Source organism: Prosthecobacter sp. (assembly GCF_049294395.1).
In the GTDB taxonomy this organism is placed as follows: Bacteria; Verrucomicrobiota; Verrucomicrobiia; order Verrucomicrobiales; family Verrucomicrobiaceae; genus Prosthecobacter.
On the sequence record NZ_JBAQCR010000360.1, the window covers coordinates 1 to 55,917 of the forward strand.

General features: G+C 56.5%; 56 protein-coding genes and 1 tRNA gene (1 of these 57 only partly in view). 34 read left to right on the plus strand and 23 right to left on the minus strand.

Annotated elements, in window-relative coordinates; translation table 11 throughout:
- From WAW39_RS23970 to WAW39_RS24015, 10 genes are all read left to right on the plus strand, one after another.
- Positions 1–438 (plus strand): hypothetical protein (locus WAW39_RS23970; RefSeq protein ID WP_422321687.1); only part of this gene is annotated, 438 nt, incomplete at its 5' end.
- Positions 435–1,247 (plus strand): RecB family exonuclease, encoded by an 813-nt coding sequence (locus WAW39_RS23975; RefSeq protein WP_422321688.1) that lies wholly within the window; start codon positions 435–437, stop codon positions 1,245–1,247. The genes WAW39_RS23970 and WAW39_RS23975, both read left to right, overlap by 4 nt.
- A gap of 62 nt (positions 1,248–1,309) precedes the next feature.
- Entirely contained in the window at positions 1,310–1,567 is a 258-nt protein-coding gene (locus tag WAW39_RS23980; protein ID WP_422321689.1) for a hypothetical protein, read from the plus strand.
- Positions 1,542–2,054 carry a hypothetical protein gene (locus tag WAW39_RS23985; RefSeq protein WP_422321690.1) on the plus strand — a complete coding sequence of 171 codons (513 nt, stop codon included), beginning with the start codon at positions 1,542–1,544 and terminating at the stop codon, positions 2,052–2,054. The genes WAW39_RS23980 and WAW39_RS23985 overlap by 26 nt, the downstream gene beginning before the upstream one ends.
- Before the next feature lie 85 nt (positions 2,055–2,139).
- On the plus strand, positions 2,140–3,579 hold the full coding sequence (locus WAW39_RS23990; protein WP_422321691.1) for a DNA polymerase III subunit beta: 1,440 nt from the start codon (positions 2,140–2,142) through the stop codon (positions 3,577–3,579).
- Between the two features lie 270 nt (positions 3,580–3,849).
- Positions 3,850–4,044, plus strand: coding sequence for a hypothetical protein (locus tag WAW39_RS23995; protein WP_422321692.1), 195 nt, complete (start codon positions 3,850–3,852; stop codon positions 4,042–4,044).
- A gap of 29 nt (positions 4,045–4,073) precedes the next feature.
- Positions 4,074–4,850 (plus strand): DUF932 domain-containing protein, encoded by a 777-nt coding sequence (locus WAW39_RS24000; RefSeq protein ID WP_422321693.1) that lies wholly within the window; start codon positions 4,074–4,076, stop codon positions 4,848–4,850.
- Positions 4,851–5,193: 343 nt separating this feature from the next.
- Entirely contained in the window at positions 5,194–6,627 is a 1,434-nt protein-coding gene (locus WAW39_RS24005) for an N-6 DNA methylase (protein WP_422321694.1), read from the plus strand.
- Between the two features lie 60 nt (positions 6,628–6,687).
- Positions 6,688–7,740: a hypothetical protein gene (locus WAW39_RS24010; RefSeq protein ID WP_422321695.1), complete on the plus strand. Its 1,053-nt coding sequence runs from the start codon at positions 6,688–6,690 to the stop codon at positions 7,738–7,740.
- 3 nt (positions 7,741–7,743) lie between these two features.
- A complete protein-coding gene (locus tag WAW39_RS24015) occupies positions 7,744–8,292 on the plus strand; it encodes a PIN domain-containing protein (protein WP_422321696.1) in 549 nt (182 codons plus the stop codon).
- A gap of 272 nt (positions 8,293–8,564) precedes the next feature.
- On the opposite strand, the gene WAW39_RS24020 is transcribed toward WAW39_RS24015, so the two are convergent.
- From WAW39_RS24020 to WAW39_RS24040, 5 genes are all read right to left on the minus strand, one after another.
- Complete coding sequence (locus WAW39_RS24020; protein ID WP_422321697.1) at positions 8,565–9,047, minus strand: hypothetical protein; 483 nt, start codon at positions 9,045–9,047, stop codon at positions 8,565–8,567.
- An 89-nt stretch (positions 9,048–9,136) separates the two neighbouring features.
- A complete protein-coding gene (locus WAW39_RS24025) occupies positions 9,137–9,949 on the minus strand; it encodes an IS5 family transposase (RefSeq protein ID WP_422321698.1) in 813 nt (270 codons plus the stop codon).
- A gap of 48 nt (positions 9,950–9,997) precedes the next feature.
- Positions 9,998–10,219, minus strand: coding sequence for a hypothetical protein (locus tag WAW39_RS24030; protein ID WP_422321699.1), 222 nt, complete (start codon positions 10,217–10,219; stop codon positions 9,998–10,000).
- Between the two features lie 444 nt (positions 10,220–10,663).
- Complete coding sequence (locus WAW39_RS24035) at positions 10,664–11,137, minus strand: hypothetical protein (RefSeq protein ID WP_422321700.1); 474 nt, start codon at positions 11,135–11,137, stop codon at positions 10,664–10,666.
- Positions 11,124–11,399, minus strand: a complete 276-nt coding sequence (locus WAW39_RS24040; protein WP_422321701.1) for a hypothetical protein — start codon at positions 11,397–11,399, stop codon at positions 11,124–11,126. The genes WAW39_RS24035 and WAW39_RS24040 overlap by 14 nt, the downstream gene beginning before the upstream one ends.
- 463 nt (positions 11,400–11,862) lie before the next feature.
- On the opposite strand from WAW39_RS24040, the gene WAW39_RS24045 reads away from it, so the two are divergent.
- Complete coding sequence (locus tag WAW39_RS24045) at positions 11,863–12,528, plus strand: hypothetical protein (RefSeq protein WP_422321702.1); 666 nt, start codon at positions 11,863–11,865, stop codon at positions 12,526–12,528.
- A 218-nt stretch (positions 12,529–12,746) separates the two neighbouring features.
- Here WAW39_RS24045 and WAW39_RS24050 read toward each other — a convergent pair whose 3' ends face one another.
- The 3 genes from WAW39_RS24050 to WAW39_RS24060 form a co-directional block, all read right to left on the minus strand.
- Positions 12,747–14,597 (minus strand): ATP-binding protein, encoded by a 1,851-nt coding sequence (locus WAW39_RS24050; RefSeq protein ID WP_422321703.1) that lies wholly within the window; start codon positions 14,595–14,597, stop codon positions 12,747–12,749.
- A 104-nt stretch (positions 14,598–14,701) separates the two neighbouring features.
- Complete coding sequence (locus WAW39_RS24055; protein WP_422321704.1) at positions 14,702–15,178, minus strand: toll/interleukin-1 receptor domain-containing protein; 477 nt, start codon at positions 15,176–15,178, stop codon at positions 14,702–14,704.
- 868 nt (positions 15,179–16,046) lie between these two features.
- Positions 16,047–17,120: a tyrosine-type recombinase/integrase gene (locus WAW39_RS24060; protein ID WP_422321705.1), complete on the minus strand. Its 1,074-nt coding sequence runs from the start codon at positions 17,118–17,120 to the stop codon at positions 16,047–16,049.
- Between the two features lie 90 nt (positions 17,121–17,210).
- Here WAW39_RS24060 and WAW39_RS24065 point away from each other — a divergent pair.
- A tRNA-Pro gene (locus WAW39_RS24065) sits at positions 17,211–17,287 on the plus strand.
- A 36-nt stretch (positions 17,288–17,323) separates the two neighbouring features.
- Complete coding sequence (locus WAW39_RS24070; RefSeq protein ID WP_422321706.1) at positions 17,324–18,658, plus strand: response regulator; 1,335 nt, start codon at positions 17,324–17,326, stop codon at positions 18,656–18,658.
- A 1-nt stretch (position 18,659) separates the two neighbouring features.
- On the opposite strand, the gene WAW39_RS24075 is transcribed toward WAW39_RS24070, so the two are convergent.
- Positions 18,660–20,738, minus strand: a complete 2,079-nt coding sequence (locus tag WAW39_RS24075; RefSeq protein ID WP_422321707.1) for an ATP-binding protein — start codon at positions 20,736–20,738, stop codon at positions 18,660–18,662.
- Positions 20,739–20,922: 184 nt separating this feature from the next.
- Between WAW39_RS24075 and WAW39_RS24080 the strand changes: the two genes are divergently transcribed.
- From WAW39_RS24080 to WAW39_RS24090, 3 genes are read left to right on the plus strand one after another with little or no spacing between them, the layout of a single operon-like run.
- Positions 20,923–22,104 (plus strand): Gfo/Idh/MocA family protein, encoded by a 1,182-nt coding sequence (locus tag WAW39_RS24080; RefSeq protein WP_422321708.1) that lies wholly within the window; start codon positions 20,923–20,925, stop codon positions 22,102–22,104.
- A complete protein-coding gene (locus WAW39_RS24085) occupies positions 22,101–23,309 on the plus strand; it encodes an amidohydrolase family protein (RefSeq protein WP_422321709.1) in 1,209 nt (402 codons plus the stop codon). The genes WAW39_RS24080 and WAW39_RS24085 overlap by 4 nt, the downstream gene beginning before the upstream one ends.
- Positions 23,302–23,895, plus strand: coding sequence for a DUF1287 domain-containing protein (locus WAW39_RS24090; RefSeq protein WP_422321710.1), 594 nt, complete (start codon positions 23,302–23,304; stop codon positions 23,893–23,895). Before WAW39_RS24085 ends, WAW39_RS24090 begins: the two co-directional genes overlap by 8 nt.
- Here WAW39_RS24090 and recJ read toward each other — a convergent pair.
- Entirely contained in the window at positions 23,883–25,613 is a 1,731-nt protein-coding gene (gene recJ / locus WAW39_RS24095) for a single-stranded-DNA-specific exonuclease RecJ (protein ID WP_422321711.1), read from the minus strand. The genes WAW39_RS24090 and recJ overlap by 13 nt on opposite strands.
- Positions 25,614–25,629: 16 nt before the next feature.
- Between recJ and WAW39_RS24100 the strand changes: the two genes are divergently transcribed.
- Positions 25,630–26,187, plus strand: a complete 558-nt coding sequence (locus tag WAW39_RS24100) for a DUF3592 domain-containing protein (RefSeq protein WP_422321712.1) — start codon at positions 25,630–25,632, stop codon at positions 26,185–26,187.
- Here WAW39_RS24100 and WAW39_RS24105 read toward each other — a convergent pair.
- A complete protein-coding gene (locus WAW39_RS24105; protein ID WP_422321713.1) occupies positions 26,170–27,642 on the minus strand; it encodes an arylsulfatase in 1,473 nt (490 codons plus the stop codon). The two genes, WAW39_RS24100 and WAW39_RS24105, sit on opposite strands and share 18 nt — an antisense overlap.
- Before the next feature lie 36 nt (positions 27,643–27,678).
- Between WAW39_RS24105 and WAW39_RS24110 the strand changes: the two genes are divergently transcribed.
- The 3 genes from WAW39_RS24110 to WAW39_RS24120 are packed head-to-tail and all read left to right on the plus strand — an operon-like array spanning position 27,679 to position 29,494.
- The gene (locus WAW39_RS24110) at positions 27,679–28,194 is read left to right on the plus strand and encodes a hypothetical protein (protein ID WP_422321714.1); all 516 of its coding nucleotides are present in this window, start codon (positions 27,679–27,681) and stop codon (positions 28,192–28,194) included.
- Positions 28,191–28,778 (plus strand): flavodoxin family protein, encoded by a 588-nt coding sequence (locus tag WAW39_RS24115; RefSeq protein ID WP_422321715.1) that lies wholly within the window; start codon positions 28,191–28,193, stop codon positions 28,776–28,778. The genes WAW39_RS24110 and WAW39_RS24115 overlap by 4 nt, the downstream gene beginning before the upstream one ends.
- On the plus strand, positions 28,775–29,494 hold the full coding sequence (locus tag WAW39_RS24120; RefSeq protein ID WP_422321716.1) for an AAA family ATPase: 720 nt from the start codon (positions 28,775–28,777) through the stop codon (positions 29,492–29,494). The genes WAW39_RS24115 and WAW39_RS24120 overlap by 4 nt, the downstream gene beginning before the upstream one ends.
- Positions 29,495–29,564: 70 nt before the next feature.
- Here the strand turns inward: WAW39_RS24120 and WAW39_RS24125 are convergent, their stop codons facing one another.
- The 3 genes from WAW39_RS24125 to WAW39_RS24135 form a co-directional block, all read right to left on the minus strand.
- The gene (locus WAW39_RS24125) at positions 29,565–30,683 is read right to left on the minus strand and encodes a TIR domain-containing protein (RefSeq protein WP_422321717.1); all 1,119 of its coding nucleotides are present in this window, start codon (positions 30,681–30,683) and stop codon (positions 29,565–29,567) included.
- Positions 30,684–30,800: 117 nt separating this feature from the next.
- A complete protein-coding gene (clpB, locus tag WAW39_RS24130; RefSeq protein WP_422321718.1) occupies positions 30,801–33,386 on the minus strand; it encodes an ATP-dependent chaperone ClpB in 2,586 nt (861 codons plus the stop codon).
- Between the two features lie 188 nt (positions 33,387–33,574).
- The gene (locus tag WAW39_RS24135; RefSeq protein ID WP_422321719.1) at positions 33,575–34,765 is read right to left on the minus strand and encodes an AI-2E family transporter; all 1,191 of its coding nucleotides are present in this window, start codon (positions 34,763–34,765) and stop codon (positions 33,575–33,577) included.
- A gap of 62 nt (positions 34,766–34,827) precedes the next feature.
- On the opposite strand from WAW39_RS24135, the gene WAW39_RS24140 reads away from it, so the two are divergent.
- Positions 34,828–35,694 carry a M48 family metalloprotease gene (locus tag WAW39_RS24140; RefSeq protein WP_422321720.1) on the plus strand — a complete coding sequence of 289 codons (867 nt, stop codon included), beginning with the start codon at positions 34,828–34,830 and terminating at the stop codon, positions 35,692–35,694.
- A gap of 83 nt (positions 35,695–35,777) precedes the next feature.
- Here the strand turns inward: WAW39_RS24140 and WAW39_RS24145 are convergent, their stop codons facing one another.
- Complete coding sequence (locus WAW39_RS24145) at positions 35,778–37,235, minus strand: sulfatase (RefSeq protein WP_422321721.1); 1,458 nt, start codon at positions 37,233–37,235, stop codon at positions 35,778–35,780.
- Positions 37,236–37,334: 99 nt separating this feature from the next.
- On the opposite strand from WAW39_RS24145, the gene WAW39_RS24150 reads away from it, so the two are divergent.
- From WAW39_RS24150 to WAW39_RS24160, 3 genes are read left to right on the plus strand one after another with little or no spacing between them, the layout of a single operon-like run.
- Positions 37,335–38,141 (plus strand): hypothetical protein, encoded by an 807-nt coding sequence (locus tag WAW39_RS24150; protein WP_422321722.1) that lies wholly within the window; start codon positions 37,335–37,337, stop codon positions 38,139–38,141.
- An 18-nt stretch (positions 38,142–38,159) separates the two neighbouring features.
- Complete coding sequence (locus WAW39_RS24155) at positions 38,160–38,879, plus strand: ABC transporter ATP-binding protein (protein WP_422321723.1); 720 nt, start codon at positions 38,160–38,162, stop codon at positions 38,877–38,879.
- A gap of 40 nt (positions 38,880–38,919) precedes the next feature.
- A complete protein-coding gene (locus WAW39_RS24160) occupies positions 38,920–39,444 on the plus strand; it encodes a glutathione peroxidase (RefSeq protein ID WP_422321724.1) in 525 nt (174 codons plus the stop codon).
- Positions 39,445–39,452: 8 nt separating this feature from the next.
- On the opposite strand, the gene WAW39_RS24165 is transcribed toward WAW39_RS24160, so the two are convergent.
- Positions 39,453–39,755: a hypothetical protein gene (locus WAW39_RS24165; protein ID WP_422321725.1), complete on the minus strand. Its 303-nt coding sequence runs from the start codon at positions 39,753–39,755 to the stop codon at positions 39,453–39,455.
- A gap of 15 nt (positions 39,756–39,770) precedes the next feature.
- Positions 39,771–40,316, minus strand: coding sequence for a DNA repair protein RecO (gene recO, locus WAW39_RS24170; protein ID WP_422321726.1), 546 nt, complete (start codon positions 40,314–40,316; stop codon positions 39,771–39,773).
- Between the two features lie 48 nt (positions 40,317–40,364).
- On the opposite strand from recO, the gene prfB reads away from it, so the two are divergent.
- The 6 genes from prfB to rnr all read left to right on the plus strand — a co-directional run bounded on the left by prfB (position 40,365) and on the right by rnr (position 47,310).
- A protein-coding gene (gene prfB / locus WAW39_RS24175; protein ID WP_422321727.1) for a peptide chain release factor 2 occupies positions 40,365–41,514 on the plus strand; the annotation gives its coding sequence in 2 pieces (ribosomal slippage) (positions 40,365–40,451 and positions 40,453–41,514; 1,149 coding nt in all).
- Positions 41,515–41,643: 129 nt separating this feature from the next.
- A complete protein-coding gene (locus tag WAW39_RS24180; protein ID WP_422321728.1) occupies positions 41,644–42,510 on the plus strand; it encodes a helix-turn-helix domain-containing protein in 867 nt (288 codons plus the stop codon).
- A 47-nt stretch (positions 42,511–42,557) separates the two neighbouring features.
- A complete protein-coding gene (locus WAW39_RS24185) occupies positions 42,558–43,355 on the plus strand; it encodes an Hsp33 family molecular chaperone HslO (RefSeq protein ID WP_422321729.1) in 798 nt (265 codons plus the stop codon).
- 42 nt (positions 43,356–43,397) lie between these two features.
- Positions 43,398–44,486, plus strand: coding sequence for a glycosyltransferase family 4 protein (locus WAW39_RS24190; protein ID WP_422321730.1), 1,089 nt, complete (start codon positions 43,398–43,400; stop codon positions 44,484–44,486).
- A gap of 2 nt (positions 44,487–44,488) precedes the next feature.
- Positions 44,489–45,025: a YkgJ family cysteine cluster protein gene (locus tag WAW39_RS24195; protein ID WP_422321731.1), complete on the plus strand. Its 537-nt coding sequence runs from the start codon at positions 44,489–44,491 to the stop codon at positions 45,023–45,025.
- A 50-nt stretch (positions 45,026–45,075) separates the two neighbouring features.
- Positions 45,076–47,310 (plus strand): ribonuclease R, encoded by a 2,235-nt coding sequence (gene rnr / locus WAW39_RS24200; RefSeq protein WP_422321732.1) that lies wholly within the window; start codon positions 45,076–45,078, stop codon positions 47,308–47,310.
- Positions 47,311–47,322: 12 nt separating this feature from the next.
- Here the strand turns inward: rnr and trpS are convergent, their stop codons facing one another.
- The 6 genes from trpS to WAW39_RS24230 form a co-directional block, all read right to left on the minus strand.
- Positions 47,323–48,288, minus strand: a complete 966-nt coding sequence (trpS, locus tag WAW39_RS24205) for a tryptophan--tRNA ligase (protein ID WP_422321733.1) — start codon at positions 48,286–48,288, stop codon at positions 47,323–47,325.
- A 34-nt stretch (positions 48,289–48,322) separates the two neighbouring features.
- The gene (locus WAW39_RS24210) at positions 48,323–49,156 is read right to left on the minus strand and encodes a metal ABC transporter permease (protein ID WP_422321734.1); all 834 of its coding nucleotides are present in this window, start codon (positions 49,154–49,156) and stop codon (positions 48,323–48,325) included.
- Positions 49,153–50,001 (minus strand): metal ABC transporter permease, encoded by an 849-nt coding sequence (locus WAW39_RS24215; RefSeq protein ID WP_422321735.1) that lies wholly within the window; start codon positions 49,999–50,001, stop codon positions 49,153–49,155. Before WAW39_RS24215 ends, WAW39_RS24210 begins: the two co-directional genes overlap by 4 nt.
- Entirely contained in the window at positions 49,998–50,906 is a 909-nt protein-coding gene (locus WAW39_RS24220; protein WP_422321736.1) for a metal ABC transporter ATP-binding protein, read from the minus strand. Before WAW39_RS24220 ends, WAW39_RS24215 begins: the two co-directional genes overlap by 4 nt.
- Before the next feature lies 1 nt (position 50,907).
- Positions 50,908–51,804 (minus strand): metal ABC transporter substrate-binding protein, encoded by an 897-nt coding sequence (locus WAW39_RS24225; RefSeq protein ID WP_422321743.1) that lies wholly within the window; start codon positions 51,802–51,804, stop codon positions 50,908–50,910.
- A gap of 94 nt (positions 51,805–51,898) precedes the next feature.
- Entirely contained in the window at positions 51,899–52,699 is an 801-nt protein-coding gene (locus WAW39_RS24230; protein ID WP_422321737.1) for a transporter, read from the minus strand.
- A 127-nt stretch (positions 52,700–52,826) separates the two neighbouring features.
- On the opposite strand from WAW39_RS24230, the gene mntR reads away from it, so the two are divergent.
- From mntR to WAW39_RS24250, 4 genes are all read left to right on the plus strand, one after another.
- Positions 52,827–53,276, plus strand: a complete 450-nt coding sequence (gene mntR, locus WAW39_RS24235; RefSeq protein WP_397380837.1) for a transcriptional regulator MntR — start codon at positions 52,827–52,829, stop codon at positions 53,274–53,276.
- Positions 53,277–53,308: 32 nt separating this feature from the next.
- Complete coding sequence (locus WAW39_RS24240; protein WP_422321738.1) at positions 53,309–53,698, plus strand: hypothetical protein; 390 nt, start codon at positions 53,309–53,311, stop codon at positions 53,696–53,698.
- A 215-nt stretch (positions 53,699–53,913) separates the two neighbouring features.
- Positions 53,914–54,402, plus strand: a complete 489-nt coding sequence (locus WAW39_RS24245; protein WP_422321739.1) for a hypothetical protein — start codon at positions 53,914–53,916, stop codon at positions 54,400–54,402.
- Between the two features lie 331 nt (positions 54,403–54,733).
- On the plus strand, positions 54,734–55,917 hold the 5' portion of the coding sequence (locus WAW39_RS24250; protein WP_422321740.1) for a TolC family protein. The gene runs 163 nt beyond the window's last position; the window shows 1,184 of its 1,347 coding nt (coding positions 1–1,184); the start codon lies at positions 54,734–54,736; its stop codon lies off the right edge, out of view.

Genomic DNA, 55,917 nt, shown 5'->3' on the forward strand with positions numbered 1-55,917 from the left:
GAAGTGCAGAAGCTTTACGCCCTTCTGCAGCAAAGCGTCGATCAGGAAATCCAACACCCCGGCTTTGTTCCTCAAGCCAATGACCGCCCCAACAACAACGGAAACGGTCATCAGCAAAATGGACGCACCTACCAGATCATTGGTAATGGTCGTCAGCACAGCAACGGTCAGAACCACCAGCCCAAAGCTGTCGGTGATGCCTGGAACTGCACAGACGGCCAGAAGGGTTTTATCCTTCGGATCGTCAACGAAAACCCCAGCATCACCAAACAGGTAGCGGAGGATATGTCCCAGATGCTGTTCGGTATCGGCGTCAAGCAGCTCAACAAGATGCAAGCCTCACAGCTCATCGAAGATCTGCTGGTGAAGGTCGGTAAACCCGCGCCTCGTCAAACACGCTGGCAGCAACATCAACCCACCAACCACCAAGCAGCATGAACACACTCGCTGAAGCTCCACCCAAAGAGCCCAGCGAGAAGGACATCATCACCGGTTTGCAGGAACAGGTATCAGCCTCACGGCTTTCACTGTTTCTGCAATGCCGGCTGAAGTTCTTCTTCCGCTACGTGCTCAGGCTCAAAAAGCCAAAAACACCAGCTCTCCATCTCGGAAATTCGGTTCACTCCGTCTTGAAGGAATGGAACAAAGCGAGGTGGCTGCTCAAACCGCTAACGCTCAAGGAGGCTTACGAGTCATACCAGAAAGCGTGGACGGATGAAAACGAAGGAAAGGTGGTGTGGGAACCCGGTGAGGAGAATGACGACAAAACCACAGGATGGCGGCTCGTGGATACCTACCTCCGCGAATCCCATGTCCCGGCAATGGTTAAACCTGAAGCCGTGGAAGTCCCTGTGGAAGTCGATCTGGTCAACCATGGTTTACCCCGGTTGATCGGTGTTCTCGATCTGGTGCAGCAACGCCAGGTCATTGATTACAAAACCTCCGCCACCACCCCCAACCCGGAAAAGGTCGCTCACTCTCACGAAATCCAGACCACCAGCTATGCAATCCTCTACCGGCACAACACTGGCAACAAAGAGGAAGGCATCCAGCTTCATCATCTGGTCAAACTCAAAAACCCCAAGGTCGTCATCACACGACTTCCTTCCATGAGCCAGCAGCAGGAAACCCGGCTGTATCGACAAATGGAGGCATACCTCACAGGACTCCAGCATGAGCAATTCGTTCCTTCACCTGGGATGCACTGCTCAAGCTGCGAGTTCTTCAATGAATGCCGAAAACATTAAACCCCAAAGGAAAGCCGGTTCTCATCATGGGCACCGGCTTTTCTTCACCACCACAACAACCCATGAAAAAACTCATTCAACTGCTTCTGCTCAGCATCATTCTTGTGAGCTGCACCCCTGCCCAGGCCTCTTGGTTTGGGGGTTCGGATCTCAATATCAAGCTGGGGAATCTCGAACATCAGCTCAAAATCCAACAGGGAAAGACCCATGAACTCAGCCAGATCGCATGCTTCCTCGGCATCGCGTGTGTGCTGTTCTTCATCGTCGGAACCGCCATAGGAGCCAAAACACGTCATGATGCCACACAACCCACCGCCTGACGAATGGGAGGAAGATTCTTCACTGGATCAGTCTCCTCAACGTCCCAAAAACTGGGTCTCCAACTGCCGTGTGTTCTTCGGAAAACACTGGCAGCCCAAGACACTGACACCTCCCAAGGTCGATCCCCAGCTGCAGGAGCTATCCTTTGCTGAACGTCCCGCCGAGGTGCTGCGCTACACCGTGCGCAAAGCTGAATTCTGGCTCTCACCCAAGGGTCATCTGCGCGAATGGCTGCGATTCAACATCAAAGCTGCCGTCCTGCTTGGTATTCCTGCATTGCTCGTGGTGCCTCTGGTGACATTTGCGCTTGGCCAGTTCAACACCTGGACAACCCTTCTCGCACAAACAACGTCCAACATGGTGCTTTTTCCAATGTCGGCTTTGCTTGTGGTGGGGCTGATCAGTGGACTGATCTACATCGTGAAGTCTGCCATGATCATGCGCCTGCGTTCCAGCCAACAAAGACGTGATCCCTACGGCTACTGACACTCCCCAACAACAAAACCCAAGGGCCGGATGATCTGTCACAGGATTGTCCGGCCCTTTTCATATCCAGAAAGGAACATCAAACATGCAACCCATCACACTGCCCATTGCGGAGCTTAAACCCGCGCTGGCAGGAATTGGTAAAGTGATCAACCCCAGAGCCACCTTGCCAGTTCTCCATCACATTAAAGTGGAGCGAACATCCGATGGTTGGATTGCCCTTACAGGCACCGACCTCGACCGCTTTATCACAGTTCGTTTTGAGCATCCAGCAGAAGGACCGCCGACTGCTGTGCTCATTCCGTATGACCAACTCACACAGATAACCAAAAACTGTGGTCGTGGCGAAAACCTCATCATCGACCAAACTCCCCACGGACCCGTTATCAAATTCACCCTGGCCGACAGTCTTGGTGAACAGAAGGTGCCGCCTGTTCCTGTGGGTGAGTTTCCGGTCACACCACGCATCAAAACAGACGCTATTCCACTACCTGCTGATCTGCGTCAATCCATCCACGAAGCGATGGACTGCACCAGCACCGACGAAACCCGCTACATCCTCAATGGCGCATACATCGATACCAGTAATCCCAAGGCCAACTACATTGTGGGCACTGACGGAAAGCACCTGTACAGCGCAAACTCGTTCACACTGCCGTTGAAGAATTCTGTCATCATCCCGAGTCACAAGTTCTTGGGCTGGAAGGAGTTCAATAACGACGGTGAATGGCAACTCCGGACAGACGACACAAACATCCAGATCAGCAGCCGTCGGTGGAGGTTCATCAGCAAACAGATCGAAGGCAATTATCCCAACTGGAGGCAAACCATCCCAAGTCCTGATACTGCCAAGACACACATCACCATCGACCCGGCAAAACTGGAATCGGTCATCAAGCTCATCCAGCGCATGCCTTGTCACGATACAGAACGCTACCACACCATCGGGCTTGATTGGAATAACGGTCAATTCCTGCTCCTGGGAAAAGACCAACCAAACGAACCATGGCTGCGCGTTCCTGTGCCAGACATCAAAGGCACTGGTCCTGAAATGACGATCTTCCTGAATCGTCGTTTCCTCATCAAAGCACTGCAATACGGGCTCAACACCATCAGCCTCATCTCATTTGTCTCGCCTCTTCGTTTTCACAACAAGGGCCGGCAAATGATCGTGATGCCTCTTCGCCCAGATGGAAGCAGCACCCAGCCACAAGCACACCAAAAACCCAATCCGGTGAATTTGCCACCAACACGGTCAATTCCACCACCAGCACCACCCACACCTAAGCCCATGATCACAAACCCTACATCAGAAGGACCAGCACCATCGAACGAACAGAAAAACGCAGTGGAAGAAGCCATCGACATGACCTTGCTCATTCGTGACAAGCTCAACGAAGGATTCAACCTGCTGCGCGATCTGTCTGTGAAACTGAAAACTATCAACCGTGACCAGAAGACCAGCGCACGTGAAATGCAGTCGGTCAGATCAACTCTCAGGTCCATCCAAGGGCTGAAGATCTAAACCATCCCCAACGACAAAACCCGGAGGAGAACCAGATGCGTTTCACACGTGCCTGGTTCTCCTTCTTCATTTTTATTAATCTCGGACTTCTCGGACGGGTATTTTGATATTCTGAATTCTAAAATATATCTCTTTTCTTATCTAAAGAGAGGATTCGTTCAGTCAGACAAATCCACAGCCGGCGAGCAGTGGTAAACACACGTCCGACAGGTCCGAACAACCCTACAGAGCCAGTCATGCCTACATCGGTGTGTCTGGCTCTCCTCGTTTATGAAGCGCATCTCATCCATCGTCTTCGACAAACATGAGCAGCTAAAGAGAGCCACGATCATCACTCCTCTCGGCACCATCAAAGTCGAATGGAGGAATGTGGCTGGTGATCGCTACTGGACATCCTCGGGTGATCTAGCAGCCAAACAACTCGCTGTTCCTGTCATCCAAAGAATCGAGCGTCTGTTTTTCTGACGCTTTCAACCCCAAACCCAAACACCACCATGATTGCAAACCTCGACCCTCACCCGGTCATCGCCACACGTAAAACACCCAACCTCATTCTCCACTGCGGCGCTCAAAACGTCGAAATGGATGAAGTGCGTAAAGTCAGGACGCCACGCTCCACAAATAGCTGGTGCCCCATCCCACATCACCAGCTCATCAGCCAGGTTCAAAACACCCTCAAGACCACCAACCTGCGTATCGGCACTCAAGCGCACTCTCTGTCGCATGAAGGTCAACGCTATTTTGGTCTGATGGAGATTCATGCTCAGAAATCCAGCGACGATTATTGCTGGGTTCTGGGTCTCCGTAACAGCCACGACAAGACCTTCCCTGCTGGAATTGTTGCTGGTGCCTCGGTCTTCGTTTGCGATAATCTCTCGTTTTCAGGCGAGATCAAATTCGCACGCAAACACACCCGTTTCATCGTTCGTGATCTGCCGCAACTGGTCAGTCGTTCCATCGGACTCCTGCTCACCAAATGGTATGATCAAGATAAACGCATCGCCGCCTACAAAGAAGCGGACATCAGTGACATTGAAGCGCATGACCTGATCATTCGCGCTACTGATGTCGGGGTGTGTTCCAACCGTCTGATTCCTCCGGTGCTCAGTGAATGGCGCGAACCCAGACACGATGCATTTGAAGGAAGAAATGTGTGGTCGCTGTTCAATGCGTTCACCGAGTCTCTGAAAGATGGAAATCTGTCAGAGCTGCCCAAACGCACAGAAGCCCTCCACGGACTGTTGGATACGCATGTGGGCCTGAGTGCGTGAGAAGGGAAGGGATTCGTTTTATTCGAGTCCCTTTTCTTTAGCTGTGGGGCCGGAATCGGCAGTCAGCTGTTGCAGCGTGATGATTCCAGCGTAGCTGCTTCCGCAGTCATATCCCCGACTTCCGACATCAATGCCACCCAAACCTCACGCGAATGGGCCATGATAACCTTGGGATGCTGTTGCCAAAATGTTTGACGCGTGCCGTGCCAGCAGCTCAGATTCATCTGGATCATGGGCCTTGCGAATCTCTTTACGAAGTGCATTTGAAGTGGGACAATAGATTTGAATCATCCCCCGCCCTACGCAGGTATTTTTAACCCCTTTTTGCACCACCTCAACAATCGTGTCAGAAACCTTTCGCAGTGATCGTCAAAAACGACTCTTTGACTCTGTGATCAGCAAAGTCGAAGCGATCGGCTATGGGGGCAAGCTTTGCCAAAAAGGCTATGAGATTTCCGATTGGTTTGGCGGTTCCTGCGAAAGAATCAAGGTCCCTGCCGCCACTTTCGCCAGGGAGCCAGCCGACTATGACTCGGCATGTTTAGCCGTCTTTCTTCAAAACGGAGGAGGCCCGCCACTGCGTTATCGTTCTCTGGGTGCTCCTTTTGGTATCGAAGTTCAAGAAGACGCCATCGTGCCATGGACGATTGGCCGAGATGCTTCGACGACACGCGCTCCTGTGGGCAGGATTCCTGCCGATGCCTTGGATCGTTTCTTCGCCACAATCAAGAGAAAATGGAGTCCCGCAGAGGTGCTCCGTTCCAAAAACATCGGTACCGGTGTATCCAGTGCAGAGATTGACTGGATAGACATGGGGCTTCTTTCCGCCTTGGAAAGCGAGATCAGTGACAAGTTGGATGGTATGCTTGCGAAGGCGCTTTTGGCTGGCCAGAAGGCCTATCAAAGCGCAACCGGGACCCCCCCTGACGTAGAGGAGCTTTACCGTTTGGTATTCCGGCTGCTAGCGGGAAAGGTTTTTCATGATCGCAAGGTGGGGGCATTCCGTCAACTTGATGCGAATCAGAATGCACGAGAAGTGTTACGTGCAGTCTGCGACTACTATCAGGAACCGAACAACTTTCTTGCCAATCGAGAGGCCCAGCAGGCGGCGGCATCGGCACTATGGACAGGATTGAGCTTTCAGAACCTCTCTGTCGATGCTCTGGCGTTCGTTTACGAAAACACGCTGGTGGATGACAAACTGCGAAGTGACAACGGAATCCACAGCACGCCTCATCGAATTGCCCGTTACATAGTGGAGAAACTTCCCTTCGAAAGCATTCCCGAAAATGATCGGGTTGTGGTCGAGCCGTGCTCAGGCCATGGAGTGTTTCTAGTTGCGGCCCTCAAACGAATGCGCGATCTACTTGATCCCGATTGGGATGCCAAAAAGCGGCATCGCTATTTTGCAGAGAGGCTTTTAGGCTTTGAGCTGGATCCTTTTGCCCGCGAAGTGAGCAAACTTTGCCTCACTTTGGCAGATTTTCCTAATCCGAACGGCTGGAATCTTGAAAAAGCAGACGTGTTCACCTCCCGTAAGCTCGGCGATGCATTGGCCAAAGCTCGGATAGTTCTGTGCAATCCTCCGTTCGAGGAGTTTAACAAAGCTGAGCGTGCTCAATACGGCGCGGAGGTTGGCTCATTCAAGCCTCTCGAAGTCTTGCGTCGCGTTTTGCGCGACACGCGGCAGACCGCCTGTCTCGGATTTGTCCTTCCTCGTTCGATGATTGATGGGCAAAGCTATCGTGATGTTCGAGGTGAGCTTGCGCGTCGATAGGGACGCCTTGATCTTGTCACACTACCAGATCGGGTCTTTCGTCATGCCGATGTCGAAACCGTGCTGCTGCTCGCTTCAGGAATCGCGAGCGAGAGGGTGACGGTTCATTTTGGTCAGGTGACCAAGACTACTCTCGCAGGCTTCTATGACCGTGGAGCATTCGCGCGCGAGGATACCGCTAAGGTTGCATTCGAAGATGCCGAGAGGAAGGGGTTTCATGTTCCTGAGCTTCAGTCGATCTGGGATCATTTGGCGCATTTTCCAAAGCTAGATTCAATAGCGACAGTTCACCGTGGGGTTCAATGGCAAGCCCCTTTTGATCCAGATAAATATATATCGTTAAAGCCTAAAGCGGGTTTCGTTCGAGGATTGCGTAATGTGGAACAAGGATTCGAATCCTTTTCTCCCCCACCTGCCTCTTGGTTAAATGCAAAGCCCGAATATAGACTCTTGAATGCATGGGATTATGACTGGTCAAAGCCCAAGGTAATTGCTAATGCTGTCAGGAAATCACGGGGGCCTTGGAGTCTTGCCGCTGCACCCGACGCGACTGGTTTGGTGTGCACTCAGTCCTATCATTGCCTTTGGCCATCGAGTGTCTGGAGCATCAAAGCTCTAGCAGCGCTGCTCAATTCCCCGGTGCCTTCGGCATTCGTATCCGTGCGAGAAGGGAAGAAGCATATTCGCAAGCAGACCCTTCTTTCTTGTCCAATCCCTCGACTATCACCTAGCGAAATGGTAGCTCTCAACGGGCTTGTTGACTCATACATGGACGTGATGAATGAAGGTTCAGCAAGCCGGTTAGAATTGTGGGGTGGTGGCAGCTGGGAGTCCCGCGCAAAACGTATCCTGCTCGAAATGGATGCACTTCTGTTGCGAGCTTACGGACTCCCCCCATGGCTGGAGCGTCGTCTTTTAGATTTCTTTAAAGGTGAGGCTCGTCCCGTTCCCTTTGCTTTTGGTGATTATTACCCGCCTGACTTTGCACCAAATATTCCCCTTCGGGTATTGATCTCTCAGTCTTTCCAGGCCAGCACATCTGCGAAAATTTTGCCGCGGGTGCCACATTTGAAGGATCAAACCCTTAGCGCAGCCTTGGAGGAGGTGGGATAAGCCATGACGGACGTCTATTTGCTCGATACCAACATCATTTGTGCGCTTGCAGATGCGACTCGAACGACTCACGACTCTGCTGTGCGCAGACTCGAAGGCGCTAGAGATTTTGTCCTTCTTCCCTCACCAGCTGTTGGAGAAATCGAATTCGGCATGGCAAAGGCTCTTAACTTGAAGCCAGACAAGCGGCAAATCCTTCGTGATTTCATTGCGGACTTCACTCAAATGCCATTCGACGAGCATTGCGTTGAGCCCTATGCATTTGTTCGTGCCGAGCTCTGGCTTGCTCATGGAACTCCAAAAGCTCGGCCCGGCAGCCATAAAGAACATCATCCCGAGGATCTGCTCGATAAAGTCACAGGAAGCATGTTGGGCATCGACGAGCCTGATTTGCTAATCGCCAGTATCGCGATGGCGCAAAATTTGGTGCTTGTCACCGATGATCGAAATGACGGTATGATGCGCGTGAAGCAAGCCGCCGATGCGGTTTTTCAGAAAGGCCATTTTCCCATTCAGCTGCGTGTTGAAAATTGGTTGGAAGCGAGCTTTTAAAGGCTGTTACGCGAGGTGATGCTTGTTAAAGTCCGCCCGGGGGGATCTCTCTTTCTCTGCCTTTCATCGCTAGCCCCGCCTCGTGCCCTCAGCTTTTCCGTCAGAGTTAAGTCTCAAATGCAGGGCACCGCACACGTGGCTGGCCTTGCCAGAGTCGACCTTAATTTGCTGAACGAGCGAGGCCTTGAGTTCTTCGACCCTCGCAAAGAGAGAACGATTTCTGCGACGCAATTCGCTGATTGCTCTAGATTCTTGGGTGCTCATGTGTGTTCTTAGTTAAATTGTTGACTGACCACACTGAAAAATCTTTTCTTGAGAAATTGGTACTCGATGAGATACTTAAAGGCAAGGATTTCCTTCTCAACAAAATCGAGCATTTGTGCTTCGTCTGAGAAGAATTGCTTGGAGTGGAATTCGATATTTAAGAATCCCAGCGTGGCTTCTTGATGTTGAAGTTGCATCCCCACGTAGTGCTTAATATCGCCACGGTTTCTGCTCTTTTTGTATTTCGTGCAATCCAAGAGGGACACAGTGCTTTGTTTTTGCGTTATCGCTTTAACACATTCATATCCTCGATATTTTGTTTGCCCCATGTCAATCGCCGTGCTGAAAACAGTGTCTCGTTGGGGATCCCAATGCGCTAAATAATGTAAAGTGCCCGATGCAGATGGATCGCTTTCGACGTTTTTCATTTCGTAGACGCTGATGAAGATATCCCGGTTCTTCGGTTTGATGTTTGCAAAAGCCTGCTTCATATGATTCGCAAGACTGTCGACAATATGAGCCACATTGACGTCAAAATTATGAGATTTAGTGAATGTGAGTATGGCTTTAGAGCCTGTTATTAACTTTTGCCGAATAGAGAAGAGAGCAGGAGGGTTGCAAATGCCAGCCAGTGCATGCCAGTCAAAGTCGAGGCCAGACGCTCGTAATCCCTTGAGAGGCGTTTGAAGCGCGCCGCCCAGCCAAAGCTGCGCTCCACCACCCAGCGCTTTGGCAGCAGCACAAAACCCTTCTTGGCCTCCGAGAGCTTGACCACCTCCAGCTTGATGCCGTGCTGTTGTGCCTGGCGTGCAGGCTCCTCACCGGTGTAACCTTGGTCCACATAGGCCAGTTGCACATTCTCTCCGGTGGCTTGCTGGATGTGCTCTGCAAGTTCACCGACCTGCGCGCGCTCCTGCTCGTTGGCAGCCGTCACTTTAACCGCCAGCAGATGCCCCAGAGTGTCCACCGCGATGTGCACCTTGCTGCCTTTGCGGCGCTTGTAACCATCATAGCCGGCCCGGGCTCCGCTTTCAGGCGAGGACTGCAGTGTGCGTCCGTCCATGATCGCCGCCGTGGGCTGGGCCTTGCGTCCTTTGGCCAGACGTGAGAGTTCGCGCAGATCATGGGCCATGGCCTCAAAGCAGCACGCCTTCATCCAGCGCTGCGCCTGCTGATAAACCACCTGCCAGGGCGGCAGATCATGGGGCATCATGCGCCATTGGCAGCCGCAGCGCACGATGTAGCGTAGCGCGTTGAAAAGCTCGCGCAGCGGATAGTCCCTCTGGGGCGCATCTTCCTTCATCAGCACCAGGTAGGGACGGCAAAAGTCCCACTCGGCATCGCTGACGTCACTGGTGTAGTCGGCTCTTGGCTTGTTGCTCGAAGGTTCCATCCCAAGCTTATTGCTTGGACCCTCACCGGTGTACAGCACTTTTTAAAGTTAATAACAGGCTCTAAGGGGGTCCGCTTCCATCTCAGAGAGATGACGTTTTATTTCTTTGTTGATATTGAGGAGGCATGCGTTGATCCGCTCGGGCTCTTGCTTGATTTTATCAAGAGGCTGAAATGCATCTAAAAAGTGGAAGATGATTTTCATGGCGCTTCCATAAATGACAAAACCAATGCAGATGATTTTGAACCCGCCTTTGGCTGCGGGGGTCATGAGCCACGAGAGATACGGGTCGGCGCTGAATCCAGTGATCTTTTGGAGTGAAATATAGGACGCTAAAGCAAGGAGTATGCCGTTCACAACAAGTTGATGATACTTGTTGGTGAGCGCGGTGTGGATTTTTCGGTAACACTTCCGAACCGGCATAGACTTGAATAGATTTAAGGAAAACGGCACAGCTTATTTTTAGCAGTCTCATGAAGCACGGCAATAGGCATTTAATCGAGCAGCAATACAAATCTGCTCATGCTTCGAGTGGGAAATGACCGTGCGATTTTCGTGAATCTGCGCGCTCCTGATCTGAGAATGACCAGATTGCTTTAACCCATACCCGGCGAGCCTAAACGCTTCACCATGGCTTTGAGCAAGCCATGACAGATTTCACATGGATGAGTGGGCCTGAAACCGCGTCCCTGAAGCGCTCGCACGGTCCTTCTCTCAGCCAACCACGAATTGCCGGCTCTTGGACTTTTCATACTGAATCTTCAGGTCGTTGCCGTCCCAAATAGCTGCACAAGACTCCAGCCGGTAATTGTCCCCTTGGTTCCAGCTCATGCCGATAAAATCCTCAATCAAATCCTCCACAAAAACGTGTTCACCGATCTGGATGTCTGGTGGAATGAGGTAGGCCGCAAACGGTTCAGGAAAGGAGTGCGGGTAATAGCGGGTCCAGTCGATGACCATCTCCCACTCCGTATCAAGAAGGCTTCCACGAAAGTCGCCAATGACACGAATCTTCCCAGTGAACCGATTCTGCCACACACAGAATTTGCTACGAATCTTGGCAGATGCTTTCACAACCCTCAGCAGTGGACGAAAACCATCCTTGGCCGCTTTATTGATGGCATCTTCGGTTCGTGCAGTCTTGATCACCCGAAGTTTTTCAGGCGTTTTGTGGTCATTTGCTTTCATGGCGGAACGTCAGGGTGAGATTGGGCTGAGACAGGTCCACTTTCAGGCAGGCGTGTGGATTTTCCTGCATGAGGGTCAACAGGTATTCCTCAGAGCGGTGCGCCGTATCAGTGACAACATGCTGGCAGATTTCACAGGAGCGAGCTGCAGGATCATCTGTCGATCTCAATTTCCGCCAATCCAATCGGAACGGACATTGCAGACGTTTGATTAGCACGCCACCATCCGTAAACAATTGCTGGGTGTTGGGGTTGAATTTCATGGACGCTGACAAGCTTTTGTGAACGATTTGCCTCATGCTACAACGTCAGCTCAAAACGCAACCGTATCGAGTTGGATTCACGCTGCGGATTGATCCAAAGTCGCACCCATGCCCTCCGACCTCAAATCCCTCATCACCGAAGCCACTCGCTACGCTCGCTTCACCATGAAGAAGTGCGGCTGTCTGGCTCCGATCATGATAGCAGCGAGGGACCCAGGCACCATTCTCTTTTCCATGATGATGCACGACTTCAATAGACATGGGCTCAGATTTGAAATCTTTGCTAGACAGGTTGGTTTGTTGCATTCCTGTGTTCCAAAAGATCTCAGCCAGTCAAAGCAATCTTATGGAACTCCTAATTGTTGTTGTGATATTAATATTGGCCACCATGACGTACTTTGGCCGATAATAGACGATTGTGTTATTAGAAATTAATTACGGTCTCCAATTTTAATTCTCTGCCATGGACTGGATACCTCATAATCTCGAAACGAATGTGTGCTACAACTTGGCGTTCAACAGCACTCCAAAACAAGAAACCAAGTCGTCGCCGAATGCAGCGTTGGTTTACATTTCTTTTATGCTGCAGCCTTCGGTGAGGGACTTGTTGGCTGAGTATGGATTTTTCATGTTCGTCGGACACTTCTTGGAGCAAGAATTGAGACAAACGGTGGATGTCTTGGCAGCAGCCAAAGATCCCAAGAAGTTTCAACACAGCCAACGCCATGTGATCTCCGAAGCAAATTTTCATGAGTTAATTAGTCGTCTAGAGACTGACATCAATATTAGCCATGGTGACGGGCGCAAATTCATCTCTCATCTGCACAAGGCCCGCAAATTACGTAATAAGTTTGCACATGCCTTCCTATTTCTAACTGACAATGCCTTCTACCCGTTTTCTGAAGGTGGTAGAAACAAGCTGCGGGATGACCTAGCAAGCGGGCGGAATTTTTTGATCGGCCTCGTTTTGGTGTTAAACGATATAAAGCTCAGATTCTGGAGGGACGCTGCTTATGACCAAATCATCAGTAAAATATTTCCGGCCGAAGAACAAATTAGAAATATGCAGAATTTCTTCAGAACATTGAATGAAAACGAAGATGCACAGGATGGTGACTCTTCCATTTAAGGCTCCAGTGAATCAAAGGGGCCGGTCTATTTAGCTATCCTGCTTCGCCCTTAAACCGCTGATGATTTCCTGTGCCGCCGTGTTTGTGCGCATGTCGTCAACCATGGTTGACCTCCTCAACCGTGGTTTAGCCAAAGCCTGACAAGCTTAAATTCAGCGCAACCCAGACACGATGCCTTTGGTGACCTGATTTTGTGGACGCAATTGCGTTGCTGAAGTCATTGATTGAGAGGAGTGACCAAAGATGTTAGCCAGGTTTTAATCTCGCTGTTGGGATCGGAATGAGTGAAATGTGCACTTGTCATTCTGCTCACACACTCTGTGTTGAGCCTCTTTTTAGCCCTGGAGGATTTTTCCTTCTGTTTTTTAGACCCAATTGTATTCCAATCTGGAGCAGCAGAATCGCCCGTGTGCAATGCTTCTGCTAACATCAAAGGAACATCATCGAAATCCCGAATTGTATTTGGAAAGAGGGGAGCGATGAGTTTAATGACATCGGGATGGATATAATTTTCCAATTCTCGTTTAGTGGTGCAAACAGCCCTGCAGTTGGGGCGAGCATTCCAAATTGCTAGTTGTGCTTGGTACTTTGGCTGAGCTGGAGGGGCATTATCGCGATCAGTAAAATAAAACTCTGGACGTTGTAAACCCGCAAGAGTTAGTGACCAAAGTTCCAAGCTACTTCCACCGAGGGGAATAAAAACCAAGCTGCCTTTCGCCTCCTCTGCTGCCAAATCCGGAACACTCGGGTCACTATCGCTTAATATTTTGGAGGCTCTGCGAAGAAACTCAATATCCCATTTTCCCTCAACGCCTACAAAGACTTTGACATCATGATCTGGCAATACACCCAGTGTGTTCTTGATTGCCTCCAGGGTGGCGTCGTTATCACCATGCTGTATTTCTGGATGCCCTTGATCACTAGAAATGAAACGCAAAAAATTTCGGTCGATTTTTCGTGCGAGCGTCGGCGTATGCGTGGTCAGAATGACCTGACATTTTTCATTCGTTGTCAAGTCACCGAATGCGTCTAGCAACATCATTTGGTGATTTGGGTGTTGGCTTGTTTCTGGCTCCTCAATCGCATATATTGTACCACAGCCTTTTGACTCGGATATTTCCTCTGCTTTTGCACGAAAGAAATTGAGAAGGACCAATCTGCGGGTGCCGCTGCCCCTTTTGTTAATTGAGATTCCGTTGTCTCCTGTTAAGGTGACAGTAAAAAGTGAGTCCCAATTTTTATTTTTTACTTGAGGGCTAAGGCTATTAGCTAGCTGTGGGCTCATTTCTTGAATTTTTTCAACAGTGCGCCGCGCCACATTCTCTAGCTCCAATTTTACTTGTTCAATCAATCCATTCAATTGAGTTTCGTGTGCTTTAACGGCTTCTTTAATTGCCGCCTTCATTGGGTCTTGAGCCTCCTCATCTTGATCAGTGCTCGCTCGATCAGATTTAAATAGAGCAAAAACGGGAAGATGTGTCTGTATCTGAGACCAAGCAATCTTTCCTGCTTCGCTCTCAAGTTCTACATCTTTAAGCGCAAGGTCAGGGTCTCCATTTTGTAGCCAAATTGCCCGCCTTATAAGGGTTTTAACTGTCTGATTCACCCCTGTGAGGTCAACTGTTCGTTGAGTTGCTCTGGCCTTCAGGTCCCCAATCTTCATTCCCAAAAGATCCGAGCAGCCACTAGCAGATGGATGCATGGCACGAGCAAACACCTTCTGTTTTGGTTTGGCAGTGCTGCAATTGAAAACTCGACAAATTTCCAACATTCCATCTGCACGCACTAAATATTCAAGCTGTAGCGAAGTGGGAAACTGTTCGTCCAGAATGATCTCATCCGGTAGATCACTAAACACACAGGTAATGCATACATTGGATGGATCACCGTCTACAGTGGCGTCTTCTTTTTCAATATTGGCATCATTGAAGAAGATGTTGAGCGCATCTAGAATAGACGATTTACCCGCATCGTTTTTGCCGATGAGCACCGTGAGATCATCGAATACAATTGTTCGTTCATCACGATAGCTGCGGAAAGTTTTGAGTTTGAGTTCGACTAGTTTCACTATAGTTTTTTAATTCTTCCAAGCGTTGTTCGTTTACAAATCAAAGAAGTGGGTGAGTAGCCAGCTAACCAAAATCAATGAACCGCAAAGGCGGGCAGCAGCCATCACAAACCAGCCGGGCGGAGTGCGACTAGTTCACTAACCTTGGTCGCGATTTCCATCATCGGCTCTTCCGCCGTGTCGAATCCATTTCGAGAACCAAGTAGCGGGCTTACATTGCGCAGGTCACTATAAGTAGCTCCGTGCATGACCGGAATGAGCTGGTCACGCGCCAGAAGCACGGACAGCTCTTTATCAGCAATGCCTTCTGCTTGGATGCGCTCCAGAAATTTTGGTGTCACCAGCACGATTCCCATCTTCGATTTCGCGAGTCCCTTGTCGATTTCGCGCATGAATGGTGTGCCATAGGGGATGTCCTTCTCGCTGAACCAAGTTGAGACCTTGGCAGCCTCTAGAAGGTCATGAAAGTCTTTGGCCGCTGTTTTTCGGTCGTCCCAAGCATGGCAGAGAAAGACGTCCCGCAGATCTGGTACGGAAACTCGACTTTCGACAGCCTTGCGGACCGGTTCAAGCGAAACCACCTGCGCTGGGGTGTAGAGAACGGTGGAGCCAGGTCGCGACCAGCGAGCCTTAATTTTGCCTCCACCACCGGCGCTTGGCCTTGAGTGGGACAGCGACGAGTAGGATGGCGGCGAATACGACGGGGGCGACCACGAGCTCCTGTAACGACCGCCACGGCACGCGGGGCAGTCCTCTGCGGCTGCTTGGGATCGATGACCATATACCGGTGCAGTGCATCTAGACATATAACTTATGCTAAACACACCAAAGACGTATGCAAGAGTTATCGGTAAATCCGCTATGCAATGAGGGACATCTTCACGGCAAATGTGTGCTAAATCTATTCTGTCATACAAGTGTCCTTCATTGTACTTAAATGACCCACGTTGTTTAGGAAGTTTATGGTTTATCAGATCACAGCGCTGGTTTTGCATCGACAATCTCAGCAACTCCACGCCATTGTTCCTCGTGATGGTCCTGATGATCCCCCTGTAGTGGCGTGTTTGCTCTCATTTCGTCATTCTACGCGCTTCCGGTTCGATTTCGCCCAGAGCCCTCAACCATGGTTTAGCCCATTCCTGGCAAGCCTAGAAGCTGCGCATCATGGCTTTGAGCGATTCGGCTGTACATGGATCGCGGCCTCTGTTAAAATCAGAAAATGACATCAATGACCGCTTTTCCTTGCTGCGAGTCATTTGAATTCGGGGGCAACGAAGCCAATAATATTTTCACCGCAATTCGGCGCTGGGATGAATCCAGGCCTGACGAGCCATAAATTTTTTTAACGAAATTCGCCGCTGAGATCAATTCCGATCCAAACGAGTCATGAATGATTGCAGGAGGATGAAGGGCAAAGGGGTATCCTGTCGAGGTGCAAGATGCTGATGCCTATGCTTTGAGGGTAGCATCCACAAGTCGTTCAGCCATACTGTCCAAATGCTCAGTGCGGAGATGTGAATATGTTTTGGCAATCAAGATGCCGCCATCTCTGTGACCTTGTAGGGCTGCCACTGTTTTAAAATCCAGGCCCAATTCAATGCAGCGTGTGACGAAGCATCGGCGCATGGAGCGATGGCTAAAATGTGGAAGGTTCAGACGAGCGCACGAATTGGTGAGAGCCTTTTTCACATTATCCACCTTTAACAGATGAGCATCCGGCTTGTCCTCTGCCTGCTTCATCAGTTTTTCGACCAGTGGACGAAGTTGTGGGAAAATTGGGATTTGATAGCCTTGGTTTGTCTTATTTCTCAGCACCGTGATTTTGCCTTTCTCCAGATCAACGTGCTTGCGTTGGATGTTTGCCGCTTCGGAGTTTCCTAGCCCTGAGCGGCCAAGGAAATCCACAAAATCGGCGGAATCGTCTGCATCAGCGTTGAATTTCTGGGAGCGAACATCGGCAACAAGTGCTTTGAACTGCTCCCAGGTCGGAGTCTGTCGGATCGGGGTTTCCCTTTTGACAGTCTTGGATGCTCTGGCCGGTGACTCGGCTATGGCCTTGTCCGCAACCGCCAACTCGAACATGCGGCGAACAAACTGAACGTGCTCGTTGTAGTAGCTGATAGCGTATTTTTCACGCATCAAGCCGAGCCAGGCATCCACTTCGGAAGGTTTCACCTTCCTCACCGCCTGAGTTAACCCAGGAGCCCAGTCCTTGCGAAAATGGGTGGCCACAAAACCCAGTTTTTGGATCGTGTTGGCATCCAGGGTTTTCAGCGTCGCCTGAAACTTCTTCAGCAACTCCTCGATTGTCATCTTGCCGAGGCTGGAATCGACCTGGCTTAGGCTGTTTCTGAAGTCAGACAGTTTCCCCTTTGCGAGCTTGGCATCGTCGGTCTCCAGCGACCTTCGAATCAGCTTGCCTTCATGCCTGACAACCGCATAATAAACATTGTTCGTTGAGTATCGGTAGAGACATTCTCCAACCTTTTCAAACTTTCCGGGCTGCTTTGCACGCGTGCTCATGGTCTGCAAACTTGGAGTATACAAAACCAGTATCCAAGCGAATATTTAGAACTTGCCGAATCCGTTCTAAATCATTGTGGATCAGTGATTCGGGCTGTGGCTCAGCCTGGTAGAGCGCTTCGTTCGGGACGAAGAGGTCGTGGGTTCGAATCCCGCCAGCCCGACCAATACTCCTGCGCGTATTTGAGAGATAGAGGCAAGATATGGCGACTCCAACCCCACCCAAAAAAATCCTGCTCGCGGAAGATGTGCGTGCGCTTTCCATGCGGCTGTCGCATGCACTTGAAACGCATGGCTATGAGGTGCGCGTGGCCGAGGACGGGGAGGAGTGCCTGGAGCAGATGGAGGCATTCAAGCCGGACCTGCTGGTGCTGGACCTGATCATGCCAAAAATGAACGGGCTGGAGGTGCTGCGGCATTTGCGAGCACAGCAATCCACGCAGCACATGCCGGTGATTGTGTGCACGGCGAAGGATTACTCGACCGAACTCAAACACATCCAGCAGACCGGGCCGGTGGATGTGCTCATCAAGCCGTTCGATCCCGACCTGCTGCTGGAGAAGCTGAGGCAGTACTTTCATGAAGCCGCGACGACGAAGGGGATCACGCACCGTGACCACCTGCCTGTGTCTGCGGAGCAGTATGCCCCGGTGCTGGACACCAAGCGGCCGCATGTGAAACTCTGGGGCACGCGGGGTTCGATCCCTGTGTGCGGAGCGCGCTATGCGCAGCATGGGGGCAACACCACGTGCTTTGAATACAACACCGGGAAGGAGCGCATCCTGTTTGATGCGGGCTCCGGACTGCGGGATGCGGGGCAGTCGTTCCTGGCTGGCGGGCCGTGCCACATCCACCTGTTCATCACGCACACGCACTGGGATCACATCCAAGGTTTCCCCTTTTTCACGCCGATCTACGTGCCGGGCTTTGAAATCACCGTTTACGGCGAGCGCGGTTTTGGCAAAAACATCGAGTCACTCCTCTGCGGCCAGATGGACCGTGATTATTTCCCGATTCAGCGCGAGGATCTGCGGGCTAAAATCAACTTCGTGTTTCTCGATGATGCTCCGGTGAAAATCGGTGACGTGACGGTGACACGTGAATTCACGCAGCATCCCGGGGCGACGGTGGGATTCAAGGTGACGCATGATGGCTGGAGCGTGGCGTTTGTGCCCGATAATGAATTTCTCCAAGGCTACACGGGTTCCCCCGTCCTGCTGACGCGCGATTCAAATCTGGTGGTGCCTTATGAGCCGATGCTGGCCTTCCTTGATGGTGTGGATCTGCTGGTGCATGAGGCGCAGTACCTGCCGGCGGACTATCCGAAACGCATCGGCTGGGGGCATTCCAATCTGGCCACGGCCTGTGCACTGACCAAACTGGTGGGCGCTAAAAAGTGGATCGTGGTGCATCACGATCCGGATCACGATGACACTGCGCTGCAGGCCAAGCTGAATCTGACGCGCCAGATTTTGAAGGAAGTCGGCCATCCGATCCATCTGGTTCATGGCTACGACGGCATGACAGAGTACCGCTGATTTAAATGCCGGGCTCGAAAGCGGCGAGCAGGGCATCGCCGAGCAGGACGCATTCCTTTTTCAACTGATCCAGCATGAGCTGGGCGCCCTTCAAATCTCCGGCGTGGGCGTAGTCGCAGAGTTCGGTGGAAAGTTTGAGCGCCTTTTTGGCGGCATAAACGCCAAGCATGCCCTTGAGCGAGTGAGCGGCTTCATAGACTTGCGTGGCTTTGCCTGCTGCGAGCGCTTTCTCAGCTTTTCGCAGGTATTTTTGCGCATCTTCAGAGAAGATGGACACAAGCTTGCGCATGAGTTTTTCATCGCCGGTGGATTCACGAAACTCGGCAAGGTCGAAGGAAGGTGTCTCGATCTGCGGGCGGGGTGCGGGTGCAGGAGATGCCGGGGCTGGCTGGGGTGTGGCCGACCGTGGAGCGAACTGCTCCACGATCTGGAACAACTCAGCTGAGCGCAGGGGTTTGGCGATGTAATCATCCATGCCTGCGGCAAGGCAGCGCTCGCGGTCGCCTTTCATGGCATTGGCCGTCATGGCGATGATGGGGACATGCCTGCCAGTGGCCTTTTCGGCCTGACGGATTTTGGCGGTGGCTTCGTAGCCATTGATGCCGGGCATGTGAACATCCATCAAAATGGCGTCGAAGGCTTCCTTTTCACAGCGGTCGATGGCCTCCCTGCCGTTGGAGGCGAGGGTGACGACGTGGCCGCGTTTTTCCAGCATGCGTGCCCCGACGAGCTGGCTGACGTGGCCATCCTCGGCGATGAGCACCTTCATGGAAGCATGAGCGGTGACCACAGGTTTGAAGCGTGGCGATTTGGGCTTGATCGAAATGCCGCTGGTGCGGCCAAAGGCGGCGGTGAAGTGGAAGGTGCTGCCGGTGCCGGGCTGGCTCTCCACCCAGATGCGGCCATGCATGAGAGCGACGAGATCATGGCAGATGGCGAGGCCGAGGCCGGTGCCGCCGTAGCGCCGTGAGGTGGACTGCTCCGCCTGGGTGAAGGCCTCAAAGATGCTCTCCCGCATGTCTGCGGCGATGCCGATGCCGGTGTCGTTGATCTTGAAATGCAGCGTGACCATGTCGGCAGTCTGAGATTCCAAGCTGACCTCGATGGTGACGCCGCCCTTGTGGGTGAACTTGATGGCATTGCCGATCAGATTGACCAGGATCTGCCGGAGGCGGCCGTCATCGCCAATCAGACGCAGGGGGACATCCGGGCTGATGTGATGGAGGAACACCAGGCGCTTTTGAAACGCGCGAATGCCCATGGCCTGGGAGATCTCGGTGACGACCTCGTTCAGATCAAACTCGTGGGCGTCGAGCTCCATTCTACCGGCCTCGATTTTGGAGAAGTCGAGGATGTCGTTGAGCAGTTCCAGCAGGGAGTCGGCGGAAAGCTTGAGCATTTCCAGGTATTCGCGCTGGGTTTCGTTGAGATCCGTGCCGAGCAGCAGTTCGCTCATGCCAATGACGCCGTTCATCGGGGTGCGGATTTCATGGCTCATGTTTGCCAGGAAGGCGCTTTTGGCGCTGTTGGCGGACTCGGCGGCCCGACGCGCCTGACGCAGCTCTTCCTCGTCATGCTTGCGCTCGGTTACATCCGTGTGTGACCCGGCCATGCGGTAGGGGGTGCCATTTTCATCACGCAAGGCGCGACCACGGGCGAGGATCCAGCGCCAGCTGCCGTCCTTGTGGCGGAAGCGGAACTCCACGGAGTAACGCGGAATGCGGCCTGCCAGGTAATCATTCAGGGTGGCCATCACGCGGTCGTGATCTTCGGGATGCAGATGAGTTTCGAAGGTGGCGAAGACGTTTTCGAGCTCTTCGTCTTCGTAACCGATCATGCTTTTCCACGGTGGGGAGAAAAACACTTTGCCGGTGCGGATGTCCCAGTCCCAGATGCCGTCATTGGTGCCACGCACCGCCAGAGCAAAGCGCTCCTCGCTTTCCGCCATTTCGCGCACGGCCTCTGCGGGTGCATCGGGCAGGCGCAGACGGCAGGCATGCAGCATGCCTGCCAGTTCGCGAATACGCTGCTTCAACTCCGGCACGGAGTCGCCAGCGGCATGCACTTGGATCTCTGACATGGGGGTTGGGAATGTCCTCTGCGCGGTTGGGGAGCGGACGCGGTGGGATGAATAGACACAATTTGCCACAAACAAACTCAAAAGGTGGCTCCAGAATCGCAAAGTATGACCCGCCGGGGCTGTGAATGCTTCAAAATGGATCTGATTGCGTGTTTGGACATGCTGGTGACGTTCATGAATTCGCATGAACCGCCGCCATCTTCTCGCCTCTCTGCCTGCTGTTTTCGCTGCTTCCAGCTTTGCTGCTGCGGCTGACTCCAAACTTCGTGTTGCCGTCATCGGTCACACCGGACGTGGCAACTTTGGCCACGGCCTCGACACCCTGTGGCTCAAAATTCCTGCCGTCGAAATCGTGGCGGTGGCGGATGCGGATGACAAGGGGCTCAAGGCCGAGCTGAAGAAGCTGGCGGTTGAAAAGGGCTTTGCCGACTACCGCGCCATGCTCAGCGAGGTGAAGCCGGACATCGTTGCCATCGGTCCGCGTCACATTGACCAGCATCGCGATATGCTGCTGGCGGCGATTCAGGCGGGGGCGCGTGGCATCTACATTGAAAAACCTTTTTGCCGCAGCCTGGCGGAAGCGGATGAAATCATCGCCGCTGCTGAGAAGGCGGGGACGAAGATCGCCATCGCGCACCGCAACCGGTACCATCCGGTGCTGCCGGTGATTGCAAAACTGATCCAGGACGGTGTGATCGGCCGGGTGCTGGAAATGCGGGGGCGGGGCAAGGAGGACACGCGGGGTGGCTCGCTGGATCTCTGGGTGCTGGGCACGCATCTGTTCAACCTCGCGACGTATTTTGGAGGAGCACCGCAGGCGTGCAGCGCCGTGGTGATGCAGGATGGCAAGCCGATCACGAAGACGGATGTGAAGGAGGGGGATGAAGGCATCGGTGCGCTGGCGGGCAACGAGGTGCATGCGAGGTTTGAGCTGGCGAATGGCGTGCCCATGTTTTTTGATTCGGTGCAAAGTGCCGGCACGAAAGAGGCGGGTTTTGGCCTGCAGATCATTGGGACCAAAGGCGTCATCGATTTCCGCATCGACAAGGAGCCGGTGGCTCACATCTGTCTCGGCAGTCCATTCAATCCCGCCGTCAAAGAGCCGCGCCAGTGGCAGCCCATCACTACGGGTGGTGTTAACAAGCCGGAACCTATTGCCAATCTTGGGGCTCAGGTTGCCAGTCATGAAACCGCAGGGCTGGATCTGATCGCCGCGATCCGGGAAAACCGGGCACCGCTGATTGATGCGAAGCAGGGGCGTGAGACCATTGAGATGGTGAGCGCCATCTTTGAATCCCACCGGATGAATGGTCAGCGGGTGACGTTTCCGCTGAAGACACGCGTCAATCCGCTCACGCTGCTATGAAAAAGCCGCCTGCCCAACCGCTGCTCATCCAAAACGGCACGCTCATCCTGCCGGACAGGTTGATCGCGGATGGAGCTGTGCTGTGTGAACGCGGCAGGATCAAGGCCGTGGGCAAGGGCATCGCTGCGCCGAAGAACGCGGTCGTGGTGGATGCCAAGCGTGGCTACATCAGTCCGGGGTTCATCGACATTCATGTGCATGGCGGTGCGGGGGCTGATTTCATGGACGGCACGGTGCCGGCGGTGCGCACGGCCCTGAAGGTGCATGCGCGGCATGGCACCACTTCGATTTTTCCCACGACCACGACGGGCGCGCCGGTGCAGATCATGGCGATGCTGGGAGCGTGCCGACAGGCGCAGCGAAGCTGGGAGCCGGGGCATGGATCACGCATTGCCGGGGTGCATTTGTATGGGCCGTATTTTGCGCCAGACAAGGTGGGGTGCCACTCGCGTGAAGGGCGGCGTGCGCCAGAAGCGGAGGAGTATGCGCGGTGGTTTCGGGATGATCTGGTGCGAATCGCCACGTGTGCGGCGGAGCTTCCGGGGGCTGAGGCGTTTTATCAGATGGCGCGCAAGAAGCGCTGCCTGATCACCTGCGGGCATTCGAATGCCAACTGGGCGGAGATGGCGAGTGCCTTCAAGGCTGGGATGCGGCATGTGGATCATTTTTGGTGCGCGATGAGCTCGGTGGCCTCCCTGCGCAGTCGATTTGGCACGCCGATGCAGGCGAGCATGGAGCAGTTCGTCCTCGCCACGGCGGAAATGAGCACGGAGGTCATTGCTGATGGCATGCACCTGGCGCCGGAGCTGCTGGATTTCGCCTTTCGCATGAAGGGGGCGCAGCGGCTGTGCCTGGTGACAGACTGCAACCGTGCGATGGACATGCCGCCGGGGCGCTACCGGTTTGGGTCGGAGGATGACGGCTCGTTTTTTGAGAGCGATGGCCGGGTGGGATTTGTGCCGGGAGAGGGGCTGGCGAGTTCAGTAATGGGGCTGGACCACATGGTGCGGCATATGAAGAAGAGCACCTCGGCCACGCTGCCGGATGCGGTGCGCATGGCGAGCCTGACGCCGGCGGAGCGGACGGGGATGGGAAAAACGTGCGGAAGTCTGGAGAAGGGGAAGCTGGCGGATGTGCTGGTGCTCAACCGGCGGCTGGAAGTTCAACGGACTTTCATCGGCGGTGTCGAAGTGGGGCATGAATAACCTCTTTCGACTCAGCTTCCTGTTTTTGGCCTGCGTTCTGGTATGCAGTGCGCAGACTGGTGCGCCATCCTTTGCGGAGCGGTTGGTGAAGGCGGCGCTGGAGCGCGTGCAGCATACGGTGCGCTACGATCCCGCCTATGTGGTGCTGGATTATCCCAATGGCGATGTGCCTGCCGATACGGGGGTGTGCACGGATGAAGTCATCCGCAGCTACCGGGCGCTGGGCATTGATCTGCAAAAGCTGGTGCATGAGGACATGCGGCGGGCGTTTGCGGCGTATCCGAAGGACTGGGGGCTGAGTTCAACGGACAAAAACATTGATCACCGGCGTGTGCCGAATTTGCAGACCTTCTTCAAGCGGCGTGGGGCGGCCCTGCCGGTGACGCAAAATGCCGCAGATTATCTGCCGGGGGATCTGATCACCTGCACGGTTGCGGGCAGGCTGCCGCACATTGCGATCGTGGTGCCGGCGGCGGATGGCGGTACGACGCCCTGGATTGTCCACAACATCGGCCAGGGACCCAAGCATGAGAGCCGGCTGTTTGAGTTTCCGATCACGGGGCACTACCGGTTTCACCCACGCTGAACGGATTCAGCGGTGCGAACCGCCTCCAGCGTGAGCTGCCACTGCTCCGTGCCACGGAACCAGCCGCGCTGGATGCGCATGGCGACATCCCATGGGGCGGGGGGGAGATTGCCAATGGGCGCATTGAACCAGCGGGCCTCCATGGAGGCGCCTTCCTGCGTGAGGATGATGCGCAGGTGCTTCTCTTTCATGGTGCGGCCCGGCAGCTTGGGCTTCACATTGCGGCAGAGAAAGAGGGGCTCTGGATTTTTTTGGCCGAAGGGTTCGAGGAGCTTGTAGCTTTCGAAGAAACTCAGTGAGAGGTCGCGCAGCTTGACCTCGGCATCGAGTTCCAGCAGGGCGGTCATGGCTTCCTTGCTCAGGGCGTCGCGTGCGGCCACCTGAAACGCCGCACGGAAGGAGTCGATCTTGTCTTCATGGACGGAGATGCCGGCCGCCATCGCGTGGCCGCCGCCGCCGAGCAGGTGATCGCGGCAAATGTCGATGGCTTCGACGAGCGAAAAGCCAGGAATGCTGCGTCCGCTGCCCTTGCCGATGCCATCTTCGTTGATGGACACGAGGATCGTGGGGCGGTGGCACAGCCGCGAGATGCGTGAGGCTACAATGCCGATCACTCCCGGATGCCATTTGCGCGAGGCCAGTACGATGGCGGAAACCTTGTCGATTTCGCCGATGTTGGCGAGCATGGCCTCGGCTTCGAGGTGCACCTGCTGCTCCACGTTTTGACGGTCCTTGTTGTGGGCTTCGAGCAGTTCAGCCAGTGCGGCGCCTTTGGTGGCGTCTGTCGCAAGGAGCAGCTGCAGGGCGGTGGCTGCGGTGTCGAGCCGGCCCGCTGCATTCAATCGGGGGCCGAGGCGAAAGCCCACGTGATGGGTCTGCACGAGGCCTTCCACACCGGCGATCTGCTTCAAGGCTTTCAGGCCATGGCGTGTCGTTTGTGCGAGAGCTTCGAGACCGCGCCGTACGAGCAGGCGGTTTTCATCAATGAGCGGGACGAGGTCTGCCACGGTGCCGAGAGCCACGAGATCGAGCGTTTCCTTGAGATCATAGCTTTCGATCATGCGCGCCTTCAGCAGGGCGTGCGAGACTTTGAACACAAGACCGGCGGTGCAGAAGTAGTGGTAGTCTTTGCCGAGCTTGGGATTTACCAGCGCGAGGCATTCAGGACGACCCTGCGGGGAGAGCTCATGGTGATCGATGATGACGCAGTCCACGCCGTCGGCGCGCAGTTTGGCGACTTCTTTCAAGGAGGTGGTGCCGCAATCGAGCGCGATGAAAAGGTCAGGTTTGCCGAACTGCTCGTAGCATTTGGCGATGCCATCGTGACTCAGGCCGTAGCCTTCCTCCATGCGCGTGGGGAGGAAGAGATGCGTTTCGAGGCCGTAGGCCTTCAAGATGAGATGCATCAGCGCCATCGACGTGACGCCATCCACATCGTAGTCGCCATAAAGCACGACACTTTGTTTTTCATCAACCGCGCGCAGAATGCGAGCCACGGCGGGAATCATTTCGGGCAGAACGGTGGGATCGCCGAGGGTGGCGAGCTTTGGCACGAGGAAGTCGCGCGCCGATTCCACGGAGGTAAGGCCGCGCTGCACGAGAAGCTGCGCCATGAGTGGAGACAGCCCCATGTCTGCCGCCAGCTCGGCAGCGCCCTCCACGGCGGGCTTCAGCAGCCAGCGTGGCGGACGTATCGAAATGGGAGCAGGTTCAGACATGTGGAATATTTGCGAGATGAATACATCTCTGTATGGAACACGCGTGAAGCGTAGTCAAAGCCTGCTTCCCGAACGCATGTCGCAGAATCAATTTGCATCTCAATCAGGCCGCTTGTGGCTTTGCACGATGGGTTTGTTCCTCATCGTGGCAGGATCGTTCTTTGCGTGGCGGATGTGGTTGTCATATGAGAAGGCACAAATCACGCGGCAGTGGTCGCAGATTCCATGCCGCATCCTTTCATCCCGCATCGTGAGCGAGAGGCCGACGCCGCACTCAGATCCTGCGCACCGGGTGGAAGTGCGCTACGAATATGAGGTGCAGGGTGTGAAGCACAGCAGCATGCGCATTCGCCAGGTGGAAGCCGCGCCGACGCTGCATTTCGATGACGCGGTGCAGAAGCAGCAGCAGTATCCAACGGGATCGAATCAGACCTGCTTTGTGAATCCGGCGGCGCCGGATGAAGCCGTGCTGCAGCATGGCTCGCGTGCGGCGCTGTATTCCATTTGGTTTCCGCTGCTGTTTGTGCTCGGGGGCTTTGGCATGCTGCGGGGTGCGCTACGGCGCGCGCCATGAGGACTGCATGAGCTTTTCCAGCTCTGCGACGATCTCGGGTTTCTCTGCGGCGAGATTCTTTTCTTCGCCGATGTCTGTTTCGAGATTGTAGAGGAGTTTTTCGAGAGGTTTGGGTTTGCCCTTGGCTTTGGTGTTTTTCGGCGTGGCTCCGGTGTTGAGATGGATCAGCTTCCAAGGCCACTTCAGCACGGCGAGTTTGCCACCCTGTTCATCGAAAGCCCAGTAGAGGTGCGAGTGCTGCTGCTGGCCTGATTTGCCGAGGAGGGTGGGCGCGAAGGAAATGCCGTCGGTTTCGGCTGTGATCTTCGCACCGCTGAGTTCGGCCACGGTGGGCAGGAGATCCTGGAAGCCGCTGACGTGATCGCTCACTGCGCCAGCTTTGACCTTGCCGGGCCACCAGGCGATGAAGGGCTCGCGGATGCCGCCGTCGGTCATGTCGCGTTTGATGCCTTTGAAGTTGCCGTTGCTGTTGAAGAAGTCGCTTTGATGGCCGCCTTCCTGATGGGGGCCGTTGTCGCTGGAGAACATGACGAGGGTGTTTTCTGCGAGGCCGAGTTCTTTGAGGCGAGACAGGACCTTGCCGACTTCGTTGTCGAGGAAGCGCATGAACTGGGCGAAGCCTTTCTCGGCGTCGGGCCAGTCTTTGTCTTTGAATTCGCCGTAGTCGGGGGATTCCATGCCGTGGCCCAGGGGCGAGTTCTTGCCGGCTTCGTTGTTGGCGTGGGGGATGTTGAAGGCGTAGTAGAGGAAGAAGGGATCCTTGGCTTTGGCGCGCTCACCGAGATAGCGCTGCACATCGTCGGCGAGGAACTGGGGGACCCAGGCTTTGCGGCCGTCCAGCGGGGCCACGCCGGTGCCGACGAGATCGCTGTCGGAATAATCATGCGCATCCTTGAATGAACCGGGGATGACGGTGTTGGGCAGGTCCACGATCTTGCCGTTTCGAACGAGGGCCTTGGTGTAGAAGTTGTGCGCGTGGCTGGTGCCGACGTAGCCAAAGGATTCATCGAAGCCTTTTCGCTGGGGATCGTCGAGCGGGAGCGGTTTGCCGAGGCCGTATTTGCCGATGCAGGCGGTGTGATAGCCGGCGGACTTCAGCACCTTGGGCAGAGTGAGGTCTTCGTCCGGGATGTGGCCTTCACCATTGCCGCGCACGCGGCAGTGGCCGGTGTGCAGGCCGGTCATGAGCACGCAGCGGGAAGGCGCGCAGACGGTGCAGCCAGTGTACATGCGGGTGAACTTCATGCCCTCAGCGGCCATCTTGTCGAGGTTTGGCGTGGTCAGGGTTTTTTGACCGAAGCAGCCGGCATCGCCGTAGCCCATGTCATCGGCCAGGATGTAGATGATGTTTGGCTTGTCCGCTGCGTGGGCAAAGGTGCCGAGGAGAAGCAAGGTGAGGATGAAAAGCGACTTCATGAGTTCCATCCAAACGCTGGAACTGGTGGGTTGCTTCATGAAAAGAGGGATCTAGCGTGAGAGCATCATGGATTCATGCAAAGTCTTTGGCGGTTGCTGCCTCCGAAGGTGCGTCAGTTTTTTGAGGACGGGCCTGAGACAGTCATTTTGTCTGGTATGCCGCCAGAGGATTTGCTGTATCGCATCTACGCATCTTTCGGGGAGACCTTCTCGATGAGTCCGGGGTCGGCGCAAGGCAACGTGATTGGGAGCACCATCCGCGTCCGCTGGAAATGCCCGTACATGCGTGATGATTTTGAGCCTCTGTTTCGCGGGAGGGTTGAAGCCGCCGAGGGAGGGAGCCGGATTGTCGGATGCATGTCACACAACCGCTTTGTCCAGGGATTCATGGCATTCTATTGTGGTGTCATCCTTTTGTTTTCTTTGCTGATGGTCTGGACGGTCATTATTCCTCTAGGTGGCTGGGGACTGCTATGGCTGGCCAATGCCCTTTTCAGTTTTGGCGATCATTTTTATCCTGGCCGCCGGGAGTCTATCATCGAACATCTGCGTGTGTGTGCAGCGCGCCCTTTTACTGATCTTCCGCCATGAACCAGATCCTTGTCCTCTATGATTCCCGCAGCGGCAATGTCGCCAAGATGGCTGCGCTGGTGGCGGAAGGAGTGCAGCAGGTGCCGGAGACTGAGGTGCGGGTGAGGCATGTGGATGAGGCGACGGCGGAGGATGTCGTTTGGTGTGATGGGCTTGCGGTGGGCAGTCCGACGAACATGGGCATTCTGTCGTGGAAGATGAAGCGCTTCTGGGATGAGACGATGGCGGACAAGTGGCTGGAGGTGGATGGGAAGATCGCGTGTGCTTTCAGCAGCGCAGGCGGCTGGGGCGGGGGCATGGAGCTGGCGTGTCAGTCGATTCTGACGGTGCTGATGAATTTTGGGTTTCTGGTCTTTGGCGTGACGGATTACGCGGGCAAGAAGATGACGCTGCACTATGGGGCTGTGGCTTCAAAGGCTCCACGAGAGGAGGAGACGCAGGAGGCGTGTTGCATTCTCGGGCGTCGGCTAGCGGAGTGGACGGCGCTGTATGTGCATGGGCGCAAGGATCAGAATCCGCTGACGAAGGGGGTGAAGCGGCTGTGTCCGAGTGATTTTGTGGAAGATCATACTAAACCGTCATGACACCGACACTCTGCATTCTTGGTGGTTGCAATGGGGCAGGCAAAACCACGCTGGCGCGCAAGCTGCTGCCGCGCCTCGGACTGATGCGGTTTCTCAATGCCGATGAAATTGCGCGTGGTCTCTCGCCGCTGGATCCGAGCCTCACGGCCTTCAAGGCTGGGAGGCTGCTGATTGAGGAGGCGCGTGGTTTGATCGCAGCCAAGGCCAGCTTTGCGATTGAGTCCACGCTTAGCGGCAAAACGTATGTCGCCATGATTCGGGAGGCGAAGGCGCAGGGCTACCGCTTTCTGCTGCACTACATCATGATTGGCTCGGGCGATCAGGCCGTCGGGCGCGTGGCGCTGCGTGTCAAAATCGGCGGCCATCACGTGCCTGAGGATGATGTGCGCCGAAGGTTTGAAAGGAGCAGAAAGCATTTCATCGCGGATTATGTGCCACTTGCCGATGAGTGGGTGATGTGGGACAATGCCTCACCACCGCATCGTCAGATTGCGGACAGCAGCACGCACACCCTCGAACAGCTCCAAACCATGCTTGCTTCCACTCAACTTCAGGAGGTTCCGCCGATGAACATGTCGGAGATGGTGCGCATTGGCCTCGAAGCCAGCCGGGAGGCGACGGAGGAGATGCTCGACTATTACAAGCGCATGGGCATCAAGGTGACGCCGCAGATGACGCTGGTGCCGGAGAAGCCGAAGAGAGCGCGGCGGAAGTAGATGGCATCGAAGGAGTGAGGGGTAACAATGCGACGCTTCTTGATGTCCTCCAGAGTATTTTCGGGAGGTACTATTTCAAAAGGCCTTCCCGTTCGAGCACCTGTCGGATTTGCTCAAAACACGCCTGTATATTTCCAGAAGGAAAGGAAATGTGAGTTAAACCGATAATATTGCTGAATTCAGCACATCCTTCCTCCTTCAGGATTATAGCCCTACTGAAACCGAGACGTCCCTGAAATAATCCCAGCTCATGAACTACATTCATTCGCGGATGCTTCGTAAGATCGCTCAGCTCATCTTCCGCTGTCAAAATAAGAAAGGCGAAACATGCCTCGTCGAGCATGGATTCAAGTCTTGCAACTGTCGTGGTTCCTGCGGGTGAAACCCGATTGAATTCATCGTACGGCAAATGAAGTCGATCTTGAATGAAGTCCTTTAATTGTCTCCATAGTTGTGATCTGCCGTGGCCTATGAAAACCGTGGTTCCTGTCTTCGCTTTTGTCTCAGTCATAGATTGAACTCTATCAAGATGTGAGGCCGCGTTTGCTGCAAGCCTTCGCAAATGGCGATTAGCATTGAGAATCGCTACAATTCGGAATGCCTCGCTTAGTATATGCATATGAGGTGGTATTCGCTGTCCCTGTGAAACAGCCGAAGAGTCGCGCGTAAAAAATGATTTTGGTCGCCGCAACTCAATAAAGGTCGTCTTGGAGGGCAGGCTCTTGCCCTCAACCTCAGTTCGAATTCCATCAAGAAACCGATCTGTATTGCTCTGGGCATAAACTGAAAGGCAAGAAATGATGGCGGATCTTGAATCGGCAAATGAGTCACACGTCGATTCAACACTGAGATTCAATGCATCCCGATCTTCAATCTCCGCATTTTCGTACATTAAGAGCTTCAATTCATGAGGGTCATATAATAGCCAGCCATCTTGAACGCCATGTACAAGCCCCCATTCAGAGTCAAATGACGCTCCAGGAGGCGGTTGTTTGATCCCCTTATAGTAAATGGTTGAATGGTCACCCATCCACGATCCGGAAAAGGCGCGGTCTGCATCGTTGCCAACTTTTTTGAGCCGCTCCCCCGCCTCCTCAAGCTTCTTCAATTTCGGTGAATCAATGGTGGCGTCCAGTTTTCTGACGATATCGATCAATTCTTCTCTTACTACTGTAGCATTTGACGGCATTGGAACGAGATGGGCGGCGTGCTTGATGAAGCCTATCGGCAATGAATCGAATGGCAAGTTGCGAGTAAATTCTTCAATTGTCCTCGACAGCTTGCCTCGATTTTATTCCGCACTTCGTCACTTCTTCACAAACTCCACCTTCCCGTTTTTCATCGTGGCGGTGATGTGGTCGCCGTCTTTGAAGCCGCCTTCGAGGACCGCCAGTGACAGCGGATCGAGGAGGTGTTTTTGGATGGCGCGTTTGAGGGGGCGGGCACCGAAGACGGGATCGAAGCCGGCGTCGGCGAGGTAGCGGGTGGTGTCGTCGGTGACGGTGAGGTGGATGTTCTGCTTGGCGAGGCGGTCGATGACGCGCTGGAGCTGGATCTTGACGATCTGGTCGAGCTGAGCGGCGTCGAGGCGGTCGAAGATGACGATCTCGTCGATGCGGTTGAGGAACTCGGGGCGGAAGAACTGCTTGAGGCTGTCGCGGACGAGGGCATCGCGCTGCTCAGGATTGCTGACGTCCTGGATGGCGTTGCTGCCGATGTTGCTGGTCATGATGAGGACCGTGTTTTTGAAATCGACCGTACGGCCCTGGCCGTCGGTGATGCGGCCGTCGTCGAGGACTTGAAGCAGGACGTTGAAGACATCGGGGTGGGCTTTTTCGACTTCATCGAAGAGCACGACGCTGTAGGGGCGGCGGCGGACGGTTTCGCTGAGCTGGCCGCCTTCTTCGTAACCGACGTAGCCGGGAGGCGCGCCGATGAGGCGGCTGACGCTGTGCTTCTCCATGTATTCGCTCATGTCGATGCGGGTCATGGCGCTGTCGTCGTCGAAGAGGAATTCGGCGAGGGCTTTGCAGAGCTCGGTCTTGCCGACGCCGGTGGGGCCGAGGAAGAGGAAGCTGCCGATGGGGCGGTTCTCATCCTGAATGCCGGCACGCGCACGGCGCACGGCATTGCTGACGGCGGTGATGGCGTCCTTCTGGCCGATGACGCGCTGGCTGAGGCGCTCCTCCATTTTCACGAGCTTGGAGCGCTCGCCTTCCTGGAGGCGTGAGACGGGGATGCCGGTCCAATTGGCAACGACGCGGGCGATGTCGTCCTCGGTGACTTCTTCACGCAGCAAGGAGTGAGCTGAGCGCGGCTGCGAGGCTTCGACGGGGGCGGCGCTGAGCTTCTTTTCGAGATCGGGAATGAGGCCGTATTGAATCTCACCGGCGCGACCGAAGTCGCCACGGCGCTGGGCTTGTTCCAGCTCGGTGCGCAGGCGGTCGATCTCCTCCTTCACCTTGCGGCCGGCATCGACGGATTCCTTTTCCTTCATCCACTGGGCTTTGAGGGCGGAGGAGTTTTCTTTGAGATCGGCGATCTCCTTGTCGAGTTTTTCGAGGCGGGCCTTGGATGCGGCGTCTTTTTCCTTTTTCAGCGCCTGGCGCTCCATCTCGCCCTGCATGACCTGACGTTCGATGACGTCGATCTCGGTGGGCATGGAGTCGAGCTCGATCTTGATGCGGCTGGCGGCTTCGTCCACGAGGTCGATGGCCTTGTCTGGCAGGAAGCGATCAGTGATGTAGCGATTGCTCAGGGTGGCGGCGGCGATGATGGCACCGTCTTGAATGCGCACGCCGTGGTGGACTTCATAGCGCTCCTTCAAACCGCGCAGGATGGCGATGGTGTCTTCCACGCTGGGTTCGCCGACTTTCACCGGCTGGAAGCGACGCTCCAGGGCGGGGTCTTTCTCGATGTATTTGCGGTATTCGTCGAGGGTGGTCGCGCCGATGCAGCGCAGTTCACCACGGGCGAGCTGGGGCTTGAGCAGATTGCCCGCATCCATGGCACCTTCGCCTTTGCCGGCGCCGACGATGGTGTGGAGCTCATCAATGAAGAGGATGATCTCGCCTTCGCTGGAGGTGACTTCTTTGAGGAAGGCTTTGAGGCGCTCCTCGAATTCGCCACGGAACTTCGCCCCGGCCATCATGCCGCCGAGGTCCATGCTGATGAGTCGTTTGCCCTTGAGGGAATCGGGCACGTCACCCGCGACGATGCGGCGTGCGAGGCCTTCGGCGATGGCGGTCTTGCCGACGCCGGGCTCACCGATGAGCACGGGGTTGTTCTTGGTGCGGCGGCTGAGCACCTGCATGACGCGGCGGATTTCTTCATCGCGGCCGATCACGGGATCAATCTTGCCCTGCTTGGCACGGGCGGTGAGATCGGTGCCGTATTTTTCGAGGGTTTGGTATTTGCCTTCGGGGTCCTGATCCACCACGCGCTGGCTGCCGCGCACGGCGGTGAGGGCTTTGGAAACGGTGTCGTAGGTGAGGCCGGCCTGCTTGAGAAGATCGGACAGCTCAGTTTTCGTTTTGAAGAGGGCGAGGATGACGTGCTCGACGCTGAGGTATTCATCCTTGAGCTTTTTCTGCTCGTCCTCGGCCTTGGTCATGAGCTCGCGCATCTCATTGGAGAGATGCAGGCCGCTGGTGCCGCCGCTGACTTTGGGCTGGCGGGCGAGGAGGGCTTCGATGCCAGGCTGCAAATTTTGGGCGGCGGCCGGGTTCACCGCCGCTTTTGAAAACAGGGGCGTGGCGATGCCACCCTCCTGCTCAAGCAAGGCGAGGATGAGGTGACTCGGCTTCAACTCCTGATGCCCATGGCGCGTGGCGATGGACTGTGAGGCATTGAAGGCTTCCTGGAGCTTAACGGTGAATTTTTCGGGAGACATGGTGGGTGGGAGAATGGTTGTTTCTCGGACTTTCTTGCTGGAAGCATGCCACAGGCATGGCATGGGCTGCTACGCCTGATTTGTCTAGGTTAGGCCACTTTTTAATACGTTTCCCGGTCCCCTTTTGAGTGCATCACTGGCACAATGAAAGGTCGAAGTGGCACAGGTGTGCAGCCCAGTTTGGCTGCTTATTTGTCCCGCCCTGGCATCTCCGTGCTCGCGCCGCTGCCGATGGTTTCTTCTTCGTTCATTTGGAGGTCATAGCCCGCCACCTCCACTTCTCCATGGCGCACTTTCTTCTTGGACATGGCGACGGAGATCCACTTGAATTCGATGTTGTTGTCGAGCAGCACCTTGAGAACCATGGTGAGAGGCACGGCCAGGAACATGCCCAGCGGGCCCCAGAGCCAGCCCCAAAAGATGACGGAGAGAATGACCACCAGCGGCGAGATGCCGAAGCGATTGCCGAGCATGGTGGGCTGCACGAAGTTATCGAGGAAGAAATTGATGCCGCCGTAGCCGATGCCGACGAAGACGGCGGTGCCGGGGCCGTGCTGCACCAGTGCCTCCACAATGGCGGGCACGCAGGCGGCGGTGCTGCCCACGGCGGGGATGTAGTTGAACAAGAACGCCAGCAGGGCCCAGAGAAGCGGGTAGTGGAGATCGAAGAACCAGCACCAGAAGCCTGCGAGCAGGCCGGTGAGTGCGCTGATGAGTGTTTTGACGCCGAGGTACTTCTGGATGTCGTCCGCGCTGCGCATGAGGCCGGTGAGATCCGGGCCGCCGGAGAGTTGCACGGCTTGCAGACGGCTCTGGGTGCCATGGGCCTCCATGAGGATGAACATCATGACGATGATGATCATGATGAGGCTGGCGAGGAAAGTGGCCAGGGTGCCGAAGGTGGTGCCCAGCAACCCGGTGAGGTTTCCCATCACATCCTGCTTGGTGGCGTAGCCGATGAGGGTGTTCCAGTCGAAGACACCGCCCAGCATTGTCTTGGCGTCAGCCACGCCCTTGAGTTCGAGCCAGGCTCCGAGGTCATTCGAATACTTCTCCAAGCCGCGCAGATAATGCGGCAGATCTCTCCAGAAGCTGATGAGCAAGCGCACGCCTACCGTGACCATGCCCGCAAGGAAGCCGAGATTCATCAGCATGGTGATGCCCAAGGCGAGGCCCGCGGGGACTTTGTGTCTGCGGAGCCAGCGCACCATCGGGTAGCTGAGCACCGCGAGGAAGAAGGCGTAAACGATGGGCACCAGCACATTGGCGGCGACCTTCAGGCCGGTGAGAACGACAAACAGGCATGCCAGCGTCACAACCGCCTGCGAGCCTTTGCGGCCCCAATCCACCGTCTGATCATGATCCTGAAACAACGACATGAGCTGCCATGCCGCAAAATACCTGCTGGCTCAAGAATTTTCCATGAAGTATAAAGCGATCCATGATCTCCACATTTCGCAGACTCATAAATACAAACCGCATTTCCGTCTTTGGAGAGGACCGGCGAGGCAACGGCCCAAGCATCAACCCGCGCATCATCCTGGGGCTGCTCATCATCGTTGGTTCATTGCTTTACCACTGGATCGCCACCACCTCTTATCAAAATGAGTTCACTGGCAGGAAGCAAGCACTCGCGCTGGCCACGCCGCAGGAGGAGATCGCCCTGGGGCTGCAATCAGCGCCGCAGATGATCCGGGAAAGCGGCGGGCTCTCGCGTGATGCCAAGGGCCGGGCGCTGGTGGACCGGGTGGGCGCGCGCTTGATCGCCTCCACCGCAGCGAGGGAGACCTCGTATCAGTTTAAGTTTCATCTGCTGGCCGACACCGAAACAGTGAACGCGTTTGCGCTGCCCGGCGGGCAGATTTTCATCACCGAGGCGTTGTTTCGCCGACTGAAGTCTGAAGACCAACTCGCGGGTGTGCTGGGGCATGAGATGGGGCACGTGGTGGGCCGCCATTCGAACGAGCAGATGGCGAATTCCCAGCTCTGGAGCGGTCTGGCGCAGGGGCTTGGCGTGCTGCTTTCCGACGGGCACAACAACTCGGGGGCGCAGATTGCCAACATGGTGGCGCAATGGCGCGTGATGAAGTTCAGCCGGGATGACGAATCGGAATCCGATGCGCTCGGCGTGCGGTTCATGATGCAGGCGGGCTACAATCCGGAAGCGCTGATTGGCGTGATGGAAATCCTGGCCCAAGTCAGCGGTGGCGCGAACGGGTCGGATTTTATGAGCTCGCATCCGAGTCCTGCAAATCGGATGGAACGTATTCGCGAGGCCATTGCGAAGGAGCGGGCGGCGGCTCGGTGAGGATTGGTGGTGTTTGCTTGATGGGAAGGGACGCTCGAGAGCGGCGCTGAAGCGCCGCAGTCCGGGGACGCTGTCGCGTTATATCAAGGAGCCAGACCCAGCGGGCGGTTTTCGGTGCCTTTGATTTTTAGCAGGGTGTCGCCCAGTTCCTTGCGGGTGGGTTCGGCGAGCTTTTGGAGGCGTTCCACGATCTCGGGGTGATCTTTTGCGACGTCATGCGTCTCACCGGGATCGTCAGTGAGATTGTAGAGTGACAGGCCGATGTTTTCGACGCGGTAGCCGTGGCGGGAGGCAATGCCGGCGATGCCGCTCTGGGTGATCGCCTTGGGTTTCATCTGGCCAAAGCGCGCTGGTTTGCCATCGCGGCCCGGTTCGCCATCCACGGTGATGTAGGGGTGTGGGAAGTGCAGTTTCCACGGGCCGCTGCGGAGGGCCTGGAGTTCATCGCCGCCGTAGAAGGCCAGCGCTTCATGCGGGGACTTGGCGCCTGGTTTTCCTTCCAGCAGAGGGAGGATGTTTTGGCCGTCGATTTTGCGCTCGGAGAGTTTTCCGCCGATCAAGGTGGCGATGGTTGGCAGCAGGTCGATTTCCATCACCGGTTCATCGCAAACCTGAGCGGCGGGAACATGGCCGGGCCAGCGGGCGATGAAGGGGCTGCGCACGCCGCCCTCGAAGGTAGTGAGCTTGCCTTCTCGCAGAGGCTTGGCGTTGCCGGCGTGATTGCCGTAGCTGAGGAAAGGGCCGTTGTCGGAGAAGAGGATGACTAGGGTGTTTTGATCGATGCCGCAACGCTTGAGGGTGTCGAAGATTTGGCCCACGGACTCGTCGAGCTCCTGCACCACGTCGCCGTAGAGTCCGGCGCTGGATTTACCGCGAAAGGCAGGGGAGGCAAAGATGGGGACGTGTGGCATCACGTGGGGGACGTAGAGAAAGAAGGGCTGGTCTTTGTGGCGCTCGATGAAGCTTGTTGCTTTCTCCGTGAAGCGGTGGGTGAACTGGCTTTGATCGGGGTCGGTTTCGATGACCTTCAATCCATCGTAGAAGGGCAGGGGCGGCATTTCCTGCGCCAGGGAGGGGTGGTATTTGCTGTTGTCGTTAGAGTAGGGAATGCCGAGGAATTCATCGAAGCCGTTGTGCAGGGGATTGAACAGCAGGTCGGTGCCGAGGTGCCATTTGCCGAAGGCGGCGGTGGCGTAGCCGCGTGCCTTGCACATCTCCGGCAGCAGGAATTCGTCGGGATGGATGCCCTCCTTGCTCGTGTGATTCAAGGCACCCTGCATGCCGACGCGGTTGGCGTAGCAGCCGGTCATCAGCGCCGCGCGTGAGGCGCTGCACACAGCCTGAGCCACGTAGAAGCTGGTGAACTTCATCCCCTCCGATGCCATGCTGTCCATGTGCGGCGTTTTGATCTTCTCCGCGCCAAAGCAGCCGAGATCGGCGTAGCCCAGATCATCAACCAGAATGAGCACCACATTCGGTGGGCGTTGATCGGCGGCGGAAAGAGTGAGGGAGGTGAGGAGAAGGGCGAGCAGCAGACGCATGAGGGCATCGTGGCAAACGCGGGCTGATGTGGCGAGTTTTTTTGCAGCCAAATGCCGCAGTGCTTGCCAGTGCGCGCATTTCCTGACTACTATTCTGCAATGATCTGGCGTGTGGCGGCAGTGTTGGCGGTGATTTTCTGGGCGGTGATGTCCGGACTGCTGGTGCGTGACATCTATTTCCCCGAGGCCTCACGCTTTGCCATCGTGCCTCCGCGCATGGTGATGGATTTGTTTTTGCGGCAGTCGGAATCCTTTGGTTGCACCCTGCATCTCTACCATCAGCGCGAAAAAATCGGGCATGCGAATCTGCAGGTGAACCGCCGCACCAAGTCGAATCAGGAGGCCGTGTATGACCTGATCGCCCATGGGGCTGTGGAGCAGGTGGCACCGGAGGACCAGGTGCGCAGCATCATGGCGAGCTGGAGTCTTGGCTGCACGCTGGCCGATGGCGAGCGCTGGCAAAACCTGGCCATCAAAGCCAGCTTCCCGCAGCGAGATGCGAGCATGCGCCTGACCTGGAGCGAAACAGCGCCGGCGCCCGAAGTGCTGGTGAAGCAGGGCGAACGTGTGCTGATGAATTCGCAGGATGTGAAGCTGCTCATGGGCATGGGGGCCGGTCAGGATAGTGCGCTGGCCATGCTCTCACTGCTGGGGGGAGGCATGCCTAAAGCGGGCAAGCAGCCGGATCACAATGACAAGGAGACCACGAAACTGCAGGCGCGTGAGGGGATGATGATGCTCGCAGGCAGGCAGCGGAAGTGCTTTGTGCTGACACTGCCGATCATGGGTATGTACGAGGTCAAAATGATCTTCACCGAGGCTGGTGAGCTTGCGCGCATCGATCTTCCCGACGACTACGTGCTGCTGGAACCCACCATCCACGGACTGCAGGATGCCGTGCACTGATTCGAACCCTTTTGAAGCATGATCGAGATTGAAGACCTCACGATGAACTATGGCGAGCTGCGGGCGCTGGATGGCTTGAATCTCACCATCAAGCCCGGTGAACTGTTCGCCTTTCTGGGGCCGAACGGTGCTGGCAAGACCACCGCGATGAAGCTGCTCACGGGGCTGATGAAGCCGGACTCAGGGCGTGTGAAGCTGTGCGGCCACGATGTTCAGCTGGAATCCATGCAGGCAAAGTCATTGCTCGGCTATGTGCCGGACGTGGCGGTGTTTTACGAAAAACTCACGTCGACCGAGTTCATGGAGTTCATTGCGGAGCTGTTTGAGATGTATCCGCCCCATGCAGAGGCGCAGACGGATGTGCTGTTCACCAAATTTGCCCTGCATGAGTACGCAAGGCAGCGCATTGAAAACCTCAGCCATGGCACGCGGCAGCGCCTCGCCATCGCCAGCGCGCTGCTGCATGATCCGAAGGTCTTCGTCATTGATGAGCCGATGGTCGGTCTGGACCCCATCCATGCGCGCACGGTGAAACGGGAGATCAAGGAGCGCAGCCAGGCCGGCACCACGGTGCTCATGAGCACGCATCTGCTGAACATCGCCGAAGAGCTGGCCGACCGCATCGGCATCATCCACCACGGCAAGCTCATTGCGCTGGGCACTTTGGAAGAGCTGCGCCGTGATCACGAAAAGCGCGGGCGGCGGCTGGAGGACATCTTCCTGAGCATGGTGGAATGAGGTGAAACCAAGGTGGCAGTTGCCACGTTCCTTTTTCCACATGAAAACCTTGCTCCTTTCCCTCCTCATGACTTCCATGGCTCTCGCTGCTGACACCAACGTTCAAGACATTGCCATCAAGGACATCGACGGCAAAGACACCACGCTCAAGGCGTACGCGGGCAAGGTGCTGCTCATTGTGAATGTGGCCTCCGAGTGCGGCTACACGCCGCAGTATGCCGGACTGCAGGCGCTGCATGAAAAGATGAGCGGCAAAGGCCTGGCTGTGCTGGGCTTTCCCTGCAACGATTTCGGCGGTCAGGAGCCGGGCAGCGAGGCGGAGATCAAAAGCTTCTGCTCCCTGAACTACAAGGTGACGTTTCCGATGTTTGCCAAGGTGGCGATCAAGGGGGATGGCAAGCATCCGCTGTATGCTGCGCTGCAAACCGCTGCTGGTGGTGAAGTTGGCTGGAACTTTGAGAAGTTTCTGGTGAGCAAGGACGGCAAGGTGTTGCAGCGCTTCGGCTCGGATGTGGCACCGGATTCATCGGAGCTGATGGCCGCGATCGAGGCGGCGTTGAAGTAGGAGCAATTTCATGCATCCTTTTTCCGCATCATCCAAGACAGAACCGGACAGGCGCCGATGATTGCGATCTGAATGATTAGAACGATTAACAGAGGTCCTGATCCAAAAATTGAGAACCAGTTGGGCGGATTGAATTTGTCGTAGATGACCCACGGGAATGGCCAGCCAAAATTCCAGACAAGGTGTTTGGGATCCGAGCCGGTGTAGCGAAAGGCCGGCGGGCCATACGCTGGAAAGGCATTGATCACCGCAAAGGCCAAAGCCAGAATGGCGGTGACGAAGCCGTGCGTCTTGGAATGAAACAGGCGCATTATTGATTGGTGAGTTCAATGTTTCGACATCCAATCCGCGAGCTGCCGGCGCTGCACGGGCAGTTTCCGGTGAAAGCTGTCTTCGATGGCGGCGGCGGCCATGCCGGTTTCACCTTCGGGGATGATGCCGAGGATTTCGGCGAGGCGCTGCTCAAAGCGAGTGATAAGGGCGGGCACGGGATCCTTCGCGGCGAGGTAGTCGAGGGCTTTGACGAGGAGTTCGTGGATCTCGGGGATGGGAGAGTCGGTCTCGGCGACGAGGGTGATGAGTTTGACGAGGTAGGTGGCGGCGAGAACGCGGCCGTAACTTTCGCGCAGGCCCAGTCGGGGATTGGTCCAGCGGGCCTCGGCCAGGGTGTGGAGGTCGCTGGATTTGCTGCGGACGAAGCGCAGGTCGGCGGAGACAAACAAGTCCAGCACGCCGTAGAGCGGTGATTTGGGCCGCAGGGAACCTTTGGCGATGGTTTTGAACAGGCCTGCCTCCGGCGAGCACCATTGTACAATGAGGCTGCTCTCCGCATAGCGCGTGCGTCCGATGAGGATGGCCTCGGTTTTTTCCATGATGACAAAAGGCGTTGAACTCGCACGCCAAGCCGCTATCTACGCTGCATGGAAAAGACCAGCAAGACCATCCTCACCGACCTTCAATCCCTCGACACCACGGCTCTCAAGGCAAGGTTGGGGGAGCTCCGGAGGTATCTTTGACGTCCCGAAATTAAAAGACGAACTGGCCATGCTGGAGGACCGCATGGCGGCCCCTGGCTTCTGGGATGACGCGAACGCGGCGCGCAAGCTGATCGACCGCACGAATGTCATCAAAAAGAAAATCGGACCGCTCCAGGATCTGGAAACGCGTGCCGGGGATTTTGACGGGCTGATCGAGCTGGCCAAAGAAGCGGGTGACACAGACACCTGGCATGAGGTGGAGCAGGAGCACAAAAAGCTCAGCGCGGATGTTTCCAGCTTTGAACTGAGCCAGCTGCTCAGCGGGCCGTTTGACAGTGGCAATGCGTTCATCACCATCCATTCCGGTGCTGGTGGTACGGAGGCCTGTGACTGGGCGGACATGCTGATGCGCATGTACCAGCGCTGGTGCCAGCGCCGTGGCTACAAGGTGGAACTCATCGACCATGAAGCGGGGGATGACGTGGGCACGCGCTCCGCCACGCTCGAAATCATTGGTGAAAACGCCTTTGGCTTCCTGCAGACCGAGCGCGGGGTGCACCGCCTCGTACGCATCTCGCCCTTTGATGCGGCGAAGAAGCGCCACACGAGTTTTGCCTCGATCGACGTGACGCCCGATTCCGAAGAGGAGATCGACATTGTCGTGAGGGATGAAGATCTGCGCGTGGACACCTATCGTGCTGGCGGCAAAGGCGGCCAGAACGTGAACAAGGTGGAAACCGCCGTGCGTCTGACGCACATTCCCAGCGGTGTCATTGTGGCCTGTCAGATCGAACGCAGCCAGCCGAAGAACCGCGCCAAAGCGATGGCGATGCTCAAGGCGAAGCTCTACCAGATCGAGGAAGACAAGCGTCAGGCCGAGATCGACCGCCAGTATGGCGAGAAGAGCGACATCGGCTGGGGCAGCCAGATTCGCAGCTACGTCTTCCAGCCCTACCAGATGGTCAAAGACCATCGTACCGGCGAGAAGACCAGCAGCGTACAGGCTGTCATGGACGGTGACCTCGATGCCTTCATGGAGGCCAAGCTGCGTGGCCGGAAGGCCGGGGACAACGACAAGGACGACGACGTCTAACCAGAGTTGACGGTGGTTTACAGTGGTTGACGATGGTTTACTGTTGTTGGTCAGGGGCTCGTTGTTTGGCTTGCTGCAAACAACGGTCAACTACCGTCAACAATCGTAAACCACCGTCAACTTTCCCCCATGAAGCCTGTTTTCGAGAAAGTCCCCAAGCGTCAGTGGGAGTCGTTCCACTGTGAGACGGTGCGTGCGCTGGACTATGGGACGCGCTGGCATTTTCATCCGGAGTATCAGCTGACGCTGGCGATCGAGAGCCGCGGGCATCGGGTGGTGGGGGACAACATCAGCGCGCTCACTGACGGAGACATCGTGCTGATTGGCTCCAATCTGCCCCATGTGTGGCATCAGGACGTGAACGCGAAGGCACGGCGGGTGAATGCCATCATCGTGCGGTTCGACGAGGATTTTCTTGGGCGCGATTTCATGGCGCTGCCGGAGATGGAGCCGGTGAAGCGGCTGCTGCAGCGTGCGGCGCGCGGCCTGGAGGTGCGTGGTGCTGCACGTGCGGTGGTGACGGAGCACATGAAACGTCTCGCGGGCAGCGAGGGGCTGGCGCGGGTGATCGAACTGCTGGCCATCCTCAATGCGCTGGCCGGTTCAGAAGATTTGAAGGCGCTGGCCAGCTCCAACTTCGAGCCCAAGCTCGAATCTGCCGACCAGGGGCGGATGGAGCGTGTGATCGACTTCATTCACACGCATCTGACGGAGGAAATCGACCGTGAGCGTCTGGCGAAGCTGGCGCACCTGAGTCTGGGGGCCTTCAGCCGCTTCTTCCACTCGCGCACGGGCAAGACGGTGCCGCAGTATGTGAACGAGGTGCGCATCGGACGTGCCTGCGGCATGCTGGCGGAAGATGTGTCAAACATCACGGACATCGCCATGGACTGCGGCTACCGCAACCTGGCGAACTTCAACCGCCGCTTCCGCGAGGTGATGGGGACGACCCCGAGCGCCTACCGGCAAAAATTCCGCGGCATGGCGGGGAAGTGACTCCCGCGCCACTTGCGCCCCCTTTCATCCGGTGAGATAAGCTGTACATGAGTCAGATGCTTGAACCGGATCTTTCCGTGGTGGACCTCCGCTCCTACTTCGTGCGGAAGCGCAATGCGCTGCTGGTACGGGGGCGCTTCAGTCCGCTCTATCTCGATTACTACCTGCACCTGATGCAGTACGGCCTGCAGAATGCGGAGTCGCTGGATCAAATGCTGAAGGACGCGCTGGCTGCGCTGGCACTGCATCTCTGCTCGCGTCCGCAGGATGAAAGCTGTGCGTGGACCATCCACGTCAAAGAGCCGCAGCGTGCGAACGTGTTTGTCACCGGCAGCTCACGCCCTGGCCGTGTGGCGGGCCGGGTTTTCACCGAGGACGTGCGTCAGGAGGGCGAGGCGATGTTCATCTCCCAGACGACGCGCCCGGATCAGGCGCCGCGTCAGAGCATGATCGAGTTTCATGGCGATGACATGCTGAAGGCGGTGGAGACGTTTTACACCACCAGCGAGCAGCGACTCACACGCTTTTTCCGGCTGGAGGATGAAGAATTCGTGCAAATCTCCGCCGAGCCGGACTGCGATGAGCAATGGCTGTCCGAACTCACGCTGGAGCAGGTGCTCGCCATTGAAACAAACGAGCACCTGACCCTGCTGGAAACTCGCGGCTACGTGTTTGAATGCGGCTGCTCCGTGGAGCGCCTGATGCCCATCATCATGCGCCTGCCGCAGGATGACCTGGACCACATTTTTGCCGACGGCGTGGCGCAGATTCACTGCCCGCGCTGCGGTGCGGTTTTTCGCACTCCGAAGGAGAGCTTTGAGCAGTGGCGGTCCAAGCAGTCCTAATTCAAGCGTCCCGCCCGCAAACGGGACGTTTGCGCCACTCGCATGAAACTCGCCCTCATCCGCCGACAGTTCTCCGCCACCGGAGGCGCGGAGCTGTACGTGCAGCGGCTGCTGGGGGCCTTGACTGCGGCTGGGCATGAGACGCATCTGTTTGCGGAAAAATGGAAGGGGCAGGCGGCGGGCGTGCAGTTTCACGGTGTCCCTGTGGAGGGATCGCGCGCGGAGCGTCCGCGGCGTTTTGCGGAGGCCGTGAACGCCGCTTTGCAGCACGAGAGGTTTGACTGTGTGTTCAGTCTGGAGCGCACGCTGAAGCAGGATGTCTATCGCGCAGGAGACGGCTTGCACCGCGTGTGGCTGCAGCGGCGCAAACAGTTCGCACCCTGGTGGAAGCGACCGCTGGTGGGGCTGGGGGCGTTTCATCGCAACATGATGGCGCTTGAGGCGCAAACTTTTGATCCGGCAAACACGCAGCGCATCATCGTGAACTCTGAAATGGTGCGTGGAGAGATCGCGCAGCATTTTCCCTCTTTCCCGCAGGAGCGAGTGCACACGATCCGCAACGGGGTGGATGTGCAGCGTTTCCAGAACGTGTCGAGGTCTGCGGCGCGGAAACGCTTTGGGCTCGCAGAAAATGATTTCGTGCTGGTCTTTGTCGGCTCCGGCTGGGAGCGCAAGGGGCTGCCCTGGCTGCTGAAGTTCATGGCCGGGCGCAGCGATGATCCGCAGCTCAAACTGCTTGTCGTCACACGGGATCGCATGCGCGGCAAGGTTCCGCCGAACGTCATTCTCACCGGACCGCTGAATGATGTGGAAGCTGCTTATGCCGCTGCTGATGTGCTGACCTTCCTGCCCATTTATGAACCCTGCTCGAATGTGGTGAGCGAGGCGCTGGCCAGCGGTATTCCGGTGGTCACAACGAGTTTCAATGGTGCCGGCGAATTGATCGACCCCGGCATCAACGGCCATGTCTTGAATGATCCTGCCGATCTGGCGACGCTGGGCATGTGCATCAACCACTGGCGCGCGCGCGGCAGTGCCGGGCCCGTCAAAACACGGCTGCCGCTCGATTTGGAACTGAATGTGGACTGCACGATTCAAGTGCTCAAATTGGCAGCTCGAAAGCGTGAGTGAACATGAGTACTGAAGATTCAGCGGCTGCGGCGTCGCGCCTTTGTGCGGCGTGTGGGATGTGCTGTGACGGGACGATGTTTCAGATCGTGCGGATGCAGCCGGGGGAGGTGCCTGCGGAACTGGGAAAGCTGGGACTGAAAATCCGCTGCCGTGACGGGGAGTATTACATGGAACAGCCATGCTCCGCGCTGCGGGAGAAACGCTGCACCGTTTATGAGAAGAGGCCCGTGCGGTGCCGTCTGTTCAACTGCCAGCAGTTGGGTCGTGTGGAACGCGGTGAAACCACCGAGGCTGAGGCGACGAATATGATCATCGAGACGCGTGCGCTGGTGGAGAAAGTACGCGGCTTGATCGAACAAAGCGGACTGCGTGAGGATGGGCTGGCGCTGGTGGAGCGCTACGAGCGTGTGGCTTCAACACCGGTCAATCAAGCACTGGAGCCAGAGCTGGTCGCGGTGCGGGAGGAATTGGATGAAGTGATGCGAAAATTGAAGCTGCGATTGAACCGTGAGTTTCGGCTGCCCCCGAATTCTCATTGACGGAATCATTCGACATGCGAAGGTGGCTTGATTAGATAGGTAAGAATAAGATGGATAAGAAACTACTGAGGTTGCTCGGCAGTGAGGATTACATACCCTCCAATGTGCCAGAGCTTCTCTCCCAACTGGGCATGAAGCCCAATCAACAGCAGGTATTGCAAAGCCTGCTCAAAAGCCTGGAGAAACAGGGTAAAATCGTACGCACGAAAGGCAATCGCTACATTGTGGCGAAGGAAGCTGATCTGGTGCCCGGAGTGATTCAGATCACGCGGGGCGGCCGTGGCTTTGTGCAGCCTGATGAGGCGGGTATCACAGAGATTGGAATCTCGGAAAGCAACACGGGCACCGCCATGCATGGCGACCGGGTGCTGGTGCGCCTCGACGTCAGGCCAGGGCAGGCGGACAAAATTGGCAGCGTGGTGCGCGTGCTGGAACGCAAGCGGACACAGTTCGTAGGCACCCTTCAGCGCTCGAAACAGTTCCTGCATGTGACGCCGGATGATCCGCGTCTGCCCGGGGCTATTTATGTCTCGGAGCCGCGCGATGTGGGCCGCAAACCCAACGTTGGCGACAAAGTGGTGGTGGAAATCACCCAGTGGGAATCCAAGCAGACAGCGCCCGAGGGCGAGATCATCGAGGTGCTTGGTCCGCCGGATGAAGAGGGCGTGGACATGCTCTCCGTGCTGCGCCATTATGATTTGCCACTGCACTTTCCGAAGAACGTGCTGCACGAGGCCAACACCATTGCGAAGTCGCGGGCTGACAACCAGCCGAGCGCGCAAGAGTGCGCCGGTCGCGTTGACTGCCGTTCGCACAACGTCATCACCATTGACCCGGATGATGCGAAGGACTTTGACGATGCCATCTGCCTTCAGAAGCAGGGAGATCAGTGGCAGCTGTGGGTGCACATCGCCGATGTGTCGCACTATGTGATGCCGGGCAGTGCGCTGGACATCGAAGCCAGGAAGCGCGGCAACTCGACCTACCTTGTGGATCGTGTGATTCCGATGCTGCCGGAGGCGCTGAGCAATGAGCTGTGCTCGCTCAAGCCGAACGTGGATCGTTTGACGAAGTGCGTGGAGTTCGTGCTGTCCAAAGATGGCCATGTCGTCAGCTCGAAATTCTATGCTGCCGTGATCCGCTCAAAGCGCCGCTTCACCTACAAGGAGGCGTTTGCCGCCATCCAGGTGCCGCCGAACAATGAGACCGAGCAGATGCTGCACGATGCGCATGCTATGGCGCAGAAGGTGCGCCACCTGCGCTTCAAGAACGGCTCGCTGGATCTCGACTTCCCGGAGAACAAGATCCGCCTCGACGAGCACGGCAAGGTGCTGCGCATCGAACGCATTGAGAACGATGTCTCGCATCAGTTGATTGAGGAATACATGCTGCTGGCCAATGAGGCCGTCGCAGGACGCCTCATGGGACTGGACCGGCCCTCTGTGTATCGCGTTCACGAATCGCCCAAGGAAAAGCGGCTCAATGACTATCGCGAAGATGTGCTGAGCCACCGCGTGCCCTGCGGAAATCTCACGCATCGGCCTGAGGTGCAGAAGCTTCTCAGCCGCCTCGACACGCTGCCGATTGGTCCTGCATTGAAGATCGGCTTCCTGCGCTCGATGATGCGTGCGCGTTATGCCGTGGAGCCGCTCGGCCATTACGGTCTCGCCAAGACCAAGTACACCCATTTCACCTCGCCGATTCGTCGCTACGCGGATCTCGTGGTGCACCGCTCCTTGTTCGACAAGGTGGAGCTGCAGGTGGGTGTCGCGAAGCAGATTGCGGATCACATCAGCACGACTGAGAAGAACTCGTCGGATGCGGAACGCGACAGCAAGGAGGTCAAACTCTACGCCTACCTGAAGGCGCAGCTGGTCTCGAAAAAGCCGCAGCCCTATGTCGCGCTCGTCACCGATGTGCGGAACTTTGGCTTCTTCGTGGATGTGCCGGATCTCGGCCTTAGCGGTGGCGTGCCGCTTTCCTCGATCCAGGATGACTTCTATGTTTTTGATCCTGCCACGCGTCAGGTCACGGGGCGTCACACGCGCAAAGTCATCAGCATCGGGGACAACCTCGTCGTGCAGATCTACAAGGTGGACACCATCAAGAAGCAGGTGGATTTCATGCCCGTGCCGCAGCGTGGCAAACCGACGCGTTCCAACGATCCGGAACGTCAGGATCGGCGTGGGCCATCAAGCCGTGATCCCAAGCGGCCTTCTGCACCGCCGCGCAAGCCTGGGCATGGCCACAAGCGTGCGTCGCAGCAGCCGAAGAAGAGACGATAAGGATAAGGGGTATCAACCCAGGCCCACCGCATCGCGCACACGACTGAGAGTCTTGCGCGCGACGGCGCGGGCTTTTTCAGCGCCTTCTGCGAGGACTTTGTCCACGTAGCCTTTGTCGGCGAGGATTTCGTCACGCCGGGCGCGGAAGGGGGCGAAGTAGTCGGTCACGCCTTGCAGGAGGCGCTTTTTGAAATCGCCGTAGCCGACGCCGCCATTGAGGTGGTCGGCGACCATGGCGTCGTAGTCAGCCTGTGACGCCACCAGTTTGTAGAGGGCGAGGATGCTGCTGCCTTCGATGGGTTTGGGGGCTTCGACCGGCGTGGAGTCGGTCTGGATGCCCATGATCTTCTTTTTCAGCGGCCCGGGTTCTTCAAACAGCGGGATGGTGTTGTTGTAGCTCTTGCTCATCTTTTTCCCGTCCAGGCCGGGGACGACCGCAGTCGTTTCCTGAATGCGCGGCTGGGGTAGTTTGAAGAGTCCTGCACCAAAGGTTTCATTCATCTTGATGGCGATGTCGCGGGTGACCTCGACATGCTGCTTCTGATCTCTGCCCACGGGGACGACATCACTGTCATAGATCAGGATGTCCGCCGCCATGAGCACCGGATAGGCAAAGAGGCCGTGTGAAGGGGAGATGCCGTTGGCGATTTTGTCCTTGTAGCTGTGGCAGCGCTCCAGCAGGCCCATGGGAGTGACCGTGCTGAGGATCCATGAGAGCTCGCAGTGCTCCGGCACGTCGCTCTGGCGGAAGAAGACGCATTTGTCCGGATCAAGGCCGCAGGCGAGGAAATCGACGGCGAGCTCTCGGACGTAGCTGCGCAGCGCCTTGCCGTCCTGGACGGAGGTGAGCGAGTGGTAGTCGGCGATGAAGTAGTAGGCGTCGCCTTCATGCTGCAGCTTGAGTGCAGGCTCCATCATGCCAAAGAAATTGCCGATGTGGAGTCTGCCGCTGGGTTGAAGGCCGGAAAGGATGCGCATAAGACCGCTGATATGGCGGTGCGTATGGGAATCGTCAAGCCAGCCGTTTTCGCGCGGCGATCAGGCCGTGCTTGGGGCCAAAGACAAAGGCGAGGGCGAACATGGCCGCCTGTGCCAGTACAATGCAGGCACCGGTGGCACCGTTCATGAAGTAGCTGGCATAGACACCGAGGCAACTGGCGAGCACGGAGGAACAGGCGGCGATCCACAGCATGTGATCAAAACGATCAGTCAGCAGCCGCGCGGTGCAGCCGGGGGTGATGAGCATGGCCACGACGAGGATAATGCCGACGGCCTGGAGCGAGGCCACGATGGTGGTCGCGAGGACGGCCAGCAGGATGTAGTAAAGTAGGTTCGTGTTCAGGCCGATGGCGCGAGCATGGGCAGGGTCAAAACAGAACAACAATAGGTCTTTGCGCATGAAAAGAATGACGGCGAGGGTCAGCAGCGATGCGGCAAGCGTCTGGATCATGTCCCCACGCTCAATGCCGAGGATGTTGCCAAAGAGAATGTGATTGAGGTGTGCATCGGTCTCCACCTTGGTGAACATCACGAGACCAAGCGCGAACAGCCCGGTGAAGACGATGCCCATGACTGTGTCCTCCTTGATGCGTGTGTTGGATTTGATCCAGCCTGTGGCGGTGGCGCAGAAAAGGCCGGAGACGAACGCCCCGATGGCGAGCGGCAGCCCCAGCATGTAGGCCCCGACAACGCCAGGCAAAACGGCGTGGGAGATGGCATCGCCCATCAGCGACCAGCCTTTCAGCACGAGGTAGCAGGAGAGCACGGCGCAAACCGCCCCGACGAGGGCGCCGACGAGCATCGCCTCGTTCATGAAGCTGTATTGAAACGGGGCGAGGAGGTTCATGCGGAGGCGGCACGGCGTTGGGCGCGGGCCGCGAGCAGGCCGTGTTTTGGAGCGAAGGCGAGAGCGATGAGGAAGATGACGGTTTGCAGCACGACGATGCAGCCACCGGTGGATCCGTTCAGGAAGTAGCTGGCATACGCGCCCACCACGCCGCACAAGACACCGGTGAGGGTGGCGATGCCGAGCATTCTGCCAAAGCGGTCGGTGAGCAGATAGGCCGTGGCCCCGGGAGTGACGAGCATGGCGACGACGAGGCACGCGCCCACCGTCTGCAAGGCTGCGACCGCAGTGGCGGAGAGCAGCGCGAGCAGCAGGAAGTGCAAGAAGCGCGTGTTCAGGCCGATGCTGCGTGCGTGGCCTTCATCAAAGCAGTAGAGCAGCAGGTCCCGCCATTTGAGTCCGAGGATAAGGATGGCGCCTGCGGAGATGATGAGCACCTGCAGGATGTCCGGATCGGAGATGGCAAGAATGTTGCCAAAGATGATCGTGCGCAGGTTGAGATTGCTCGGGTACAGTGAGAGCAGCAGCAGACCCAGGGCGAAGAAGCTGGTGAACACCACGCCGATCACCGCATCTTCCCGCAGCCGCGAGTTGTGCTTCACCCAGCCCATGCCCAGCGCCGCCAAAATGCCGGCGACGAAGGCGCCGACGGAAAACGGCAGGCCCAGCATCCAGGCCAGCGATACGCCGGGCACGATCGCGTGAGACAATGCATCGCCCATCAGCGACCATCCCTTCAGCGTGATGAAGCAGGACAAAAACGCACACACCCCGCCGATGAGGCCGCTGACGAGAATGGCCTTCACCATGTACTCGTATTGAAACGGCGTGAGGAGTTCCGTCATTCGCCCACCTCCATCTCCCGCTTCTTCACCAGTTTCTCGCGTCCCTGGCGGTCCGTGTACTCCAGATGGCCGTCCTTGCCAAACACGAGCGGGCGCTCGTCGTCAGTGAGCAGCTTCACGGTGCGGCCGTCATGCTCCTGGATGGTGGAATGCTCAAAGTGGAACTGGCGCAGCACACCTCCAAAAGCGCGGGTCAGGTTGTCTTCAGTGAACACGATCTCGGTGGGGCCGAAGGCGAGCACTGTCCGGTTAACCAGCACCACCTGGTCGCAAAACTCAGGAACGCTGCCGAGGTTGTGGGTGGAAACGAGGATGATATGGCCCTCTTCGCGCAAGGCCCGCAGCAGTTCAATGATGGCGGTTTCGGTCTGCACGTCCACGCCGGTGAAAGGTTCGTCCAGCAGCATGATGCGTCCCTTTTGTGCCAGCGCACGGGCCAGGAAGACACGCTTCCTTTGTCCGCCGGAAAGCTCGCCGATCTGGCGGTCTTTGAGTCCGCTCATCCCCACGCGTTCCAGGCATTCCTCTGCCACGCGCTTGTCCTCCATCCGCGGGATGCGCAGGAAATTCATGTGCCCGTAGCGCCCCATCATCACCACGTCCCAGACGCTGACGGGGAAAGTCCAGTCCACCTCCTCCGCCTGCGGCACGTAGGCGACGAGTTTTTGCTTGCGCGATTCCTCCACGCTCCGACCCGCGATGCGCACTTCGCCTTTGGCAGGCCGCAGGAATCCCATGATGGCCTTGAACAAGGTGCTTTTGCCGCTGCCATTGACTCCGACGAGGGCGCAGATGGTGCCTGCTCCGAGGGTGAACGTGGCGTTGTTCAGGGCCACGTGGCCGTTTGCATAGGCCACGGTGACATCTGTGACTTCAATTGCGAGCGGAGGGAGGGCGGCGGGCATGTCAGGGTTGAGCGAACGCCTTCACGATGATGTTGGCGTTGTATTGCAGAAGCTTCAAAAACGTCGGCGCGGGGCCGTCGTCGCTGGTGAGCGAGTCCACATATAGCACACCGCCGTAACGCGCACCCGTTTCCTTTGCCACCTGCAGCATGGCCTTGTCGCTGATGGTGCTTTCCGAGAAAACCACCGGGATTTTGCTTGCCCGCACGGTGTCGATGACCTTTCGCACCTGCTGCGGCGTGCCTTCCTGGTCCGCATTGATGGGCCACAAAAAAAGTTCCTTCATGCCGTAGTTGCGCGTCAGATAGGAAAAGGCGCCTTCACAACTCACCAGCCAGCGCTGTTCCTCCGGGATTGCCTCCAGGGCTTTGCGCACAGGCTCATCCACGGCGCGGAGTTCGGCGGTGTAGGCGGCGGCGTTCTTCGTGTAGGTCGCTTCGTTGGCCGGATCGAGTTTCACCAGCGCTTTGCGGATGTTTTCGACGTAGATGACAGCGTTGGCCGGAGACATCCAGGAATGCGGGTTGGGCTTGCCGGTGTAGGGGCCTTCCGCAATTCCCATCGGCTCGATGCCCTCTGTAAGCACCACGCTGGGAACATCCCTCACCTGCTGGAGGAACTTTTCAAACCAGCGCTCCAGGCCCAGTCCGTTCCAAAGCACGAGATCGGCGTTCTGCGCTTTGACGAGGTCAAGCGGCGTCGGTTCATAGTCGTGAATCTCAGCGCCCGGTTTCGTGATGGACTCCACGATGGCCGCCGTTCCGGCGACATTCTGCGCCATGTCCTGAATGATCGTGAAGGTCGTGAGAATGCGTTTCGGCCCGGACCTGACCTTTTCAGGGGAGGGGCCGCATGCCACAAGAGTGCCGAGGAGGAGCAGCAGAGCTGGCTTTTTCATGGCAGCGACGGCGCGGAAGACTTCTGGCAACGAGCCTCCTATGTGTGAGCGCCAGCCAGTTTCGGGGGTGTTTTCCATGGGTATGGGGATAAAATTAGAAGCGGAAAGAGACGCCCACAAAGGGATTCAGCGTTTGATTGCCATTGAAGAACCAGTTCATCCCAACATCGAACTTCAGGTCTGGGGTGACAAGGTAGGTGAGGCCTCCGTCGAACGAGGACTGCAAGTAACGTTCTTCGCTATTAAGCCAGCCTTGGTAGGTCTCAACGTAAAAGGCCAGCTTCTCGGTCAGGTCACGTCCAATCGCGAGGGTGAAGCCGGGCTCGAAATAGCGCTGCCGCTCATCCGTCACCGCCATGGCCAGGAAGATGCTGGAGCCGAGTGCCCAGCCGCCGCCGATGTCGAGCTCCTGATTGATGGTGAGACCGTACTCCCAGGCGTTGTTGCCGAATCCTGTGGTGGCGGTGGGCACCTTCACCCAGGGCAGCATGGCCAGGGCGTAAGGGCCATCATCATTGCCCACCAGACCGGTCTTCATGCGCAGGTAAATGTCCCCGCTGCCGCTGTTTTTGTCCGTCAGGAAGCCGTCGGCATCCTTTTCCCGATGAAGCAGACGCGGAGCCCAGCCGATCTGCAGGTCCGTGTTATGTGTGATGCCGTATTTGAAGATGAAATCGCACAGGGAGGTGTCCTGGGCCTGCTCACTTGCTCCATAAGTGCGGCTGAAGGAGACCAGGTTGCTTTCGACTTGAAACCAGCCTTTCGGCACGGTGTGGGCGGATTCCGTCTGGTCCGGGCGGTCAGTGCTCAGCGGGCGCACCGGCTGCTGCTCAGCTGCGTAAAGGGCGGCCGAGGGAATTGCCAGGCATGTGAATAAAGTGAGATATGCGCGCATTAGAATGTTAGTCCGGGCTAAAAACATCAGGCTGAGAAAAGCACAAGTGTTAATTTTAGCCTGGGCTAACATTTTCCGGCGAAATGATTCGCTTTGCCTCCGCCGACGCCCCGGCTAAAATTCAGCAATGCCTGCCAAGCGCCAAGAACCCACTGCGCATGTTCACTCTCCCGCCATCGAAGATTATCTCGAGCAGATCCACAATCTGATCGAGGGGAAGGGGTACGCCCGCGTGGTGGACATCGCCAAGAATCTGGGGATCTCACAGGCCAGCGTGACCAACATGATCCAGAAGCTCGATGCCGAGGGTTTTGTGGTCTATGAGCGGTACCGCGGGGTGGTTTTGACCGATGAGGGGCGCAAGGTGGGGGCCGAGATCGCGCGGCGGCACGAGGTTTTGACGCGCCTGCTGGCAGGTTTTGGACTCGATCCGCAAACCGTTCACGAGGATGTGGAGGGCATGGAGCACCACATCAGCCGCCAGACGCTGGACGTGCTGACCTTGCTGATGGAGGAGTTGGAAGGCAATGCAGTCTTGATGCGCAAACTGAGGCGCAAGCTGGCAGGCCTGACCTGACCGGCGTCGCTTAAAGGATTATCTTGCGGCCGGTGAAGAAAAAATTACAAGCTTGTGATAGCCACCATGACAACTTTGCGTTTAATCATGGATTCGATCCCATAATGCGCTGGTACTTGTACATCTCCTCCATCTTGGTCCTGCTGACGCTGGGCGTGGAGTTGTGTTCAATGCATGGCGCCCCGGTGGTGAAGGATCCATCTCACCTTGCCTGTGTTTTGGATGACGATGATGCTGAAGTGAAGCAGGGCGCAGTGCGCGAGCCTTCCTTCACTGAATGCGATTCATTCATTTTGGCAGGACTGAATTTCATGGCTCAATGCCAGAAGACAGACTTGGTTTTGTCGCTCGAAGAAGCTGCAACCTTAAAAGTCTGCTCAGGTGTCCGCCTGCACCGGTGGTTGTGCCGGGAATGCTGTTGATGATGGGAGAAAGTGCTGCTGAGCATGTCCAAGGAATGCTCTGAACACGCAGCGGGAATGCCGTAAACAGGCACGGGGTTTGCTATACACAGCTGGTGAGCAGGTGCTTTGCCCCAGCTTCCATTCTTACATCACGGCTGGACCGATTCGGTCTCTGTCAGTCCATGCCGAAGTTGCTTTTTCTCACGAGATCATGTCTTCCAATTTCATTGATAATGAACACTCTTCTTTCCATTTTTTTCAGCCTGCTTCTTACCGGCGTTGCGTCTGCCGGTTCGGTCATGCTCAACGTTAAATCTGCCAGCGAAAACAAAACCGCCGACAAGAAAAAAGCCGAAGTCACACGTGCTTACTGGCTCAATGTGCGTGTCACCAACCCCTCCGGCATCAAGCTGGAAGGAGCGACGCTGAAATGGACCTTGTTTGCCGCCAATCTTCGGCGCGGTGCGGACAGCATCGTGGTCGAGAAGTCCGGTGATATCCAAATCAGCGTGGATGCCAACGGCAGGTATGCGGACCTCACCACTCCCAAGGTGGCCTTTGTTTTCACCCCCATGCATTCGGAGCGCAAAGGCAGGTCTTCCATCACAGTCGAGGAGGCCGGACATCGTTACCACGGCTTTCATGTGCAGGTGGTGAGTGGAGATGCTGTTCTCGGGGAGATCTGGAGCAACGAGGCATTGCGGAAGCAGCAGCTCAAGTAACCCTTTGGATCCGAGGTTGATCGAGCCCGCCATTTTAAGAACTTAAGGCAAACTGTCCGCTGTCAAAACTGCCGCCATCTGATGCGTGGCAGTTTTGCACCGACTCTTTGAGTGCACGGTGAGGCAGTGTCTTTTTTCACGATACCTTTCCCGAAAAGCCATCCTCGATTTTCAGTCATTGATCATTCGGGTCCCGCCAAACTCCGTCAGTTAACACAACCGGATCATTCATCCACCACAGGGCCTTAATTGGCAGAATGCCGCCACGCATGGCGCAGCATCGAATGAATCGAAACTTCCTCCCCAAATGTCATTGATGAGTCCATCTTCCATGAAAACCTGTCTTTACCTTCTGCTCTTGACGCTGGGCCTGGAAATCCAGGCGATTGCTGCGAATCCCACAGCCATGCCAGAGGAGGCCGAGGGGCCGTCCGCTGAACGCCTGGCCGAACTGACCAAGTCCACCTCCCGGCTGACGCCGATCAAGCTGGAGGATTACCTGGCCAAAGTGGCTGCCTCAAACCTCGGTTATGCGTCACAGCGCTACAATGTGTCGATCGCCGAGGCTCAGATCATGGCCTCGAAGGTTTTTCAAAACCCGGTGCTGCAAATCGGCAACATGCGGGATGTCTCCAACAGCGGTGGGCAAAAGCTCCCGGGTTTTTACAATGGGTACATCTCACAAACCATCGAACTCGGCGGCAAGCGGCGCGAACGGCAGCTGGTGGCCCGGAAGAACTATGCGGCGGTGGCCTCCAATCTGCAGAGCTTCCTGCAGAATCTGCGGCTGGATGCCTCGGGTGCCTATGCAGACGCCATTGCCATGGGCCGGGTGGCTTCCCAGTATCAGCGCACCGCTTCCCTGCTGCGGGACCTGCTGCAGGCTCAGCAGGAGCGCCAGAAGGCGGGAGACATCAGTGACGTGGATCTGTTGCAGACACGTGTCGAAGTCCGCCAGTATGAGGCCGAGCTCCTCAATGCTCAGGCCCAGGCCACAAACGCTGAACTTGGCCTCAATGCCTTTCTGGGGCCGCAGTTTTCCAGCACTCACTGGCAGCCCGTGGGGACCTTGGAGGTCACACCGCAAAGCACGGATCTCTTCAAACTGCTTTCCAGCGCCATCCGCAATCGCCCGGACCTCGTGGCCATGCGCCATCGGCGTGATGCGTCGGGCGAAAACATCAAGCTGGAAAAAGCGAATCGAGTTCCCGACCTGACTGTGGGCGTGGGATGGACCAACAGCACCTACTCGGGCAACACCACCTCTCCCCAGCCAAACTACAACATGATGGGATTGCAGTTCTCTCTGCCCCTTCCGATTTGGAACCGGAACAAGGCCGGCATCGCCACTGCGCAGGCTCAGGCAAGCCAGTCTCAGCTGGATCTGGATGCTGCAGAAGTTCAGGCAGGAGTGGATGTGCGCCGGGCTCTTTCCCTCTATACCACCGCCCGTGAGCGTGTGGATCTTTATCAAGGCGGCGTCTTGAAGGATGTCGATGCCGCTTTGGAAAAGCG

Excerpts from the sequence above, each read along its gene's own strand:
- mntR (WP_397380837.1), top strand. The coding sequence starts at position 52,827 with ATGCCTGCCAAGCGCCAAGAACCCACTGCGCATGTTCACTCTCCCGCC.
- clpB (WP_422321718.1), bottom strand. The coding sequence starts at position 33,386 with ATGTCTCCCGAAAAATTCACCGTTAAGCTCCAGGAAGCCTTCAATGCC.
- WAW39_RS24090 (WP_422321710.1), top strand. The coding sequence starts at position 23,302 with ATGAATAACCTCTTTCGACTCAGCTTCCTGTTTTTGGCCTGCGTTCTG.
- WAW39_RS24120 (WP_422321716.1), top strand. The coding sequence starts at position 28,775 with ATGACACCGACACTCTGCATTCTTGGTGGTTGCAATGGGGCAGGCAAA.
- WAW39_RS23990 (WP_422321691.1), top strand. The coding sequence starts at position 2,140 with ATGCAACCCATCACACTGCCCATTGCGGAGCTTAAACCCGCGCTGGCA.
- WAW39_RS23980 (WP_422321689.1), top strand. The coding sequence starts at position 1,310 with ATGAAAAAACTCATTCAACTGCTTCTGCTCAGCATCATTCTTGTGAGC.
- WAW39_RS24155 (WP_422321723.1), top strand. The coding sequence starts at position 38,160 with ATGATCGAGATTGAAGACCTCACGATGAACTATGGCGAGCTGCGGGCG.
- WAW39_RS24115 (WP_422321715.1), top strand. The coding sequence starts at position 28,191 with ATGAACCAGATCCTTGTCCTCTATGATTCCCGCAGCGGCAATGTCGCC.
- WAW39_RS24070 (WP_422321706.1), top strand. The coding sequence starts at position 17,324 with ATGGCGACTCCAACCCCACCCAAAAAAATCCTGCTCGCGGAAGATGTG.
- WAW39_RS24145 (WP_422321721.1), bottom strand. The coding sequence starts at position 37,235 with ATGCGTCTGCTGCTCGCCCTTCTCCTCACCTCCCTCACTCTTTCCGCC.
- WAW39_RS24185 (WP_422321729.1), top strand. The coding sequence starts at position 42,558 with ATGAGTCAGATGCTTGAACCGGATCTTTCCGTGGTGGACCTCCGCTCC.
- WAW39_RS24195 (WP_422321731.1), top strand. The coding sequence starts at position 44,489 with ATGAGTACTGAAGATTCAGCGGCTGCGGCGTCGCGCCTTTGTGCGGCG.
- WAW39_RS24215 (WP_422321735.1), bottom strand. The coding sequence starts at position 50,001 with ATGACGGAACTCCTCACGCCGTTTCAATACGAGTACATGGTGAAGGCC.
- WAW39_RS24160 (WP_422321724.1), top strand. The coding sequence starts at position 38,920 with ATGAAAACCTTGCTCCTTTCCCTCCTCATGACTTCCATGGCTCTCGCT.
- WAW39_RS23995 (WP_422321692.1), top strand. The coding sequence starts at position 3,850 with ATGAAGCGCATCTCATCCATCGTCTTCGACAAACATGAGCAGCTAAAG.
- WAW39_RS24030 (WP_422321699.1), bottom strand. The coding sequence starts at position 10,219 with ATGACCCCCGCAGCCAAAGGCGGGTTCAAAATCATCTGCATTGGTTTT.
- WAW39_RS24040 (WP_422321701.1), bottom strand. The coding sequence starts at position 11,399 with ATGAAATTCAACCCCAACACCCAGCAATTGTTTACGGATGGTGGCGTG.
- trpS (WP_422321733.1), bottom strand. The coding sequence starts at position 48,288 with ATGCGCATCCTTTCCGGCCTTCAACCCAGCGGCAGACTCCACATCGGC.
- WAW39_RS24140 (WP_422321720.1), top strand. The coding sequence starts at position 34,828 with ATGATCTCCACATTTCGCAGACTCATAAATACAAACCGCATTTCCGTC.
- WAW39_RS24045 (WP_422321702.1), top strand. The coding sequence starts at position 11,863 with ATGGACTGGATACCTCATAATCTCGAAACGAATGTGTGCTACAACTTG.
- WAW39_RS24060 (WP_422321705.1), bottom strand. The coding sequence starts at position 17,120 with ATGAGCACGCGTGCAAAGCAGCCCGGAAAGTTTGAAAAGGTTGGAGAA.
- WAW39_RS24125 (WP_422321717.1), bottom strand. The coding sequence starts at position 30,683 with ATGCCGTCAAATGCTACAGTAGTAAGAGAAGAATTGATCGATATCGTC.
- WAW39_RS24180 (WP_422321728.1), top strand. The coding sequence starts at position 41,644 with ATGAAGCCTGTTTTCGAGAAAGTCCCCAAGCGTCAGTGGGAGTCGTTC.
- WAW39_RS24150 (WP_422321722.1), top strand. The coding sequence starts at position 37,335 with ATGATCTGGCGTGTGGCGGCAGTGTTGGCGGTGATTTTCTGGGCGGTG.
- WAW39_RS23975 (WP_422321688.1), top strand. The coding sequence starts at position 435 with ATGAACACACTCGCTGAAGCTCCACCCAAAGAGCCCAGCGAGAAGGAC.
- WAW39_RS24225 (WP_422321743.1), bottom strand. The coding sequence starts at position 51,804 with ATGAAAAAGCCAGCTCTGCTGCTCCTCCTCGGCACTCTTGTGGCATGC.
- WAW39_RS24080 (WP_422321708.1), top strand. The coding sequence starts at position 20,923 with ATGAACCGCCGCCATCTTCTCGCCTCTCTGCCTGCTGTTTTCGCTGCT.
- WAW39_RS24210 (WP_422321734.1), bottom strand. The coding sequence starts at position 49,156 with ATGAACCTCCTCGCCCCGTTTCAATACAGCTTCATGAACGAGGCGATG.
- WAW39_RS24020 (WP_422321697.1), bottom strand. The coding sequence starts at position 9,047 with ATGAAGCAGGCTTTTGCAAACATCAAACCGAAGAACCGGGATATCTTC.
- WAW39_RS24165 (WP_422321725.1), bottom strand. The coding sequence starts at position 39,755 with ATGCGCCTGTTTCATTCCAAGACGCACGGCTTCGTCACCGCCATTCTG.
- WAW39_RS24100 (WP_422321712.1), top strand. The coding sequence starts at position 25,630 with ATGAATACATCTCTGTATGGAACACGCGTGAAGCGTAGTCAAAGCCTG.
- rnr (WP_422321732.1), top strand. The coding sequence starts at position 45,076 with ATGGATAAGAAACTACTGAGGTTGCTCGGCAGTGAGGATTACATACCC.
- WAW39_RS24000 (WP_422321693.1), top strand. The coding sequence starts at position 4,074 with ATGATTGCAAACCTCGACCCTCACCCGGTCATCGCCACACGTAAAACA.
- WAW39_RS24220 (WP_422321736.1), bottom strand. The coding sequence starts at position 50,906 with ATGCCCGCCGCCCTCCCTCCGCTCGCAATTGAAGTCACAGATGTCACC.
- WAW39_RS24085 (WP_422321709.1), top strand. The coding sequence starts at position 22,101 with ATGAAAAAGCCGCCTGCCCAACCGCTGCTCATCCAAAACGGCACGCTC.
- WAW39_RS24105 (WP_422321713.1), bottom strand. The coding sequence starts at position 27,642 with ATGAAGCAACCCACCAGTTCCAGCGTTTGGATGGAACTCATGAAGTCG.
- WAW39_RS24245 (WP_422321739.1), top strand. The coding sequence starts at position 53,914 with ATGAACACTCTTCTTTCCATTTTTTTCAGCCTGCTTCTTACCGGCGTT.
- WAW39_RS24230 (WP_422321737.1), bottom strand. The coding sequence starts at position 52,699 with ATGCGCGCATATCTCACTTTATTCACATGCCTGGCAATTCCCTCGGCC.
- WAW39_RS24110 (WP_422321714.1), top strand. The coding sequence starts at position 27,679 with ATGCAAAGTCTTTGGCGGTTGCTGCCTCCGAAGGTGCGTCAGTTTTTT.
- recO (WP_422321726.1), bottom strand. The coding sequence starts at position 40,316 with ATGGAAAAAACCGAGGCCATCCTCATCGGACGCACGCGCTATGCGGAG.
- WAW39_RS24015 (WP_422321696.1), top strand. The coding sequence starts at position 7,744 with ATGACGGACGTCTATTTGCTCGATACCAACATCATTTGTGCGCTTGCA.
- recJ (WP_422321711.1), bottom strand. The coding sequence starts at position 25,613 with ATGTCTGAACCTGCTCCCATTTCGATACGTCCGCCACGCTGGCTGCTG.
- WAW39_RS24190 (WP_422321730.1), top strand. The coding sequence starts at position 43,398 with ATGAAACTCGCCCTCATCCGCCGACAGTTCTCCGCCACCGGAGGCGCG.
- WAW39_RS24075 (WP_422321707.1), bottom strand. The coding sequence starts at position 20,738 with ATGTCAGAGATCCAAGTGCATGCCGCTGGCGACTCCGTGCCGGAGTTG.
- WAW39_RS24035 (WP_422321700.1), bottom strand. The coding sequence starts at position 11,137 with ATGAAAGCAAATGACCACAAAACGCCTGAAAAACTTCGGGTGATCAAG.
- WAW39_RS24025 (WP_422321698.1), bottom strand. The coding sequence starts at position 9,949 with ATGGAACCTTCGAGCAACAAGCCAAGAGCCGACTACACCAGTGACGTC.
- WAW39_RS23985 (WP_422321690.1), top strand. The coding sequence starts at position 1,542 with ATGATGCCACACAACCCACCGCCTGACGAATGGGAGGAAGATTCTTCA.
- WAW39_RS24135 (WP_422321719.1), bottom strand. The coding sequence starts at position 34,765 with ATGTCGTTGTTTCAGGATCATGATCAGACGGTGGATTGGGGCCGCAAA.